Source organism: Marinomonas sp. UCMA 3892, assembly GCF_012726345.1.
GTDB lineage: Bacteria > Pseudomonadota > Gammaproteobacteria > Pseudomonadales > Marinomonadaceae > Marinomonas.
Window position 1 is genome coordinate 230,686 of record NZ_PTXN01000009.1, and the last position, 42,790, is coordinate 273,475.

General features: G+C 40.6%; 43 protein-coding genes (1 of these 43 cut by a window edge). 16 read left to right on the plus strand and 27 right to left on the minus strand.

What is annotated here, in order from left to right; translation table 11 throughout:
• On the minus strand, positions 1 to 794 hold the 5' portion of the coding sequence (locus B6N13_RS14590) for an aldehyde dehydrogenase family protein (RefSeq protein ID WP_012070957.1). 724 nt of this gene lie to the left of the window's left edge; only the first 794 of its 1,518 coding nucleotides appear in the window; the start codon lies at positions 792 to 794; its stop codon lies off the left edge, out of view.
• 294 nt (positions 795 to 1,088) lie between these two features.
• On the opposite strand from B6N13_RS14590, the gene B6N13_RS14595 reads away from it, so the two are divergent.
• The gene (locus B6N13_RS14595) at positions 1,089 to 2,012 is read left to right on the plus strand and encodes an AraC family transcriptional regulator (RefSeq protein WP_012070958.1); all 924 of its coding nucleotides are present in this window, start codon (positions 1,089 to 1,091) and stop codon (positions 2,010 to 2,012) included.
• Between the two features lie 11 nt (positions 2,013 to 2,023).
• Here the strand turns inward: B6N13_RS14595 and B6N13_RS14600 are convergent, their stop codons facing one another.
• On the minus strand, positions 2,024 to 3,241 hold the full coding sequence (locus B6N13_RS14600) for an MFS transporter (protein ID WP_012070959.1): 1,218 nt from the start codon (positions 3,239 to 3,241) through the stop codon (positions 2,024 to 2,026).
• 379 nt (positions 3,242 to 3,620) lie between these two features.
• Between B6N13_RS14600 and B6N13_RS14605 the strand changes: the two genes are divergently transcribed.
• Positions 3,621 to 4,832 (plus strand): MFS transporter, encoded by a 1,212-nt coding sequence (locus B6N13_RS14605; protein ID WP_012070960.1) that lies wholly within the window; start codon positions 3,621 to 3,623, stop codon positions 4,830 to 4,832.
• A 157-nt stretch (positions 4,833 to 4,989) separates the two neighbouring features.
• Here the strand turns inward: B6N13_RS14605 and B6N13_RS14610 are convergent, their stop codons facing one another.
• The 3 genes from B6N13_RS14610 to folM form a co-directional block, all read right to left on the minus strand.
• Complete coding sequence (locus tag B6N13_RS14610) at positions 4,990 to 5,265, minus strand: hypothetical protein (RefSeq protein WP_048814386.1); 276 nt, start codon at positions 5,263 to 5,265, stop codon at positions 4,990 to 4,992.
• A gap of 172 nt (positions 5,266 to 5,437) precedes the next feature.
• A complete protein-coding gene (folE, locus tag B6N13_RS14615) occupies positions 5,438 to 6,121 on the minus strand; it encodes a GTP cyclohydrolase I FolE (protein WP_012070962.1) in 684 nt (227 codons plus the stop codon).
• Positions 6,122 to 6,194: 73 nt separating this feature from the next.
• On the minus strand, positions 6,195 to 6,917 hold the full coding sequence (folM, locus tag B6N13_RS14620; RefSeq protein WP_012070963.1) for a dihydromonapterin reductase: 723 nt from the start codon (positions 6,915 to 6,917) through the stop codon (positions 6,195 to 6,197).
• A 248-nt stretch (positions 6,918 to 7,165) separates the two neighbouring features.
• Between folM and B6N13_RS14625 the strand changes: the two genes are divergently transcribed.
• Complete coding sequence (locus B6N13_RS14625) at positions 7,166 to 8,089, plus strand: dienelactone hydrolase family protein (RefSeq protein ID WP_169459777.1); 924 nt, start codon at positions 7,166 to 7,168, stop codon at positions 8,087 to 8,089.
• Between the two features lie 27 nt (positions 8,090 to 8,116).
• Here B6N13_RS14625 and B6N13_RS14630 read toward each other — a convergent pair whose 3' ends face one another.
• From B6N13_RS14630 to B6N13_RS14655, 6 genes are all read right to left on the minus strand, one after another.
• Entirely contained in the window at positions 8,117 to 9,217 is a 1,101-nt protein-coding gene (locus B6N13_RS14630) for an MJ1255/VC2487 family glycosyltransferase (protein WP_169459778.1), read from the minus strand.
• The gene (locus B6N13_RS14635; protein ID WP_012070966.1) at positions 9,214 to 9,729 is read right to left on the minus strand and encodes a phosphatase PAP2 family protein; all 516 of its coding nucleotides are present in this window, start codon (positions 9,727 to 9,729) and stop codon (positions 9,214 to 9,216) included. Before B6N13_RS14635 ends, B6N13_RS14630 begins: the two co-directional genes overlap by 4 nt.
• Before the next feature lie 181 nt (positions 9,730 to 9,910).
• Positions 9,911 to 10,906, minus strand: coding sequence for a phospholipase A (locus B6N13_RS14640; RefSeq protein WP_012070967.1), 996 nt, complete (start codon positions 10,904 to 10,906; stop codon positions 9,911 to 9,913).
• Positions 10,907 to 10,936: 30 nt separating this feature from the next.
• Positions 10,937 to 11,287, minus strand: a complete 351-nt coding sequence (locus tag B6N13_RS14645; protein ID WP_012070968.1) for a 5-carboxymethyl-2-hydroxymuconate Delta-isomerase — start codon at positions 11,285 to 11,287, stop codon at positions 10,937 to 10,939.
• 37 nt (positions 11,288 to 11,324) lie between these two features.
• Positions 11,325 to 12,260, minus strand: a complete 936-nt coding sequence (locus B6N13_RS14650) for a glyoxylate/hydroxypyruvate reductase A (RefSeq protein ID WP_169459779.1) — start codon at positions 12,258 to 12,260, stop codon at positions 11,325 to 11,327.
• On the minus strand, positions 12,257 to 12,670 hold the full coding sequence (locus B6N13_RS14655; protein WP_169459780.1) for a VOC family protein: 414 nt from the start codon (positions 12,668 to 12,670) through the stop codon (positions 12,257 to 12,259). Before B6N13_RS14655 ends, B6N13_RS14650 begins: the two co-directional genes overlap by 4 nt.
• Positions 12,671 to 13,122: 452 nt before the next feature.
• Between B6N13_RS14655 and B6N13_RS23590 the strand changes: the two genes are divergently transcribed.
• The 10 genes from B6N13_RS23590 to B6N13_RS14705 all read left to right on the plus strand — a co-directional run bounded on the left by B6N13_RS23590 (position 13,123) and on the right by B6N13_RS14705 (position 23,571).
• Positions 13,123 to 14,277, plus strand: coding sequence for a methyl-accepting chemotaxis protein (locus B6N13_RS23590; protein WP_169459781.1), 1,155 nt, complete (start codon positions 13,123 to 13,125; stop codon positions 14,275 to 14,277).
• Positions 14,278 to 14,299: 22 nt separating this feature from the next.
• The gene (locus tag B6N13_RS14665) at positions 14,300 to 14,578 is read left to right on the plus strand and encodes an STAS domain-containing protein (protein ID WP_012070972.1); all 279 of its coding nucleotides are present in this window, start codon (positions 14,300 to 14,302) and stop codon (positions 14,576 to 14,578) included.
• Entirely contained in the window at positions 14,571 to 16,223 is a 1,653-nt protein-coding gene (locus B6N13_RS14670) for a SpoIIE family protein phosphatase (RefSeq protein WP_169459782.1), read from the plus strand. Before B6N13_RS14665 ends, B6N13_RS14670 begins: the two co-directional genes overlap by 8 nt.
• Before the next feature lie 8 nt (positions 16,224 to 16,231).
• A complete protein-coding gene (locus B6N13_RS14675) occupies positions 16,232 to 16,597 on the plus strand; it encodes a response regulator (RefSeq protein WP_169459783.1) in 366 nt (121 codons plus the stop codon).
• A gap of 33 nt (positions 16,598 to 16,630) precedes the next feature.
• A complete protein-coding gene (locus tag B6N13_RS14680; RefSeq protein WP_169459784.1) occupies positions 16,631 to 18,640 on the plus strand; it encodes a chemotaxis protein CheA in 2,010 nt (669 codons plus the stop codon).
• A gap of 12 nt (positions 18,641 to 18,652) precedes the next feature.
• Entirely contained in the window at positions 18,653 to 19,135 is a 483-nt protein-coding gene (locus B6N13_RS14685) for a chemotaxis protein CheW (protein WP_012070976.1), read from the plus strand.
• Positions 19,136 to 19,205: 70 nt separating this feature from the next.
• The gene (locus tag B6N13_RS23595) at positions 19,206 to 21,086 is read left to right on the plus strand and encodes a methyl-accepting chemotaxis protein (protein WP_012070977.1); all 1,881 of its coding nucleotides are present in this window, start codon (positions 19,206 to 19,208) and stop codon (positions 21,084 to 21,086) included.
• Positions 21,087 to 21,091: 5 nt separating this feature from the next.
• Positions 21,092 to 21,889 (plus strand): CheR family methyltransferase, encoded by a 798-nt coding sequence (locus tag B6N13_RS14695; protein WP_169459785.1) that lies wholly within the window; start codon positions 21,092 to 21,094, stop codon positions 21,887 to 21,889.
• Positions 21,890 to 21,898: 9 nt separating this feature from the next.
• A complete protein-coding gene (gene cheD / locus B6N13_RS14700) occupies positions 21,899 to 22,519 on the plus strand; it encodes a chemoreceptor glutamine deamidase CheD (RefSeq protein ID WP_169459786.1) in 621 nt (206 codons plus the stop codon).
• Between the two features lie 17 nt (positions 22,520 to 22,536).
• A complete protein-coding gene (locus B6N13_RS14705) occupies positions 22,537 to 23,571 on the plus strand; it encodes a chemotaxis response regulator protein-glutamate methylesterase (protein ID WP_169459787.1) in 1,035 nt (344 codons plus the stop codon).
• A 106-nt stretch (positions 23,572 to 23,677) separates the two neighbouring features.
• On the opposite strand, the gene B6N13_RS14710 is transcribed toward B6N13_RS14705, so the two are convergent.
• From B6N13_RS14710 to B6N13_RS14755, 10 genes are all read right to left on the minus strand, one after another.
• Positions 23,678 to 25,240, minus strand: a complete 1,563-nt coding sequence (locus B6N13_RS14710) for an FMN-binding glutamate synthase family protein (RefSeq protein WP_012070981.1) — start codon at positions 25,238 to 25,240, stop codon at positions 23,678 to 23,680.
• Between the two features lie 53 nt (positions 25,241 to 25,293).
• Positions 25,294 to 27,714, minus strand: a complete 2,421-nt coding sequence (locus tag B6N13_RS14715; RefSeq protein ID WP_012070982.1) for a GGDEF domain-containing phosphodiesterase — start codon at positions 27,712 to 27,714, stop codon at positions 25,294 to 25,296.
• 327 nt (positions 27,715 to 28,041) lie between these two features.
• Complete coding sequence (locus tag B6N13_RS14720) at positions 28,042 to 29,940, minus strand: PhoX family phosphatase (protein ID WP_169459788.1); 1,899 nt, start codon at positions 29,938 to 29,940, stop codon at positions 28,042 to 28,044.
• Positions 29,941 to 30,242: 302 nt separating this feature from the next.
• Complete coding sequence (locus B6N13_RS14725; protein ID WP_348981550.1) at positions 30,243 to 30,734, minus strand: MmcQ/YjbR family DNA-binding protein; 492 nt, start codon at positions 30,732 to 30,734, stop codon at positions 30,243 to 30,245.
• 40 nt (positions 30,735 to 30,774) lie between these two features.
• Positions 30,775 to 32,358 (minus strand): ABC-F family ATPase, encoded by a 1,584-nt coding sequence (locus B6N13_RS14730; protein ID WP_012070985.1) that lies wholly within the window; start codon positions 32,356 to 32,358, stop codon positions 30,775 to 30,777.
• Between the two features lie 165 nt (positions 32,359 to 32,523).
• Positions 32,524 to 32,916: a hypothetical protein gene (locus B6N13_RS14735; RefSeq protein WP_169459789.1), complete on the minus strand. Its 393-nt coding sequence runs from the start codon at positions 32,914 to 32,916 to the stop codon at positions 32,524 to 32,526.
• Between the two features lie 3 nt (positions 32,917 to 32,919).
• Entirely contained in the window at positions 32,920 to 33,297 is a 378-nt protein-coding gene (locus tag B6N13_RS14740) for a hypothetical protein (protein WP_012070987.1), read from the minus strand.
• Positions 33,298 to 33,314: 17 nt separating this feature from the next.
• A complete protein-coding gene (locus B6N13_RS14745; RefSeq protein WP_012070988.1) occupies positions 33,315 to 33,620 on the minus strand; it encodes a DUF883 C-terminal domain-containing protein in 306 nt (101 codons plus the stop codon).
• A gap of 452 nt (positions 33,621 to 34,072) precedes the next feature.
• Positions 34,073 to 34,213 (minus strand): hypothetical protein, encoded by a 141-nt coding sequence (locus tag B6N13_RS14750; protein ID WP_157035994.1) that lies wholly within the window; start codon positions 34,211 to 34,213, stop codon positions 34,073 to 34,075.
• A gap of 232 nt (positions 34,214 to 34,445) precedes the next feature.
• Positions 34,446 to 35,729 (minus strand): hemolysin family protein, encoded by a 1,284-nt coding sequence (locus tag B6N13_RS14755; RefSeq protein WP_012070989.1) that lies wholly within the window; start codon positions 35,727 to 35,729, stop codon positions 34,446 to 34,448.
• A 227-nt stretch (positions 35,730 to 35,956) separates the two neighbouring features.
• On the opposite strand from B6N13_RS14755, the gene B6N13_RS14760 reads away from it, so the two are divergent.
• On the plus strand, positions 35,957 to 36,364 hold the full coding sequence (locus tag B6N13_RS14760; RefSeq protein ID WP_169459790.1) for a DUF2721 domain-containing protein: 408 nt from the start codon (positions 35,957 to 35,959) through the stop codon (positions 36,362 to 36,364).
• Positions 36,365 to 36,380: 16 nt separating this feature from the next.
• Here B6N13_RS14760 and B6N13_RS14765 read toward each other — a convergent pair whose 3' ends face one another.
• Positions 36,381 to 37,328 carry an N-acetylmuramoyl-L-alanine amidase-like domain-containing protein gene (locus B6N13_RS14765; protein WP_169459791.1) on the minus strand — a complete coding sequence of 316 codons (948 nt, stop codon included), beginning with the start codon at positions 37,326 to 37,328 and terminating at the stop codon, positions 36,381 to 36,383.
• 115 nt (positions 37,329 to 37,443) lie between these two features.
• Here B6N13_RS14765 and B6N13_RS14770 point away from each other — a divergent pair, with 115 nt between their 5' ends.
• Positions 37,444 to 37,713: a hypothetical protein gene (locus B6N13_RS14770; protein WP_169459792.1), complete on the plus strand. Its 270-nt coding sequence runs from the start codon at positions 37,444 to 37,446 to the stop codon at positions 37,711 to 37,713.
• 21 nt (positions 37,714 to 37,734) lie between these two features.
• Here B6N13_RS14770 and B6N13_RS14775 read toward each other — a convergent pair whose 3' ends face one another.
• A complete protein-coding gene (locus B6N13_RS14775) occupies positions 37,735 to 38,073 on the minus strand; it encodes a thioredoxin family protein (RefSeq protein WP_211172878.1) in 339 nt (112 codons plus the stop codon).
• A 90-nt stretch (positions 38,074 to 38,163) separates the two neighbouring features.
• Here B6N13_RS14775 and B6N13_RS14780 point away from each other — a divergent pair, with 90 nt between their 5' ends.
• Entirely contained in the window at positions 38,164 to 38,541 is a 378-nt protein-coding gene (locus tag B6N13_RS14780; RefSeq protein ID WP_169459794.1) for a VOC family protein, read from the plus strand.
• Between the two features lie 39 nt (positions 38,542 to 38,580).
• Here B6N13_RS14780 and B6N13_RS14785 read toward each other — a convergent pair whose 3' ends face one another.
• From B6N13_RS14785 to B6N13_RS14800, 4 genes are all read right to left on the minus strand, one after another.
• Entirely contained in the window at positions 38,581 to 38,964 is a 384-nt protein-coding gene (locus tag B6N13_RS14785; RefSeq protein WP_348981551.1) for a YkgJ family cysteine cluster protein, read from the minus strand.
• Between the two features lie 83 nt (positions 38,965 to 39,047).
• Positions 39,048 to 40,667 (minus strand): methyl-accepting chemotaxis protein, encoded by a 1,620-nt coding sequence (locus B6N13_RS14790; protein ID WP_169459795.1) that lies wholly within the window; start codon positions 40,665 to 40,667, stop codon positions 39,048 to 39,050.
• A 151-nt stretch (positions 40,668 to 40,818) separates the two neighbouring features.
• A complete protein-coding gene (locus B6N13_RS14795) occupies positions 40,819 to 42,351 on the minus strand; it encodes a HAMP domain-containing methyl-accepting chemotaxis protein (protein WP_248280343.1) in 1,533 nt (510 codons plus the stop codon).
• Between the two features lie 30 nt (positions 42,352 to 42,381).
• A partial coding sequence (locus B6N13_RS14800) for an ISAs1 family transposase (protein WP_169459796.1) occupies positions 42,382 to 42,790 on the minus strand: 409 nt, incomplete at its 5' end.

A 42,790-nucleotide genomic window follows, 5' to 3' on the forward strand; every position in this document is an offset into this window, starting at 1 on the left:
CCACCTAACTCAACCGTAGAAGGAATGATATTCTCTGCCGCACATTTCAAAATATGCGAACCAACTGGCGTCGACCCAGTAAAGGCAATTTTGGCAATACGTTTACTGGTCGCTAGCGCTTCACCCGCTTCTTTACCATAACCGTTGACGATATTAAGCACACCTGGTGGTAGAAGATCCTGAATCACTTTGACCAATTCTAGTATAGAGGCTGGTGTTTGCTCTGCTGGTTTTAGAACCACACAGTTACCAGCGGCAAGCGCTGGAGCAAGTTTCCATGCAGCCATCAAGATCGGAAAGTTCCAAGGAATAATTTGACCAACAACACCTAATGGCTCGTGAAAATGATACGCCACAGTATGTTCGTCTAACTCAGCCGTGCTGCCTTCTTGCGCACGTAAACAGCCAGCGAAATAACGAAAGTGATCTGCTGCTAAAGGAATATCTGCGTTCAAGGTTTCGCGAACTGCTTTACCATTGTCCCATGTTTCGGCTACAGCAAGTGCTTCTAGGTTTTGCTCGATGCGATCAGCAATTTTCAACAATATGTTGGAACGATTAGTAACGGATGTTTTACCCCAAGACGCGCGTGCAGCGTGAGCAGCATCTAGGGCTAGATTGATGTCTTCTTCAGTAGAACGAGGAATTCGACAAAATACTTCGCCATTAACAGGGCTAATATTATCAAAGTATTGACCTTTCACCGGTGCGACCCATTCACCGCCGATAAAATTGCCATACTCAGCTTCAAATGTAATAAGGCTACCGTTAGTACCAGGTTGTGCGTAGATCATAAATATTCTCCATTCTTGTTGTTTTTATTTAAAGAGTACTTTGACGCCTGCTGCGCTCGCAACTTCATACAAAAGCCTCTTCAGGTTTTTAATCTTTGTTTTTAACCTTGATAGTAAGAGTAGGAAGAAAACGAAAAGAAAACTTGCCTGTGAGTCCATGAAACTTGTCTAGCGATCCATTTCTGCTGCGCTTTAGTATTGACCCACGAGCAAGCAAGAGTGATGATGAGTAAAAGATAATTCGCCACGCCGTACAATTAAAATAAAAAACATTGAGACAAAAGAGGTGTGTAAATGAGTCGCTCAATCTCTACAGAGAAAATATTACTGCAACATAAACGCGCGCCAGTACAGTTGGTCGAAAATCGTGTGTGTTTTGCTGGGCCACATTCCGAGCTAAGCATCTACGATACTTATGAGCAAGCACAAAAAGTCAGCTTAAAAGCCGACTCTTTACTTTATTGCGGAATGGTTACAGGAGCAAAAGTCATGCATACCAAAGAGCATGACAACATTCCCTTCTTGCCCCATGAATCTTTTATATTGGCACCAAAAGAAGAAGTCTTTATTGATTTCCCCGAAGCTCAATTTCATCGCCCAACGACATGCCTCACCATTGCAATTTCTCAAGAACGAGTAGCACAAATTTGTGATCGTATGAATGACATTATGGTGGAGTCTTTCCCCTCTGGCGTCGCACTAGATCCAAACCAACACCTTCACACCTTACACACTCAAGCAACGCAGCAGGTCATCGATAGACTTACCAGTGACTTTCTTCGCAATGATCCAGACAGAGATTTACTCGTCGATTTTGGTGTTAGTGAATTGGTCACTCGAATAATACGACATCATGGTCGAGATGCTCTATTACGCTTCACCCAACATTCACCGGATGCAAACGGTCTCACTTGTGTTATCCAATGGATCGAACAAAACCTAGCACAACCTTTAGATATAAATCAGCTAGCTAAAATGGCCTGCATGAGCCGTAGTCGCTTCTACGAAAGCTTTAAACGTCAACTAGGCTGCACGCCACTTGAATATCAACACCAACGCAGAATGAGCCGCGCTTACCAGCGCCTACAGGAAAAATGTTCGGTAACAGAAGTAAGTTATGAGTTAGGTTACTTAAGTTTGAGTCACTTTAGTCGACGTTTCCATCAGCACTTTGGTATGTCACCTCGTCAAGCGACACAAACTCAGCTCAACTCATAACAAATATAAGACTAAAAAATCTGCCTTAATTTCGACTTACAATATATAAAGACACCCAGCATAAAGATTAAACTGAACATCAAAGCAAAAAATGGCACTAACTGCCCTAATTGATACAAAGAAGCCAGAGTGACGGGCCCTAATGCTGCCCCCAAGCCCTGCATAGAAGCATTCATGCTTGCTAAACGACTCTGTTGCTCATCTTTTACCAACAAAGTTTGCGCGGTTACTATTCCCGGAAACAAGAAACCAAAGCCTGCACCGAACAATCCCATGGCAAACAAAACACCAACGTAAGAATCTAAAAAGATAAACGCCAGTTGAGCCAGAACTCCGACGCCAACCCCAGAAAAAATCAAAGTCACAACACCAAGCTGAAATCGTGGTACCAATATCATTTGCACTAAAATACTAAAGCAAGACATGGTCATCATGGCAAATCCCAACTGATGTGTTGTCTGAGCAACATCAAGCTGAAACCTATCCTGAATCAAAAAGCTCATAATTTGCTGAACACCTGTCATCGACAAAATAGACAAAGAAGACATACACAAAAATGGCATAACTGGCTGAGCAAACCAATTGATCTTAGGTGGTTTCACAAATTGACGTACATGCTTAGTATCTTTAACAAAAAACGCTACCAGTAAAACGATACTCCCCGCCAAAAAAGCAATGATATAGAAAGGCGCAGTCAACCCTAAGCTACTCAATAAAGAAGCAAAAGCTGGACCTAAAATCATCCCTATACTAAAAGATGCGCCAATCATAGCAATGGTAGAACTACGATGTTTAATGTCAGTATGAGCAATTAAATAAGTCTGAACAGAAGGTAAAACACCAGCAATTCCAAGGGAAAAAATAATACGTAAACCAAACACCAAGTAATAAGTTTCCTCCGCAGATAAATTCTTAGCCAAGGCTTCTTGCAGCACAAACCCAGTCAGGGTAATGGTCACTGCGTAGCTACTCATACCGATAATCACCGAACGCACACGACCAATTCGATTAATGATGCCACCCCATAAAAATGCAGCAACAACAAAAGTTGCGGCACCAGCGGTAATAAGCGTACTGATTCGAACATCAGCCAAGCCAATTTCACGACCAATTGGTGGTAAAGACGTAAATATAAAAGACTGCCCAATCCCTACTATCATCAAACAAGATAATAATAACCAACGGGACAAACGCTCATGAAGAGAGGAATAGGTTTCGGAATTAATCAATGCATATCCTTGATATCAAACTAGCAGTTCAGTCCGCCAGCAAAGCAGATCCATTTAAACAAACTTACCGAGGCAAGCTTGCGTTTAAAAGGGGCTATTTATCATCCAGATAAACTTGCCAATAAATTATCATATTTTGGGGCTTTTTTCTGGCCGTTGTGAGCCAAACCAAGGATTTAAAATGGAAATAACGACTATCAAGAAATAATCAGAAAAGCTTAGGTTTTATTTTTGCACCAGTGATAGAAAAATGCGTAAAATCCTTTTTTGTAATAAACGTATCTTCTCGCTCACTCCCGTTAAAAAATGGCCGAACTCCAGAGATTATCTGCTTAACGAGTGCGCTAATGACTGTTCAGCAATAAAAAGAAGGGAAATTATGCCGCCGCTTTTTAAACACCCAAACTTTGTCCATTACTGGATTGGGCAAATTGCCTCCTCATTTGCGTTTCAGATGCTAAGCGTTGGAATAGGCTGGCAAATGTACGACCTCACTAACAGTCCTATGGCTCTCGGTTTGGTCGGGCTTTGTCAATTCCTACCACAACTATTATTAACCTTAGTCGTCGGCCATGTGGCTGATCATTACAACCGTCGATTGATCTGTGTTTGTACTCGTTTATCAATGGCTATGACAGTCGGAATATTAGCCTATGGCAATATGTCATCGACAATTTCTGCCGAAATGATTTATCTCTGCGCGGCATTATTAGGCACGGCAAGAGCCTTTGAAATGCCAGCAAACCAAGCAATTTTACCAAACCTTATTCCTAACGAATTACTTTCTCGGGCAGTCAGTGCCATAGCCTCAGCACGCGAAATATCGGTCATTGCAGGTCCAGCTCTTGGTGGTCTCATTTATCTATTAGGTCCTACCACTCTATATCTTTCTAGCATGACCTTCTTTTTCATTTCATGCATTATCATGTTCTTTTTACATTACAATTTTACGGTAAAAAGTAAATCGCCTATCAGTATGACCCACCTGCTTGGCGGCATAACCTTCATCCGCGGCAATAAGGTCATCTTAGGCTCAGTTTCCTTAGATATGTTTGCTGTTTTATTGGGTGGAGCAACCGCTCTATTACCTATTGTCGCCAAAGACATTCTCCATACAGGCCCTTGGGGGTTGGGGTTATTACGTTGCTCTCCTGCACTTGGCGCGCTGCTTATGTCTATCTACTTAGCCCGTCGACCTATCAAGCATAGTGTAGGTAAAATCATGTTCGCAGCAGTGGCTATTTTTGGTGCTGCAACCATTCTATTCGGTTTGTCTGAAAACCTTATTTTGTCGATGATTGCTTTAGTTCTCCTAGGCTTGTCTGACATGATCAGCGTTGTTATCCGCTCCACGCTTGTACAATTAGAAACCCCAGACGAAATGCGCGGTCGAGTCAGTGCCGCCAACTCAGTCTTTATTGGCAGTTCCAATCAATTGGGAGAATTTGAATCTGGCGTAACTGCGGCATGGTTTGGTGTAGTTCCCGCGATTGTTATCGGTGGTGTTGGCACGATTGCCGTTGTGGGTCTTTGGATGTATTTATTTCCAACTTTGTTGAAACGTGACACCTTAGACAAAGAAAACGATTAACAAAGATGCACGATCAGCTTGACACAAAGTCAGGCTGATAGCCTTAAAACGATGGATAATGAACTAACAATTACTCAGTCCAGTACATAAAATACCACTGTCAAAAATAAAGACTATTTGCCCTGATTCAATGGCTAAATAAAATCGTACCAATCATTTAACGCCACTTACGCTTATCTTTTTCAATAGTCTTCCATTTCCAGTTTGGCGCTTCACCTTTCCAGTAATAACAAGCAATCAAAATAAGCGTGCTAATAACCATAGACACAGCCCATTTAAGCAGCTCAGCTTTTGGATCATTCACGATGCTAATAACGACGACAGTCAACAGGTATAAGGCTAAAACAGTCCATCCCTGCCAAGTATTTGGCCTCCCCCACCCCCAGCCATTTTTTTTTGCTGGAAACCAAACTGCCTTCTTTTTATCCGTCATATCTAAAACCTCAGAGCTGCTTAAAAATGCTATATGCTGAAACACTTTGCCCTAATTCAACTCATAAAAAAAGAGCCTATATGTTTAGGCTCTTTAATTGAGAGAATACTTTGTATTTTAGCTTAGCGATTATCTAGATTGTTCATATCTTACAGCCCCTTATCTAGGACTCTTATCTTGCGAGGAATTCACCGCGCGTTTTGTCGCTGCGTTTAAAAAGTCCGCCTAGAGCAGTTGTTTGAGTCGAAGAGCTGGCATCCATAACGCCTCGTGCTTTTACACAATAATGCACAGCACTAATGCTTACCGCAACATTGTCTGTTTCAAGTAAAGCTTGCAAGGTGACTAAAATCTGCTGAGTAAGACGTTCTTGTACCTGAGGGCGCTGAGCAAAGAAGCGCACTATACGGTTGATTTTGGACAAACCGATAATCTTCGTTTTAGGTAAATAAGCAACTTTTGCTAAACCGTCAATAGTCACAAAATGATGTTCACAAGTACTAGTGAAGCTGATGTCGCTGACTTTCACCATCTCATCTACTTGCATCTTATTTTCGATCACTGTGATTTTTGGAAACTGTGCGTAATCCAAACCAGAAAAGATTTCTTTTACGTACATTTTAGCTATACGGTGTGGTGTTTCTGCCAAGCTATCGTCGGTCAAATCTAGACCAAGAGTTGTAACCACATCCTCAAAGGCACTTTTAATACGCTGGTATTTTTCTTCGCTTGTCAGGCCGTTATCAATCATCGGAGTTTCAAGGCCGCTGTTAATAAGAGCATCGCGTACTTTTATAGCCGCATCAGACAATGCAGGCAGGTTTAAATTCGTTTGTTCAGCTGTGTTAGCTTTCATATGTTTGTCCTAAGTTGCTTAACCCTGTCTCATGACATGAAGGCGTTCAAAAAAAGAAGTCCCATTCAGTGAGTTAGACCAAATGTCGGCCTCCATCAAGTGACAAGGTTCGACCTGTCATATAACGACTGTCTAATATGTACTGTATTGCGAGCACACCTTCTTGCTCCCCTGGCTCCTTGCGCAGCAAGGATTTATTCAATGCTTTGTTCCGATATTCTGTATCATCGCCACTGTTAAACATTAAAAGTGATGGTGCGATCGCATTAACCTTAATTAGAGGTGCAAATCGTTTAGCAAATGAGCAAGTTAAGTTCGCTAAGCCCGCTTTACTTGCAGCATAAGCAATGTGTTTATCACTGCCTTTTTCAGCGACATAATCCGTCATATGAATAATGTCTGCTTGCCCATCTTGCTCAGAACCTGCACATAATAATGCTTCGAAGGCTAGATTTATACGATAAGGCGCAAATACGTGGACTTGCCACATTTTTTCCATTAATAACGCCGTATCCGAACAATCTTCTTCAGACTCCCACTCAGAAGCATTATGAATAATTCCACCAAGTGCTGAATACCGACCTTGTATTGTAGCAATAAATTCATCCACACCAGAGATAGATGAAAAGTCAGCCTGTATACAAGAAATTCCTTGTCCTTCTAATATAGTAATGTCTTCTCGTTCTCTACGATAAGTAATAATTACCTCATATCCTTGAGCAACTAACGCTTTAGCACAGGCAAGACCTAGGCGCTGTCCTCCGCCGGTAATAATAATTGGCATTTTACGCGTCATTAGTATCCGTTCCTACTGAGTTATCATCATTAACCACATAAAAAAATACTATCAATTCAACATCTGTATTTTGTTGCAGCCAACGTTTAATTCTTCGGCTAACCTTAAATACGTTCACTTTTAAAAAAGAGATCAATCGATATCATCTAAAACACTTTTTTCTTCGTATCCATTGAACCACTTTTTATTAATAATTTCTAAAAAATGCGCTATTGAATGTCACCATCCAACTAAAAGAGGAAATTGCGATGACCTTACTGACAGAAAGATCGACTGATACATCGTTAACAAGCGGCAGTATTCCTCAGGAAGCCTTCGATTGGTACGACGAATACGCTCATGGCGACATAGATCGCCGAACTTTTTTATCTCGCCTTGGCACACTTAGCGTAACAGGAGTGACTCTTTCTATCGTGGCAGGTGCGCTAACACCCAACTATGCACTGGCAGAGCAAGTATCATTTAACGACCCAGATATTACAGCTAGTTATGTAGTGTACGATTCACCCAATGGGCATGGCAAAGCTCGCGGCTATTTAGTCATTCCCAAAAACGTCAATGCAGAAAACAAAGCCCCAGCCGTGCTGGTTGCTCACGAAAACCGTGGTCTTAACCCATATATAGAAGATGTGGCAAGACGCTTAGCAAAAGTGGGATTCATTGCCTTTGCCCCTGATGCTCTTTTCTCTTTGGGTGGCTATCCTGGCAATGACGATAAAGGCCGAGAAATGCAAAAAACACTGGATGGAAACAAGATTGAAGGTGATTTCATGGATGCGGCAACTTTATTGAAACAACATGAATTGAGTACTGGGAAAGTCGGCATGGTCGGATTTTGTTATGGTGGCTATTTAACAAATGCTTTGGCTGCTTCAATGCCAGATACTATCCATGGTGGCGTACCCTATTACGGCACACCAGCTAAGTCCAACATAGATAAAATAAAAGCACCATTGCAGCTGCATTTTGCCGGACTGGATAAACGAGTGAATAATACTTGGCAAGATTACGAAGCAGCACTAAAGGCTAATAAAGTTGATTACACCGCCTATATGTATGCTCAGGCAAATCATGGTTTCCACAATGATTCCACTGCTCGTTACCAAGAGAAAAACGCCGAGCTTGCATGGGAACGCACTATTAGCTTTTTCAAAAAAACATTAACCGCTTAGTCTATGTGGGCGTTACGGCCGGCTAGCTTAGGCCGTAACGCCTTTAACATTCTTCACATTAATGGAAGACGATGCCTTATCGTATTTAAAATCAATACCGCGAACATTCGGAGTTTGTCGCCACAAGGACTCACATAAATCAGATACACTAATGTCATTACTAGATTGCAGCCAAGCAACAACTGCACGAGCAACGTTCGGATACGATATCTGAACTACTCGACTAGTTTCTAACCATTCTTGAATCACTTGCGAATTTAAAATATCACAGGTTTTAGCTATGCCTAAAAACTCTAACGCAATGGCATTGGAATGCTGTTCAATTTGACCCTTTAATGGTTTTGCTAGAATACGACGGCCAAGCTGCAAGGCCTCAGAATTTAATTCAAACCCAGCATTACAGAGTACAGATTCGCATTCAGCTAAGTTCTTTTGAAATACTTCTCGACCAAAAGGGAACACTTCTACATTGCCATACACACCAGGCTCAATGTCTTTGCAATGAAGGCGAAAGCGATAATTCGGCACACCATCCAGCCAATCTAACACAGCCTCACTGTTTTCAAAGGGTAGATAAACCAGAACTTGTTCAGGATCTGCCATGTTTTTCATTTGCTGCGCATTAATCAGTGGCGGCAAAATAGGATGGCCAAAATGATGCCAATGAGCACCTAGTTGGGTCGCTGCTGGCGCAAAATTTGACATTATCCACTGGGCAATAAAATTCTTCTTATAGCGAGGAATATCATATTTAAATGCATACTGATGACCAAACCCTACGCAGGGCACGCCTTGACGTTTGGCCGCCCAAGCAACGATAGGCTCAAAATCCGTAATCACCAAATCGTAACCATGAGTATCTATCGAGCGAATGTCTCGGTACAGCTTATAAAGATTAGCACTCTTACAAGTTGCGTACAGATCTAGCCGACCATTTCGTGCCACAAAGCTCAAACCTTGGAAGGTTCGATAGTTACCAAATACTGCCATATCAAAATAATCTTCTGGTAAACGACCAGAAAAAACAAAATCAACTTCCACACCAGCTGCATGCATTTCTGCAGCCATAGCTCTTGCTCGAGTAATATGTCCATTACCAGTTCCTTGAACACCGTACAATATTTTCATACTAATATCCCTATTGCTAACGCAGCACAAACCGTGCCTAATAAAGCACCAATTACGGTGTCCGTGGGGAAATGGACGCCAAGAAAAATGCGCGATAAGCCCACATTCGCCGCCCAGAAATACAACATCAGATTCATGCTTGGAAACCACTCAGATAAACAAAAGGCCATAAAAAATGCCCCTGAGGTATGTCCTGATGGAAAAGAAAATTGATCAGAAGGAATAATAAAACTGCTAAAATTATCAAGCGCATCAGCCGGACGATTACGCTTAAAACCGCGCTTTAAAACAAAATATAGAACACGCTCGACAGTAAAGCCCAACAGCAAAACAAGCGTCAAAGAGAGCTCTCCAGCGAACCAAAATAAAAGCGCTAGAAAAGCATAAATCGGACCATCCGCTGAAAATGAAATCGCGCGTCCAATACGAGTCAGCGTCGCGCGGTGCTTTCTAGCCATACACCAAGAAAAAGTCTGTACATCTACTGCGTGGATATTCTGAAGTATGTTCATACTTATCACCTCACTGGTTTTGTCTTACTTTCAACATAAACCAGTAAAATGTCCGTTCTGTGGCATTACTATGACAACTTAGTGACAGACAGTAATCACAACTTTCAGGCAAAAAAATACCTCGTCATAACGAGGCACTTCAAAGCTTAAAATATCAGATTATTTAAAGCCTATGATCAAGCTATAGCCAGTTAGTAAGCATTATCCCAATACCAAGCGACTGAGTCTGATGATTATAATCCAATAAGGATTGCCCATAACCATTAAAGTACTGAATATAACCACGGCTTTTACCCCACAAAGGAAAAGTAAAACCGACCTGGATAGCCCCTCTGTTATCGGATGATTTAAGGTTATTTCTCAACATTACGTCAATCGTATAATCATCAATAACGTGTATTATATTGAACTCGCCATAGCCGTAATAATTTTCAATATTCGGGTTATCATCAACCTTTGAACTTTCAGGAATCCGATACCAAGGCTTGATAGAAAAAGCAGTATCGCCATGCTCAAACAAGAAATCCACGTAAAATCGATTCCACGAGCGAGACAGTTCATTTGACTGGCCATTGGACTGATGAACAAAGCCGTAAGACACATAATCAGGGTTAATACCTAGAAAACCATGCTTTGGCTTGGTAACAATAAAGGCTTCAGGCTCATGGTTAGTATCACGAAAAGGTGCCGAGATACTACTGTTATACGCCTGCCAATAAGCTTGCTGCGTGTAAGCAAACCACAAACTACTGTTTCTACCCACAACATCATAAGCAACGGGAAACTTAAGACTAAATTGAAACTTAAACTCCACGCTTTGTAGACTTTCAGAATCGCTCGCATCACCTAAAAAAGCACGATCGTTAGGATTAGACGTATAAGCAATAGGTAAAAAATAATTCGGTTTATGAGGTGTTAAAACAAACGGATTATTTACTGTTGCCGTTTCTCTATTCTCTCTTTGTTGCAATAACCCGTTGTCTTCTTTAGCCCGCTTGGCAGTAGATTCTGGTACTTGGGGCTCTTCTGGAGAATAAGCCTCCTCACCACCTTCAACAACCGTCGCTGTATCAGAGGTATTAAAAGAACTACTGCCTGACTTATCTAACGAGGTCGATTCCACTTCAGCCCATAGCAAACTTGGAAGAAGCATTATTGAGCATACAATGGCTTTCATTACTAAAACCCTTAAGTGAAAAACACTATTTCATTGGGACAGAACAACCTTTTTAGCGTAGGTATCTCGCTCCATCTCACACACTTCAACCGAAAAACTAACATCCTTTAATGCAAATTGTGTTAGAGCTTCTAGAACCAAATAAGAAAGATGTTTTCTTTGCTCTATTGTGCGACCCGAAAGCATACGCAGAATAACATGAACAAATGCATCTTCTTTTCCTGCTGTTAAAAAACTCTTATACGGAAAACTGCGTAATTTGATGTCTTCTTCAATAAATAGAGCCGAGGCAATACAGGCTCCTTTGACGGCTTCAAGAAGATCAACCGGTGGCACTTCTTGCTCTAAATTTTGGCTATACTCAACAATGCAATGTGGCATTTAAGACTCCATTTTTAGATTTATTAGACGTATTTCACTAATAACCACGAAGCAAATCAACTGAAGGCGGTATACTGCCAGTTAATCGATACTGCTTAATGTTTTTAGCAACAATTTCACTCGCACTAACCGGGTGTGTCGGCGCAGAAATATGTGGTAACACTGTGATAGATTCATGCAACCAAAACGAGTGATTTTCTGGTAAAGGCTCATTCACAAAAACATCTAACACAGCATGAGATAAATCCCCTCGCTCAAGTTTTACTAACAGAGCTTCATCATCAATAATGAGACCTCGAGCAAAATTAATCAGGCTTGCTCCAACAGGCAAACAAGACAAATTTTGATGGTTAAGCAATCCCCTAGTCTCTATCGTCAAGGGCAAAAGGCAGACGAGTATATCACTTTGGCTCAACAATGGGATGAGACCTTCTTCACCGTGAAAACACTCAACGCCTTCAACTTGTTTTGGATTACGACTCCACCCAGCAACAGAAAAACCATTAGCAACTAAACGCTGCGCACTAACACGTCCTAATTCACCCAACCCAAGCACGCCAATTCGGCGATCTTTAGCAGCCACCATAGGCAGCTGAACCCAAGACTGTTTAGCCTGTTGTTTGGCATATATTGGCATATCTCTATGAAGGAAAAGTGTCCAAGCTAAAACCGCTTCTGACATAGTTTCAGCTAAATTTGAGTCAACTAATCGAACAATCGAAAAAGAGGGCGACAATAATTCATTGATCATCCGCTCTACACCAGCCCACACACTATGAACCCACTTCAATGAAGGAAGAGACAGTAAATCTTGAGGATCAGGATTGGCCACAATGGCTATATCACATTGCTGTTTTTGTTCTGCTGTCAAATCGACAAAAGGGACAATCACTTCGTTGGGCATCGCTGATGATAAATGCTTAATCCAAATTTTTTGCTCTGCTAAATCTGCACGACTAACAAAAGGAATCATTTCTCATACACCTGAGATAAGTCTTTAAAGCCTTTTAATTCAATAGCATTACCACTTGGATCTTTAAAGAACATCGTCCATTGTTCACCTGGCATACCTTCAAAGCGAACACTCGGTGCAAGATCGAACGCAACATTGGCTTCCGTTAAGCGCTTAGCGACTTTTTGCCATTCATCAAGTGGCAAAATCAAACCAAAGTGAGGCATAGGAACAAGATGCTCACCCACTCGCCCAGTATTTGTCGTCGGGCTTGGCGTACCTAAATGTAAAGACAATTGATGACCATAAAAATCGAAGTCTATCCAGGTCTCGGTACTACGGCCTTCAATACAGCCTAAAACCTGAGTATAAAAAAGTCGTGTTTCATCTAGGGAAGTGACATGGAAAGCATAGTGAAATAAAGCAGACATAAGAACCCCTAACAACAATAGATTAGGTTAGAAAATACAGCACACAGAATAAAAGTAAACACGTATCAGTTACGCGGCAACACATAGTAAGCATTGCATAAATAAATACCTAAAACCTCCAAAAGGCCTGCGGAATACAGCAATTACTACTTAGCTTAACCACCTCTTTCTTATTCTCAAAAATTCACATTTTAACCCTCTCACAATTACATCACACCAATCCACGACATTATTTTTGTCTATTAATAGCATTCTCAATATGTTTTTTTGTATCAATGCTTTGTCACGTTTCATGGTGTTTTGTATCAATTTGAAAAGAGGCATATACAAGAAAATCATTATTAATATACTGATGAAAATAGCTTATTAAATTTATTAGTCATTTTTAAAAATATTCTATTTTATTGACTACACTTACTTTGTTGAATAGTACAAACTGCTTAAGGATAAACATGTTGCGACTTCTTCTTTGTCATTGTTTTGCGTTAGTTTTAGCTGGGATTCTAATTTATGAATCTTTAATGTGGGAAGCTATTGCGGTTCTTGCATTTTTTGGTTTTATTCCAACTTTCTTATCTCGCCCCCAGAAAAACAAACTTAAGTCTACTGACTCTTCTGGAGATCAGCCAACTATACAGCCACATCAAGCTGATCATGTATCTATTCCTGAAGCACTTTTCAGCAGAGATTTAGTGCCTTTATTAAACGTCTGTTCAGATGACCTTGGTAACGTACTTGCCACACAAAAAAGTGCCGTCGAGCTACTGAATAATGCATTTATAGATACAAATTCACTAATCGACCAACAAGCTAATTGCATTCATCGCTTAGTTGAAACAGAAAGTGATGACAGTAAATATTACAGTGAAGTCATGCGTGACTTTGCAGCACAAACAGCAACCACGCTAGATAAATTCATAGAAAGTACAATTGAAATGTCTGCGTCATCTATGGAACTGCTTTCAAAAGTAAATGAAATTCATGACGAAATGCCTGAAATAGCAAAAGCCTTAAAAGACATTGATGATATTGCAGATCAAACTAACCTTTTAGCGCTTAATGCAGCTATTGAGGCGGCTAGAGCTGGTGAAGCCGGACGAGGATTTGCGGTTGTTGCGGATGAAGTTCGCTCCCTGTCAAATAGATCTTCAGGCTTCAGTATTGCCATCCAATCTCGCCTTAAAAAAATTCAAGATCAAGTATCTAACTTAACAAAAGCAATGGAACGATTAGCTGCCCATGATGTGACCTATATTATGGAATCTAAAAAAACCATGAATAGCGCCCTACAACACATTGTCAACAAAGCTGAAGCCGATGCTAACATCACGTTGGAGCTAGAAACTCTTGCGAAGTCACTAGAGTCAGCCATATATGATGCGACTAGAGCACTACAATTTGACGATATTAATAGTCAAAACCTTACCTACACCATCGAAGTATTAGATTTTATGGGCGAGCAGTTGAGTACCGTTAACGATGATTCATCAGACAATATTGAACATGTGTTAAGGGATAAATTAGAAATAATCAAACAACGTAGCCAGCAAAAACATAACCCTGTTTCTCAACAAAACATTGAAAGCGGCGACATTGATTTATTTTAAATAAGAACGAGGAGAAGTTCGAATGTCTGATTGCATTGCGATTAATATGCCTGAAAGGTTTGATTTTAGTACACACAGCTGGTTCACAAAAACTTATGAAGAAGCGTTAACAAAGACAAAAACAATCATATTAGATTTTTCTCGTGTTTCCTATGTGGACTCTTCCGCTTTAGGGATGATGGTTCTTTTGCATCGACAATTAAATAAAGTTTCTGGCCATTGCACTATTCGAAATGCGAATGGTACTGCTAAAGACATTTTAGACATGGCTAATTTTGAGAAGCTATTTAGCTATGAATAGCATAAGTAAAGTTCTTTTATTAGAGGATAATGCTTCAACTCGCTTGATTGTGTCTAAGGCACTTCAAATAAAAGGGATTGAGGTGATATTGACATCAACGCTTGAAGAAGCTCGTCAATGTTTTGGTGATAACTCTATAAAACTTTTCTTGCTCGATGTTCATCTACCAGATGGAATGTCAGACGAATTAATTCCACAGATTCGTCGACTCTACCCAATGGCTCCTATTCTAATGATAACTGCGGAATATGACAGCTCGCACATGGCACGTTTGTTTGATGCGGGAGTAAAAGATTTTATTCAAAAACCCATTTTACCATTACTCTTATCAAACAAAGTACAAAGTTTTCTTGATTGGTCAGAAGTGGAATTGGCTCTATTTAGAGCTAATGAAAACTACCTCAGTATCATGCAAGAAAAAGAGCAAGAAGAAGCGCTAGCATTTTTTGTCTACGATCATATATTACATACCCACTCTTGCTCTATTGAAGGTGTTGATGTAGCCACACTCTCTAGCGGAAGGTTTTGCGGTGATATTCTAATATCGGCAATGTCGCCGAATGGCAATTTAATTATTATGTTGGGGGACGCAACTGGCCATGGTATGGCAGCAGCTATTACTATTTACCCTATGGTTGTCACCTTTAATGCCATGGTAAAAAAAGGCCTATCAACGGGAGCAATTTTACGGGAACTTAGTGACAAACACTCTGAAACTGTCCCCAGCAATCGTTTTTTCGCCTGTATTTTAATTGAAATATCCTTAGCAAAAAACACCATTAGCATCTGGAATGGAGGAATGCCACATGTGCTTATTTTCGATAAAGAACAACAATTAATCGATAAAATTCCTGCAAAAAACATGGCTATTGGTATTTTGCTGACCAACGAAATCAGTACTAAATTCGAAACCTTTCCACTTGATAGCATTGAATATCTTTCGTTTTTTAGTGATGGCTTAATTGAAAATAAACGTCACAAAGAAACAATGCTTACCTTTAATGATGTCTACTCCATTATTGCTGAATACCCTAGCGATCCAGAGCACTCAATTACACGCATGCATGCCATGGAAGCAGATTTAAACAGCCACGATGACATGACCTTATGCAGCTTAAATTTAGGGACATTAAGACAAGAGCTCTCAGATACTCCTGTAGAAAAACAAAGTCCAAAAGGGAACTTTTCATTTAGTTTTGAGCTATTTGGAGACTCACTGTTGAATGATCATTTTACTTTAAAACTAGTAGAACTCATTGAAAGCTATGGCTTTTCTCAGTCATTTTGCCAGCGAGTATTCACGGTACTTACTGAATTACTCGTTAACTCTGTAGACCATGGCATTTTAAACATCCAGTCTAACCTGAAAAAAACAGATTTTATCGCTTACCTAGACGATAGAAATGAGGCTATTCAAACCCTAAGCAATAACCAAAAGGTTGCTGTATCCGTTAATTGGGACGCCAACCAAAAAACACTGAGATTAACAGTCTCAGACTCAGGCAATGGCTATCAAGTTAAGAAAGAAATACCTATTTCAAGTGATCAAAGTTATGGCAGAGGCTTAAGCATAGTGAGTAGTTTATGTAGTGACTTTGCCTATGATCAAAATATCAACACAACACGTACGACCTTACGTTACTAGGATGAATTATGAGTAAAAAACTGCTTATCGTAGATGACTCCCCTTCTGTTCGCCAGATGGTGGAAATGACCTTAAAAGGGGCTGGTTACGCTGTTAAAACAGCAAGTGATGGCCAAGCCGCACTAAACCTTTGTAAAACCGAAATGTTTGATTTTGTTCTAACCGATCAGAATATGCCTAACATGGATGGCATAACCTTAATTAAATCGTTGCGAGCGATGCCAAGTTATGCCCGAGTCCCACTCATTGTATTAACCACTGAGGCAGGGGAAAACATGAAGCAAAAGGGTAAAGCTGCAGGAGCAACTGGGTGGATGGTGAAACCATTTGACCCTAAAAAATTGCTTGAAGTTGTTGCGAAAGTCCTTCGCTAAACGTCTCATTTTGCAAATTCATTGAGAGACAGTATGGATAATTTAAGTCAATACAATGAGGTTTTTTTCGAGGAGGCGCAAGAACACCTCGAAACCATGGAAACATTATTGCTCGCCTATAATATCGATTCACCCGATATGGAAGAGCTTAATAGTGTGTTCCGTGCCGCGCACTCAATAAAAGGTGGTAGCGACATTTTTGGCTTCAAAGCTTTGACAGGGTTAACTCATGTTATGGAAAACATGTTGGACTCTGCAAGAAACAATGAACTCACTTTAACCACTGATCTCATTACTGTTTTATTAGAAACCACCGATGTTCTAAAAAATATTCTTAGTTGCTATCGAGAAGAAGCAGAGATCGATTGGGACATTATCGAAGCCAGTAAGGCTCGATTAAGCGCTACTCTTCAAGAAGTGACTGGCTCAAATAATCAAGTCCACTCTCCTTTAGATGAGGAAGAAGATCTCGGCTATGGTTTTTTTGATGACGATGATGCTGACACAGAAGAGGAGCAAGGTTTTGGTTTCTTTGAGGAAGACGAAAATGACTCAGAAAAAGACCAAGGTTTTGGTTTCTTTGATGAGGATGACAAAGAGCAAGAGCAAGATCAAGATAGCAAAGCCATTGATGAAGAAAGCCTTGGGTATGGCTTTTTTGAAGAAAACAATGAGATGGCTAAAGAGGCCGAAAGTCTAACTACAGAACCTCAACCGGATGCTAATACTGAGCATACAGAAAACATTGGTTATGGCTTCTTTAATGAAGAATTTAATAGCCCTCAAAAAGATGCAGTAACAGCACAACCTGCAGGCCTAACCTCTTCTACCGTTGCTAAACCAACACCTTCATCCAAAGCATCCGAAACGAAGGCTGAAGCAACTAGCATACGAGTCGAAACCAACAAAATTGACAAACTCGTTAACCTAGTGGGTGAACTTGTTATTACTCAATCCATGCTGAATTTAATTGGCAGTGAAGTACCTGAAAGCATCGCCGATAAAATGCAATCAGCACTAATTGAACTTGAGCGAAACACTCGTGAAATTCAAGAAGCCGTTATGTCGGTTCGCATGCTCCCTATTTCTTTTGTATTCAACCGTTTCCCCAGACTGGTCCGTGATTTATCAACTAAATTAGAGAAGAAAATCAACCTAGTCATCGAAGGCGGAAACACAGAAATAGACAAAAATTTAGTGGAGAAAATTTCTGATCCTCTACTACATCTAATTAGAAACAGTGTGGATCATGGCATTGAGCTGCCAGCAAAGCGACTAGAAGCCAATAAATCTGAAACTGGTATCGTGATGCTTTCAGCAGCACAAAAAGGCGGCGAAATCGTTATCACTATTACGGATGATGGTGCCGGTCTAAATCGTGAGCGAATCATAGCCAAAGCCGTTGAAAAAGGTATCTCGTTACCTGAACCGCTATCAGATAGTGCAGTCTGGCAACTTATTTTTGAAGCGGGATTTTCTACCGCCGCTGAAGTGACCGATGTTTCTGGTCGTGGCGTTGGAATGGACGTGGTAAGACGAAATATTGAATCTCTAGGTGGCCGTATTGATATCAGTTCAACCGCTGGCATGGGAACTGTATTCACCATCAATTTACCACTGACATTAGCAATATTAGATGGCATGACAGTAGAGGCTTCTGACCAAGTATTCATTATCCCTCTTGTCAATATTGTTGAGAGTATTCAGCCCGTTGCCGAACAAATCAAGCATATTAAAGGTAAGAAATTACTCTGGGTTCGTGATGAATACTGGCCACTAATTGATATTGGAAAAACGTTAGGAGGAAGCCCAAATGAAACCAATATGGAAACTGGCATTGTTGTTCTAGTTGAAACATCTAAACAACGATTTGGGTTAATCATTGATTCTTTATTAGGCCAGCAACAGGTCGTGATTAAGAACTTAGAACGACATTATCGAAGAGTAGAAGGCATTGCTGGCGCAACCATAATGGGAGATGGCAGCGTGGCGTTAATTTTAGATGTCGATTCAATAACGCAATTCATCAAATCGGACTTATAGGGGGCATTCATTATGGCAATACTTCAGCAGGGGAATACGTCTTCAATGCCTGCAAAAGAGTTCTTAACCTTTGTTCTTGGCGATGAAGCCTACGCACTCGATATTATGACGGTGAAAGAAATACGGGGATATGAACCAGCAACAAAAATAGCGAATGCGCCAAGTTACATTAAAGGAGTTATCAACCTCCGTGGCGATATTGTTCCGATTGTCGACTTACGAATTAAATTCAATATAGGTGAAGCCACTTATAACGAATGGACCATAGTGATTATGCTAAATGTACGCGATCGCGTGGTTGGAATTGTGGTTGATGGTGTATCAGATGTAATGAACTTAGAAGCCGAAGATATTAAACCAGCACCTGAATTTGGTGTGGCTTTCGATAGCCGTTACCTACATGGGCTTGCCGCATTGGAGGACCAAATGGTGATTATCGTGGACATTGAAGAACTCATATCCAGCGATGAGATCGGTGTTTTCGAGAGTGTATAAGAATAAACAATATTCACAGTTAGCCTTCAAGGCTTCACAGTAAATAAGATTCACAGGAAGGGTTAATGCCATGTTAAAAAGCCTATTTTCAAAGCGATTAGATGATAATCAAATGATTATCGACAAAGATGTCTGGGTAAACGCTCAAGGTCAATTAAATGCTTTAACGCGATCTCAAGCTATCATAGAGTTCGACTTGCATGGCAACATCTTGGTTGCCAACGACAATTTCCTTAATACTCTTGGTTACACTCTGGAAGAGGTTCAAGGTAAGCACCACAGTATTTTTGTGGACAATAAATATCGCAACAGTCGAGAATATAAAGAGTTTTGGGCAAAACTAAACAACGGAGAGTTTCAAAGTGGCGAGTTTTGCCGCTATAGCAAAACTGGTGAGGCAGTATGGATTGAAGCAAGCTACAACCCTATTTTTGACGCCAATAACAAGCCCTTTAAAGTGGTTAAGTTTGCGACGGACATCACCGAGAAGAAAAACCAAAATACCGATTATGAGAGCCAACTAGAGGCTATTTCTAAGTCCCAAGCGGTTATTTCTTTCGAGCTTGATGGCACCATTCTTAGCGCTAACGATAACTTCTTAAATGCATTGGGCTACACCCTTGGAGAAGTTCAAGGTAAACACCATAGTCTGTTTGTCGATTCCGAATACAAAAAATCAGAAGAGTATCGTAATTTCTGGCGCAGCCTATCAAATGGTGAACATTTCATTGGGCGTTTTCCTCGCGTCCATAAAAACGGCAAAGTTATTTGGATACAAGCTAACTACAGCCCGATTCGTGACCCAAGCGGCACACCCTATAAAGTGGTGAAATTTGCAACGGACATTACTGCGGAAGTCGAAGCAGAACAGCAACTTCAGCTCACTGTGAGCCAGGTAAATGCCGCGATTGATGCGGCTGTAAATAACGACTTGACTCATCGAGTGGCAACAGAAGACAAATCAGATATGATGCTAAGTATCTCACAAGGGGTAAACTCCCTGCTTGATACTATGACTGACATTATCATCAGTATTAAAAATGCTTCTGATGCTGTTTATACGGGTGCTCGTGAAATCTCCAACGGTAACACAGACCTTTCTAATCGTACTGAGCAACAGGCTTCTAGCTTAGAAGAAACCGCATCCAGTATGGAAGAACTAACAGGCACGGTTCGACAAAATGCGGACAGTGCCAAACAAGCAAATAACTTAGCCTCTAATGCTGTGACCATCGCAATCGATGGCGGCCACCTAATAGAGGACGTGGTTAAGACCATGGCGTCGATCAATGAGTCTTCACAAAAAATTGCAGACATCATTGGCATGATCGATGGCATTGCTTTCCAAACGAATATCCTAGCACTTAACGCTGCCGTTGAAGCGGCCAGAGCAGGTGAGCAAGGACGTGGGTTTGCGGTTGTTGCGTCTGAAGTAAGAACTTTGGCACAACGCTCAGCGAATGCAGCAAAAGATATTAAAGATCTTATTTCTGAGTCTGCTACCAAAATTAATAACGGTAATGACCTAGTTAACAAATCAGGAAACACGATGCGCGAAGTGGTTTCTGCGATTAAACAGGTTAATGACATCATGGCTGAAATCGCCAGTGCATCAGCTGAGCAATCATCTGGACTTGACGAAATCGGCAAAGCAGTAAGTCAAATGGATGAAATGACTCAACAGAACGCTGCCCTGGTAGAAGAAGCCGCCGCCGCATCTGAAAGTCTATTAGGCCAAGCAGATCAATTAACAATGAACGTCAATCAATTCATATTGAATGATGACCATCAGTCTCAGAATATTAAACAAATTGCCCATGTGAAAAAACCAGCGGCTTCCCAAGCTTCAGCAGCGAAAAAGTTGCCACCTGCGTCCGCTGCGGTTAAAAAAGCGAAACCTTTGCCTAAGCCTCAACTTGATGATGAAGATGACGGCTGGGAGGAGTTTTAAATCTTATGGAAAGGGAATTTGGGTTTACTCAAAGTGACTTCAATAAAGTGCGAACTATCCTTGTTGGATTGACAGGGATAAAGCTCGCTGATTCCAAAGAGTCGTTAGTTTATAGCCGATTGACCCCAAGAATTCGTAAATTGGGGTTAAAAAGCACGAAAGAGTATTTAAAGTACTTGGAAAACCACAATGACGAACAGGAAAACTTTATCAATGCACTAACCACAAACCTGACTTCGTTTTATAGAGAGCCTCACCATTTTAGTATTTTGGCGCAATTCATCAATCAGGGTGAAAATGTCAAAAGAATTTGGTGTGCTGCATCAAGTACGGGTGAAGAGCCCTACTCTATTGCGATGAGTCTGGTTAAAGCTTATGGGCACTTTAATCATGATGTAAAAATAATTGCTTCCGATATTGATAGCAAGGTTCTTGAAACGGCGAATCAAGGTATGTATCCGATAGAGAAAGTCGAAGCATTACCAGATAAAAAAAGCTTTTTTGTAAAAGGAAAAGGCAAAAATTTAGGTTTAGCTAAAGTAGTACCGCAATTACGGGAGATGATTGACTTCATTCGTATAAATTTACTGGATGAAAGCCTCCCTATAGAACCAAATCTTGACGTTATTTTTTGTCGCAACGTGATGATTTATTTTGATAAAGACACACAGGCAAAAATATTAACGAAGTTACTGGCCAAACTTCGACCTGGTGGCCTTTATATTGCGGGACATTCGGAAAATTTTTCACACTTTTCCAATGTTATCAAACCCATTGGTCGAACAGCGTACATAAAGCTGTAAGGTTGAACTATGTCATTAAAAAATTCGGTAATAGAACACTTTTCGACTCGGCAATATTTTGACAATACATTTGATATTACCTCGGTAAAAGTTTTACCAGGTGAATATTACGCGACCAATGAAGACGTCATGATTACGACTTTATTAGGGTCATGTGTTTCTGTCTGTTTGTACGACCCTACTGCGAAAGTGGGCGGCATGAACCATTTTTTACTGCCTGATGGAGGCGATGCCAATGATCTATTGTCCTCCGCTGGACGATATGGTGTTTATGCCATGGAGTTATTAATTAACCACCTAATCAAGCTGGGTGCTCGTCGGAATCATTTTAGGGCTAAAGTATTTGGCGGTGGTAGTGTTATAAAAGGCATGACGACTCATAATATCGGCAAAAAAAATGTCGATTACATTCTCTCTTATTTGCAAAATGAAGAGATTTCGGTCGAATCGTCAGACCTTTTAGACATCTACCCAAGGCGTGTTAACTTTTTTCCGTCTAGTGGCCGAGTTATGATGAAGAAGCTTCGTCAACATCACGATGCTGAAGCAATCAATTGTGAGTTGCGTTATAGAAAAGCCATTTCTACTGTTGGCAAGGGTAATGATTCAGGCGATGTCGATTTGTTTTAGTATTTATATGGAAGCCTATGCAGTCTACAAAAATTAAAGTTCTTATCGTTGACGACTCTATATCTATCCAAAAAGTGCTCCAAGAGGTCATCGAATCTGATCCGGGGTTAGAAGTGGTTGGTACTGCAAGCGATGCTTTTGAAGCCAAGCAAATGGTAAAAGACCTTTCCCCAGATGTAATCACCCTTGACGTCGAAATGCCTCAAGTAAACGGCTTACGTTTTCTTGAGGTATTAATGAAAATTAAACCAACGCCCGTGGTGATGATCTCGACGCTAACCAAAGCAAATGCCGATACGACATTACAGGCATTAGAACTAGGAGCTATTGATTACATTGCTAAGCCGCAATTAAACCAAAAAGAAATGTTTTTGCGCTATCGCAAAATGGTTATCAAGAAAATTCATATGGCGGCGGCGTGTAATATTGCAACAGGCATAGATCATCAAACTTCTAAGAAACCCTCTGTACAGGAGCCCTTGTCTACGAATAAAGTTTTGGCAATTGGCGCTTCTACTGGTGGAACAGAAGCAATCAACTATCTACTTGGCCAACTACCAAGCACAAATTTCGCTCTACTAATTGTTCAGCATATGCCAGCTGGCTTTACTTCAACATTCGCAAGTAGATTGGATAGAACAACCGATTTCACTGTTGTAGAAGCGAAAGGTGGAGAGCTAGTTCGCCCTGGAGTGGCTTACCTTGCCCCAGGCGACTTCCATATGAAAGTCGTTCGCTCCAATAATCAGCTTTACACAGAAATATTTAAAGCCGAGAAAGTGGCAGGTCATCGCCCTTCTGTTGACGTGCTGTTCAATTCTGTAGCGGAGGAAATTGGACGTCATGCTTTCGCAACCCTATTAACAGGAATGGGGAAAGATGGCGCACGTGGACTGAAAAAAATTAAAAACGCAGGTGGCTTTACCGTGGTACAAGATGAAGCTTCTTGTGTCGTTTATGGTATGCCAAGAGTCGCAGTGGAAATGGGGGCTGCCAGTGTCATTACAGCATTAAACAATATAAAAGAGACATTCGTCGAAAAATTGCGCTAAAAAACCGTCTAAACAGACTCACTAATAATATCCAAAGCGAATCGAACATTGGGATGAAGCTTCTAAAGCTTCATCCCAATGTTATTAAACATCAAAACAAAAAAGCTTACTGCAACCTATCTTCGACTGGAGAGGCCTTTTCTTGAAGTGCAGCCATATTGATATATTCGGGTCTCACATTCGGCATTGGGTTTGCCTCAGAAAATAATACCGATTTACTTTGATTTTCTATAATGCGAACGTGAGAGCGATTCAGTTCTCTAGGTTCTTTCACTCCACACGAGTGAGCAATCATTCCAATACCATGCAACAACTCGGCAGCATAGTTAGCTACTCGTTCAGATTTTTCAGCTGCTACTAAGCCTTTCTGTAAATCAGGATTATGGGTCGTAATCCCTGTCGGACAAGTATTCTTATTACATTGTAAAGCTTGAATACATCCAAGTGAAAATAGAAAACCACGCGCTGTAACAACAAAATCAGCACCAGCGCTCAAGGCCCAAGCCGCTTTCCCCGGTACAATAAGTTTGCCCGAAGCTATAATTTTAATATAACGACGTAAACCATAAGAAGTCACAATGTTAACTACAGTTGGCAAGCTTTCACGTAAATGCATACCTACGTAGTCCATTAGTGGCTGCGGAGCTGCTCCCGTACCGCCATCGGAACTATCAATCGTAATAAAGTCAGGACAGTAATCGATTCCTTTTTTATGGATTAACTCACATAGGGTTTCGAAAAACTTCAAATCCCCAACCACCATTTTAAAACCGACAGGTTTAGAGGTAACTTCACGAACATGATGAACCATATTCAATAAATCATCGATGGATTTTATATCAGTATGGCCATTTGGGCTGATTGAGTCCTGACCTACTGGAATACCGCGAGTATGAGCTATTTCTTCGGTTACTTTTGCTCCTGGCAACATACCACCTTTACCAGGCTTAGCACCTTGGCTCATTTTTATTTCAAACATACGCACATTTTGGTGCTCTGCTAGACTGGCCAATTTTGTATCGTCTAAATGCCCCTCCAGATTACGCACACCATATTTCGCTGTGCCAATTTGAAACACCAAATCACAGCCACCTTCAAGATGATAAGGCGATAATCCACCCTCACCTGTATTCATCCAAATACCGGCCTTACGTGCGCCTTTTGATAAAGCTTGAACTGCAGGTTTAGACAAGGCACCAAAGCTCATACCCGAAATATTCACAACTGATCGAGTTCGATAGGGTTTTTTCGCGGTATATTCACCAATACAAACTTCTCTAGGTTGTGCTGCATCTTCATCTAGCGTTGGAAAAGCACAATTTAAAAAGAAAATATCTCCTGGTGTTTCCAAAGAACGAGTCGAACCAAAAGCAATCGTCGAATCAACTTTTTTAGCCGCTCGATATGCCCACGAACGCTCAGCACGATCAAATGGTCGCTCTTCCCTATCCATTGCAAAAAAATACTGACGAAAAAACTCGCCTAGGTGTTCAAAGAGGTAACGAAAACGCCCAACAACAGGATAGTTTCGTCTAATTGTATGACTGGTTTGATGCGTATCAACCCAGTACATCACCGCGACAGAAATACAGGCCATAAAGAGCAAAAAAACGAACAGTAACGCACCCCAATGAATAGTCAATGTCGCCAATGAAGACAAAAAATCCATACTTAGCCCTTAAGATTAAACTGGTGATATGTAAATTGAGTTTTAATATTACGCTACAAAGAAGGCTTCAGCGTGGCTGAATCATGAACAAATGCAGCAATAAATTCGTTTGGGGGTACAGGATGACCAAAATAGTAACCCTGGTAATAAAAACAATCTATCTCTCTTAATCGATTATAATGAAGCAAAGTCTCTACACCTTCGGCAAGAACACTAATATTGAGCGCTTTGGCCATAGCTATGACCGCATGCACTATCGCTTCATCGCTTTTATCTGTGAGTAAATCTCTCACAAAAGACTGATCAATTTTCAATCTATCTATTGGTAAAGATTTCAAATATTTCAGTGATGAATAACCAGTACCAAAGTCATCAATAGAAAGATGCACACCCAAGGCTTTTATGGCATTCATTTTTTTCAAACAAGATGAAAGGTCGTTCAGTAGCATATTTTCCGTGATTTCCAGGTCAACACAACTTGGCGGAACATCATGTTTTTCTAACTGTGTTTTCAACATAGGTAAAAAACCTGCTTGTTGAAACTGAATAGGGCTCACATTAATCGACATACGCCATGATAATTGCCACTTCCCCTCTTTCAACCAAGTCGCCACTTGGGACAAAGCTTCATTTAAAACCCAATGACCAATTTCAACAATAAGTCCTATTTCTTCTGCCACGGGAATAAACTCAGCAGGGGAAATAAAACCCTTTTTCTCGTCCTTCCAACGAATCAGCGCTTCTGCACCAATCAATTCATTTTTATCATTGGTTTGTGGCTGATAATACAACTCAAACAACTTGAATTCTGTCGCATGATGGAGTGCTTTTTCCATCTCAAGGCGTGCATCTGAAACCGCCTGCATCTCTGGTTTATATAAAGCAAAGGTATTACGTCCAGATTCCTTAGCGCGATACAAAGCCGTATCAGCCTGCTTTAAAATCGCTTCTGCCGATCCTTCATTGCCATCAAAGATTGTGGCTCCTAGACTGGCAGTGATGTGAACTTCATGGTGCCCCGCCTTTTTAACTTGCTGACAGGCGTACATAACACTTTCAACAAAACCGTTGATTGCTTTTTCTACTTTTTCCTTATCATCACCAACATGAGTAAGTAAAAAAGCAAACTCATCTCCCCCCATGCGGGCAAACACAATATTCTCTTCAGTTAGTGAAGACAGCTGCGTTGCCACACAGCAAAGTAGCTGATCACCCACGTTATGACCTAGTGAATCATTAATGGTTTTAAATCTATCCAGATCCATAAACACCACAGCGGAGTAACTTGAAGTAGTATTTTTCTGTTTAGTCTTTATTGCTTTATAAAGTTTATCGGCTAAATACTGGCGATTCGGTAGATTGGTAACTGAATCGTAATAGGCCAAGTGGTGAATACGAGCCTCTGTTTCTTTGCGTTCAGAAACATCGCGAATCAGTAATAAGGTCTCTGTTTTATCTTGTACTTTATATTTAGCTAAACGTATCTCAACAGGTAGCTCAATTCCCTGCATTCGATAAATTGTTTCGACCGTTGTAGGAGAGTTCACTTCCAGAGACTCTAAAATATTAAAAAATTCAGGCCAAGACGAAGGGGAGTGCAACACATCTAAAGACTTTGAGTTCAAATCTTCACTTTTCATCTTCAACATATGCTCTGCTGCCGCATTCACTAAGGTGATTTGGTAGTTCTCATCTAAAAGCAAAATACCATCCGCAGCATGTTCAATCATAGCTTTTGTATGACTATCACTTCGCTCTAAATCACTCAGTGCAGTATTTAAACGCTTCCATAAAACGGCGAAAGTAGAATGCAAATTCCCTAGTTCATCAGACTTATGGTACCGATAAAATGACTGAGGTAATGGCAACTCTTTTTTATAACCAACAATCGATAAAGACTCAGTGAGGCGCATCAAAGGATGAGTAACTAAAAAGTAAAAAACTAAGGATATCAATGATGCCAACAACACATCTTTGAACAGGTTATAGGTTAAACTAGAAAGATGTTCTTTAAATATTGTATCAAGCAAGAAATGTTTTTCAGGCAATATAAGCACATAACCCGCCTGAAAAGCAGGAGTGTCCAAACTAAGCTCTCGCCGATAATCCTGTAAATCAGATAAAAAATAGTTGGCCAATCCATCCGAGACAGAGAAGTCGTTATTTGTTGTGGTAGCTTCTACAAACAGTTCACCACTTTCGTCACGAACTTCCACATGAGCAATAGCAGGATTAAAAAGTAAACTATCAATTTGCTGCTGAGCGAACGGCGTATCTAAACGGAAAATAGCTTCGGCTAAAGGTTTTTCAATTGCCGCAAGCAAAACATTAAAATCTTGATTTATTTCCGCTTTCTGAGATCGTACTCCATCAATAAATTGAATAGCGCTGCTTACTAAACTTAAAATAATGGCAAGCGCTAGTGTTAAAATTGCTTGTTTAGTAAACAATGATTTTGAAAATACAACGCCCATTTCTACTCACTTAAATTTTTATATCCTGCTGCCACATCACCCTCACAGCATCCATACTAATAAAAATCACAAAGAAGACTGGAAATAACACTTTATCCACCAGACAAAAACCTAATTTCTTGCATTTATTATGCACATTGGCAAGACTGACACTTTATTCAAGGTTAAACAAGTCGATATAAAAATAATTTATACTTGCTATGATATAAGTCATGATATAAGTCACTATGAGTACAGGAGCAAAGCATTTCCTCAAAGTGTAAATAAAAAAGCCAGCATGAAAAACATACTGGCTTTAGAGGTAATTAAAGATTGTAAAGCAGTTAGTTAACCTATCACTGCGCCATCTTCACGAGAAATGGCAATAACACTAGAGCGAGGTACAGACTGACCGCCATCAGGCCAATGAGAATTCCCTTCCTCCCCTGGATGCTGAACTCCAATAAACATAGTCGTACGCTCGGCATTCCACGCAGAACCCGTTATTTCAGATTCTTTTGGCCCCACCAAGAAGCGGCGGATTTCACCAGTTTCAGGGTCGGCAACTAACATCTGGTTATTACCTTGCCCCTGGAAGCCTTTTGCATTGGAGTAATTGCCGTCTGTTTGAATCCACAATAAGCCTCTAGAATCAAATTTAAGGCCATCTGGAGAGTTAAACATATTATCTTGATTAATGTTTTTAGAGCCAGCATTAGCGTCATCATACACTGCAGGGTTACCAGCTAAAACGAACAAATCCCATTTGAACTCATTGTGAGTATGATCCGAGTTCATTGGCATCCAACGCACGATCTGACCAAAGTTGTTTTTTACACGAGGGTTTGGTCCTCCAGCTGGTGTTGCATCACCACCCGCATTTGGCTTAACACCACGATTTTTATTATTCGTCAATGAACAATATACTTCCGCTTTATGAGGATGAGCCGCTACCCACTCTGGACGATCCATGGTTGTAGCACCGACTTTAGATGCGGCCATACGAGTATGAATCGAAATTTCCGCGTCAGTCATGCCTGTGGTTTTAGGCGTAAGCGCCAACCACTCACCACGGTTATTGTCATGGAATTTGGCAACATATAGAGTACCTTCTTCTAGGAGATCTCGATTATTGCCGCCGGCCAAATATTTGTGCTTAGAAATGAAGCGGTATAAAAATTCGCCACGCTCATCATCACCGAGGTAAACCACGATATGGCCATTCGCAGCGATAGTCAATTCAGCGTTTTCATGCTTGAAACGACCTAAAGCGGTACGTTTTTTCGGGCGAGATGTTGGATCTAGTGGATCAATTTCCACAATATAACCAAAGCGATTTGGCTCATTAGGCTCTTTATCCAAATTAAAACGATCATCAGCTAACGCCCAGTTATAACGGCCTTCCGTGCTCACACCATAACGCTTGTAAGCATCAGGCATTTTATACTCTTTACTTGCAGTGAAATAACCATTGAAGTTTTCTTCACAGGTTAAATAAGTGCCCCAAGGCGTCTGACCGTTGCCACAGTTGTTCCATGTTCCTTTGGCCACCAAACCTTTAGGGTCTTCAGATGTTTGCATCCATTTATGACCACGAGCAGGACCTGTAATATCCATTTCCGTATCCGCTGTAATACGGCGATTATAAGGAGAATCCTGAACGATGCCCCATTTGCCACCACGCTGAGCCACCTCAATAATTGACACACCATGAGCTGCCTTGTTTTTACGCACATCATCAGCATTAGTAGGCATGCCATCTGCACGATTCGCGTGAAGCGTTTTCTCATTGGTGTATTCGTTATTGATGGCCATGATTTGTTTGCCATCTTTGGAGAAGAAAGCCATGCCGTCATTATGATCACCAAATGCCAATTCCTGAGAAACACCTGTGCCGCCTGTTGCCGCATCAAAAGCTGGGGCATTGCTGAATAATGGATCGCCCCAAGAAGCAACCACTTCCCACTTGTAGCCTTCTGGAACCGTAACCGTATCTAGTGAATTAGCTTTAACCATGCTGAATGCTAAACGAGACTCTGGAGACCCAGCTGCCAACGCTTTACCCGCTGCCAAAGTTGTCGAGCCCATAACAAACGCACTTGCACCAACTGCCGCGCCACCACCAAGAAAACCACGGCGAGAGACCATTTTATTAGCAACTTCTTCGAACTCTACAACTTCGGGTGCTGGGCGCACCAGTTCATCCAATTCATCAAACCCTAGCCTTCCATTGTTCTTAATATTCATAATACTGCCCTATTATTAATTAAATATTAGTCGCCTAGGTTATCGAATTTTAGGTGCTTGACCCTTTATTAATCGATCCTTGACTACTCGTTTTATCGTACATTTTTCAAATAAGTTACTTCCCCCTGCAAAAGGAAGTTGATAATGAATTTACGGATAAAACATTACATGGAAATGACAGTTAAACGACATCAGCAATGAATCTGAAAAATAATTTAAAAGTGCAAATAAAAAGAGGAGTAAGGCCAGAGAATTGAAATCGATATAGTCATAGATAGGATATACAAAGCTGTATCACTTTTTTATTTATAGATTTCTCCCCCATATCGTACTTCCAAGCCTTCCCGAACAGATTTTTTTAAACCTTTCACCACCAAACCATAGGAATGATCAATCAGTCTTTCGATTTCACCATTCGGTAAATCACCATCCAGAATAACGGAATTCCAATGGCGTTTGTTCATGTGGTAAGCGGGAATAATTTCGGCAAAGATATCACGCAATTCAATGGCATGGGCAGGATCACACTTTAAGTTAAGTAATTGACGCCCCTGATACTTACTTAATAAAGCAAACATCTTACCCTGAATTTTGAACACCGCTGTTTTATCATCAAACGGATAATCCTCGACCACCTCAGGCTTAGATAAGAGATAGTCTTTTATTATTAAAATATCCAAAATCGACTCCATAGTAATAGTAGAAAATGTCATCAACTTATCATGATCAAGACCTGCTTTGGCTGCAAGCCGTTTTTTGTCATCGATAGTCGTAAAAAAGCCACTTACTAGCACCCAGTAAGTGGCTTTAAATAGACACTATATCTACACGATATTAGCCTTGGTGAGCAAGATACTCATCGTATGTACCTTGGAAATCCACGACTTGCTGTCCTTTAATTTCAATCACTCGGTTCGCCAATGAAGAAACGAATGCTCTATCATGGCTAACAAAAATTAGCGTGCCGTCAAACTCTAGCAAAGCATTGTTTAAAGCTTCGATCGCTTCCATATCCATGTGGTTAGTTGGCTCATCCATAACTAAGACGTTTAAGTCCATCATCATCAACTTACCAAACAATAAACGGTTTTTTTCACCACCAGAACAGACACGTACTTTTTTATTGAAGTCATCCGCAGTAAACAGCAAACGACCCAACATAGCACGAACTTTAAGATCATCATGTTTCGCGGTGCGCCATTTCGACATCCAATCAAACAAGGTTAAATCGCAGTCGAAATCTTCTGTACTGTCTTGCGGGCAGTAACCGATTACGGCGTTTTCAGCCCATTTAATTTCACCTTGTTTGGCTTCTAATTCGTTCATTAAGCAACGTAAAAAGGTCGTTTTACCTGCGCCGTTTTCTCCGATAATCGCCAAACGAGAACCCGCTTCTAAAATCATGTTGCCGCCAGAAAATAGCATTTCATCATAGCCGTGCCCAAGATCTTCTAAAATCAACGCATGCCGATGAAGTTTTTTATCTTGTTTGAAGGTCAACGACGGTGTCATTCGGCTCGATTGTTTTACTTCCGCCAACTCGATTTTTTCTAATTTTTTAGCACGTGAACTAGCTTGTTTTGCTTTAGATGCGTTGGCAGAAAAACGATTCACGAACGCTTGAAGATCATCCATTTCCGCACTTTTCTTCGCATTTTCTGTTAGCAGTTGTTCACGAATCAAAGATGAGGCTTCCATGAAATATTCGTAGTTACCAGGGTAAATACGCAATTCACCAAAATCGATGTCTGCCATATGAGTACATACAGAGTTCAAAAAGTGACGGTCATGGGAAATAATAATCATGGTACATTTACGTTGATTCAATACACCAGCCAACCAGTTAATGGTATGAATATCCAAGTTGTTGGTTGGTTCGTCCAGTAGCAAAATATCAGGATTAGCAAACAAGGCTTGCGCTAATAAAACACGAAGTTTCCAACCTGGCGCGACTTGGCTCATCAAACCAAAATGAAACTCTTCTTCGATGCCGGCTTCTAACAGAATATCACCAGCACGACTTTCTGCACTGTAGCCATCCATCTCTGCGAATTCTGCTTCTAGCTCACCCGCTCGCATGCCATCTTCTTCACTCATTTCTGGCTTAGAGTAGATCGCATCTCGCTCTTGTTTGACTTTCCAAAGCGCCACATCACCCATAATAACGGCGTCAACAACAGTATATTCTTCAAAAGCAAACTGATCCTGGCTTAAAGTACCGACTTTTTCACCCGGAGTAATAGATACGTTTCCAGATGTTGGCGTCAGTGCCCCACTCAAAATTTTCATGAAGGTAGACTTGCCACACCCGTTCGCACCAATTAAGCCATAGCGATTGCCGTTACCGAATTTTGCGGAGATGTTTTCAAACAATGGCGTTGCGCCAAATTGCATGGTGATATTAGCCGTGGAGATCAAAGGAAAAAGCCCTAAACAAAGAGAAATGAAAAACGTTTATACAGACCACAAAATCAAGGTCAAAAGACAAACACAAAGATGGGCGAATATAGAGATTTAAAGCACTAAAGTCGAGAAATAAGTGCCGTTTTTTTGAACAAATTCGTAGATATACAAAAATTAGATCTATTGAGCTTTTGCACTATCAGTTGGAGGGACGGGATGAGTGAAATCATTGTCACTATCAGAAGGCGTTTCTTCGTCCTCAGGTGCCATGTTTTCTTTACAAGCAGTTTTCTGTTCTGCGCTTGCTGCCATAAAGGTTGAAACTTGCGACATCAAAAAACCTAAAATGTCCCGACTTGCACCATTAAGTAAATTTTTTCTGGCTTTCCTTGATATATCCAGCTGTGTCGTTGCCCCCAAAACAAAACTTGCCAATAAACCTGCTGGGCTTGTCGCTTTATCTAAGAGATTATCAACGGCTTTTTCACGGGATTGTTTCGCACGTTTCTCCAATAACTGTGTTCGAAGATAGAGGCGCTCTCGTTGCCGATGCATTCGTTTTATACCAAACATCTACTAATCCTCATCAGTTGGAATAACGGCGTCCAATGTGCGAGCAAAGTTCATGCTTTTTAGGGTTCGCTTTACTAAGTAAAGCAATACAAGAGAACTTAGGAAAGTAACTAAGGTTGCCGTTAATAAAATAGCAACAAGGGAAAATCCATAGCTCCAAGCCACTGCCGCAATGGAAGCAATGATTAATAGCCAAGTGGTCAACAATAAGAAAATAACACCGCACATTAAGGCAAGAAGCTGAGCACTGGATGCAACCCACATCTTAGCCTCTAACGCTCCAAGCCCTAATACACTCTTCAGCCAACTTTTATGGGTATTTATTACCTCATCAAAGTCAGATTGTTCTTTCTCTGAAGACCCGTGCGGTGGTGTTTCCATTATTGCCCTTCCTCTGCTTATTTACGTTTGCAAAGGAAGCTAGCAGCGAGTGCACCGGCTAGGAAAGCTATGCCGATGGTTTTAACAGGGTGTTCTTTGGCATATTCACCAACCGCAGAAGAGATTTTTTCAGATTGGTTTTTCGCAGTATCAGCGATTTTATGGGCTTGTTCACTAATTTGATGAGCCACTTCTTCGATACGTTCTTGGCTCTTTTCTTTCATTTCAGCTGCACTATCGACGCCTTTGTGAGCGGCTTCTGCTGCGCTATCTACTTTTTCATGAGCTTTTGCTTGGGTCGTACTTTTGGTTGTTGTAGCCATTCTTTATTCTCCTTTTAGAATTAAAATTAACTTTTCAACGCCAATCTAGCGACAAAAAAACGAACTAAGTTTTTTAAGACTTAGTGAATATTATAGAATAAGGTAAGAATAGAGTTTCTTGTATTAGTTATAGTAGAGATATAAAAAACTAAACAAGAAAGCTCCCTTACATTCCGCTATTTACACTACTTGGTTAATTTATGATGGTCAAATACAGTCAGCAAAACGCATCATCTTTCCTTTATTTATGGTTGATCTTTAAAGAATGAAACATAACTAGGGGCGCCCCCTCTAAAATGAATAGAAGCATCATTTTTTTTGAATATGTTGATAATAAAAAGGGCAAAAACATACTATTTAGTACATTTTTGCCCTTTTAGAATCGACTCATAACGACCCCTCTGTGTTTATTCCGAGTTCATATATTTTTCGAACATGAGGCAGAAGACACTTTATTTTTTAATATCGACCCAGGCATCCCACCCTTTCCACTCATCCATATCAGAATTACTTACTGTTTCAATATCCTCAAGGGATTCAGCGCGTCTATTAAACACCTGTACGTTCATCAATTTTTTAATTAAACGAGACATCTAAGCTTCCTTATCTTTCATGATTTTGGAAATATCATGCTAGCATTGAAAAACTAAAGGGTACGTCAGCAACCCCTAAAGAAAGTCTCTTTCCCTATTACTCGAACTATCCTTTAGTTTCTTGACGTATAGTTCTTATATGAGGTAAAAAACACTCTAATACGTCTAAAAATAACACAATATGAATGCTTTAAGGAGATTGCTCTTTATTCAGGCCATGATCGAGAAAGTGTCATGATTTTTTCATCCGCGTTACTAATAGCTGCTCGACTCTCACGCCTTCCAAATCCAGTACTTCAAACTTGTAGCCTTCATAGACAAAAAAATCTGTACGCTTGGGCAAGCGTTTTAAGCTGTACGTAATAAAGCCACCAAGTGTTTCATACTGAGTTCGGTCAGGAAACTCTTCTATACTCAAACTGCGCATCACGTCATTAATCGGCGTTAACCCTTCAATCAACCAAGAATTCGGATCACGCTGTACTATTTGCTCTTCATCATGCGGTGTTAATAAACCGCCCATAAAGCCACCCAATAAATCTTTCACTGTCACGATACCTACGATAGTCGCGTATTCATTTACAATGACAGCAAAAGCTTGTGGCGCTACGCGGAAAGCATTAAGCGCTTCGGAAAGAGTTAATGTTTCTGGTAGATAAAACACTTCTTTATCTACTTTTTCAGGCTTAATCTGCGCAGGCTCGCCCTTTAGCACCAAACGTAATATCTCTTTCGATTCAATAATACCTTCGATTTTGTCCAAACTGCCATTACAGACCAAAAAATCGTTATGCGGATGGTCAATAATTTTCTGGCTGATTTCTTCACTACTGTCATCAATATCAAAATAGATAATTTGATCACGAGGCGTCATGGTGCTAGAAATGTTTCGCGTTTCTAATTCAAATACATTACCAATCAGCTGATACTCTTGACTCTGCAAACTGCCATCTTCAGCGCCAGCGTCCATCATGGCAACAATGTCTTCTGTGGTAACCACTTCTTGACGCTCAATAGGTACATTGAACAAACGCAGAATTAAATTAGTAAAACCGTTAAACAGAAAAACCACTGGCGTTAAGATGAAAGTCACCCAAAGCATTGGTGTAACCATTCGAATAGCCACGGCTTCAGGCATAATCATCGCTAAACGCTTAGGTAGAAGATCTGCAAATAAGATAAACAGTGACGTTAAACAAAGAAAAGAAAAGACAAAGCTGACTTGATCCAATAAAGGACCAGAATAAAGCAAACTTACTACTTGCTTTATATATGGTGTAAGTGCTTGCTCACCTACAATACCGCCCAAAATAGCAATCGCATTTAGGACGATTTGAATCATAGCAAAAAAAGCACCCGGCTTTTGTTGCAAGGTGAGAACAGCTTGCGCTTTAACATTGCCCTCATCAGCGAGAACGCGCAATTTAATTTTCCTTGCTGCCGCCATGCCTATTTCAGACATAGCAAACAATGCACTGGCAATAATCAATAAGCCAATACTAAACACATCACTCATTTCTTTCTCTCTTTTCCGAAAAGGCTAACTCAAACGCGGACAGGAATATTCTATTCCTAAGGCAAAATATATAAATATAAGCGCATTATAGAAGGAAGTTGAGTCGATACAACGCTTATTTTTTATACTTTCAGAAGGGTAAAATGCAATATTAAATACCTTTACGAAGACGTAGAATAAAGCAGTTAAACGGTACTCAAAACTTCTCTTAATTCACAAGGTTGACCATGATAATCACACTCACTACACCAGCCATGTTGTTTCCTGCGGTTTCACTATTGCTGCTGGCCTACACCAACCGCTTTGTGACATTGGCCTCGATTATCCGTAACTTTGACCCAAAACTAGAAGACGCAAACATCACAGAACAAATAACGAACCTACGTAAGCGAATTTATTTAATAAGACGTATGCAGGAAGCTGGCGTTATCAGCTTTTTCCTTTGCGTATTATCTATGATGGCGATCTACCTCGAATATCAACAAGTTGGCAGCTACATTTTTGGCGCTAGCCTTGTTTGTTTAATGTATTCTCTGTATCTATCTGTCAGAGAAATCACTATTTCATGCGATGCATTAGAAGTACATCTGCAACACTTTAGTACCAATTTCAAAAAACAAAATCGGAAAAAATAGAGCCCATCAGGCTTCGCTACCTCAAGATTTGAACATTAAATCCTTTCAAAGAAGAGCTAGCAGAATACTGCGAAAAATAGTCAGCGAAGTTTTCATCGATGACTTTTTTGTGAGTCTGACTGGCATGCCGAAGAAACAGCGTGCCATTTTTGCGAATAGCAAGTCCTTGGTGTGAGACATTCATATTCGTACCAATATATTGCTTTAATAACCAATCAGGACGAACCATACTAATCACGCTACCAGAAGGGATTCGATCTAATAAAACTTGGTTAACATGCCGATCACGACCAAGAAACAATTCAGTTAACGGAACATAAGGTAAATAAGCGGGTTCTGGGACAAAAGCCTTTCCTTCTGCATGCAACTGAGCCAATAACTCCCGACAATCGCGGGAAGACTCTGCATCACAATGAATCACATCACTGCTAATACGTTGATACCAGGCGGCTTTATCGACAATCGTCTTTGCAACTCGAGCACCACCATTAGCAACATCTGGCGTTATATCTTGCAAAATAGCTTGATTATTATGAAACCAATCTAAGCTAGGGAAATGATTTCGCGTCACAAAAGACACTTTTGCATCTTTGTAACGCAAACGCATCAAGTTTGTTTTAAATGCTTCAGAAGTGGATGACATTGCACCAGCCAATACCGTTTCAACATAGGTAGTACAATCAAATACATCAAAACGAGTAAGAGGATCTTTGTCATATTTTCCCTGTTCACCTTCCCCAACACTGCCACCTACATACGCAGAACCAAGTAAAATACGACTCAAAGTATCTATTTTTTCTGCATAATTCGAAGCTGAAGAAGCGGAAAGTTTAGTAGAGTTATCATCTATTGTTTTATAGAAAAGCACTTTATTCGTCGAATCAAGTACATTAATAGCCATAGCAGGCGACAAGAAAAGAATGAGTGTACTGACAACAACCGCTTTTTTAATACTACCCTTCATACATATTCCTACTCATACTGCTTTCAATTTGAAACATAAAAAAACAATCCTTGTTTAAAAAACAATCGCCCTATTGTGCTAGACTCAACTAATAATTTGAAATAAAGGCTCGACCATGCAAATCAATAACTCGTCATTTATTTATGGCCAACAAGGTCTACAGCGTAGCCAAGACAAGCTAGATCAAGCAAGCCAGAAAGTAGCAGACGCATCAACACAAACATTGAGCCAGCCCGCTTCAGCCCAAAACTCTGGATTTTACGGCTCTCCTATTCAAGATGGCTTGATAGAAGCAAAAAGCAGTGTATTAGAAGCGCAAGCTAATGCCAAAGTTCTAGATACTTCCGACAAGACCATTGGCCGCCTTATCGACATCACAGTTTAAATAATCTGATCTACTTACAGCTTAAACATTTGATCCCAGCAACTCATGAATTTCATCAACCGATGTAAAACGCACAATACGAGCAACTTCTTGCCCATCTCGAAGCAAGATTAATGTAGGCCAAAGCTTTACGCCAAATTGGCGGCCTAGCCGCTTTCCTTTACCGTCAAATACCTTAATATGAATCAGCTCAAAATGTGATTTCATGACCTCTTCAAGCGCATTACAAGAAGCCTGACAATGACCACACCAAGGCGCCCCAAACTCTAAAATAGCCATACCTTTTAGGCTATTGATCTCATCAAGACTTGGGGATTCTTCTGTATATTCTGGATTAAACCCTATTTGCATTGCTTGCATCAAAAAGCCTCTCTTCAATGTTTGAACAAATCATGTCTATATGAGATAACGCATTACTAAACTCTAATTATTTTCTAAGGATCAAAGACTATGTTCAGTCACGTTATGCTAGGTGCTAATGACATACAAGCTTCAAAAACCTTCTATGATGCCATTTTTAAAACGCTGGGGTGCAACGAAGGATTTATTGATCCGAAAGGAAGATGTTTTTATCGCACAGACACGGGGACTTTCGCCATTACAAAACCAATCAATGGCGAAGCGGCAACTCATGGTAATGGCAGCACAATTGGATTTTCAGCTACTTCAGAAGAGATGGTAAACGCGTGGCATGAAGCAGGCATTAAGAATGGTGGTACCACCTGTGAAGATGCGCCTGGCATTCGTTCATTAGGATCCATGCAGTTATATCTTGCCTATCTAAGAGATCCATCCGGCAATAAACTTTGCGCCATGTATAGAGTTTGATCATTTAATCACATCAGGTAGTCACTATTCGTTCAGTTACTACCTGATAACATTAAACTCTTCTCGACACTCATCAGAGCCCATTTCGAACTCACGGCAAATCCATGGACGATTTTCGTAAATCGTACACAAAAAAGTATCTCTATTAACAGCCGAACACCAACCATCATCTAATCTAAGCATGGTTTCTCCTCCCCACTTATCTACCGATATATGTTTGTCTGGCACACCAGTATCACTGATTATCATCACTTCCATACGGCAGCAGCAAGCTTGACAGTTAGAGCAAGTCACATCAGATTCAGCAATATTTTTAAGAGCGATATTCATAAATAACGACGGATTACCAAGAAGAGAAATATTGTGTAGAGTGACACGCTCGATGTCACGAGCGAAGCCTATACAGAAGTGAATAATATACACGCGATCTAGCTTGGAAGATATTGATGAAAAACAAACCAACCAAACTAGATCGATAAGAAGCGTAAAAAACCAACAGTTAAAATTTATACCTTAAATTTAACCACCAATTCATTTAGCTCAATGGCTAATCGAGTTAATTCCGCTGTGCTTGCACTGGTTTGGTTTGCACCAACTACTGTTTGTGCTGCCAAGTCACTAATGGTCGTAATGTTGCCATCAATTTCTTTCGCAACATTAGACTGCTCCTCTGCTGCACTCGCAATTATATGGTTACTATCACTAATCGCAATAATACGGGCAGTAATTTGCTCCAACGCCTTCGCAGCTTCAGCCGCAACTGTTTGAGCTTGATTGGTTTTTTGACTGGTGCTTTCCATTGAAGACACGGCTTCATTTGCTGAAAGCTGAACCTGACGAACCATGGTTTCAATTTCACCTGTTGATTCTTGAGTTCGATGAGCAAGACTTCTTACTTCATCTGCCACTACCGCAAAACCTCGGCCAGCTTCACCGGCACGTGCCGCTTCAATTGCTGCGTTTAAAGCTAATAAGTTTGTCTGTTCTGCAACCGCACGAATCACATCAAGGATCTGACCAATCGACGCGACTTGTTCAGCCAATTGGTTAATTACTCGGGTACTGGTCGTCATCTCTTTATTCATATCAAGAATAACGGCCGTTGTATCACCAACACGYGCTTTACCTTCAGCCGCCAATTTGGCTGACTCAGCAGATGCTTCAGAAGTTTGCTGTGCAGTTCGAGCCACCTCGTCTACCGCAGTGCTCATTTCAGTAATAGCGGCTGCAGCTTGTTGGATTTCTTCATTTTGTAACATTAATCCATTCGACGAACTTTCTGTCACAGAGCTTAGTTCTTCTGCCGCTGAGGCAAGCTGACTCGATGAATCACCAATGTGGACAATGGCCTCTCGCAAATTCCCCTGCATCACTTTTAACGCATTGATTAAACGCGTTAATTCATCATCTCCTTGTGCTGTAATTGGTTGAGTCAAATCGCCCTTGGCAATGGCTTCTGCTGAGATAACGGCATTTTGCAATGGGGTATTGATACTTTTAGAGAGAACGACCGCGATGGTCGATGCTATTGCAGCAGCAGTACCAATAATAACGATAATTAGCATAAAGCTTGAGTCATATTCTCTTGCCGAATCTAAATTGGCTTCATCGGCACCTTCTTGGTTAGCTTTTACAAGCGCCCTCAGTAAACGCACCATATTATCAGCCGCACGATTCATCTCAGACACTAAAGCTGAAGCCGCTTCTTTATTACCTTGTATTGACAACGAAGAGACATCACCTTGTAATTTATAATAACTTGCCTCAGCTTTTTTAAACTCTTCAAACAAGCGCCGTTCGCTGTCTAAGTTAATCATTGATTCGTATTCTAATAAATAACTTCCCACATCTTTTTTTATATTTTCGAGCTCGACTAAAGTGGCTTTCTTATCACCTTCATTAGTCTCATTCAGCAATCTTAAACTAAAGATCCTCACTCGCATCAGATTACTATTTACATCACCTAGACTTGTAATTGCAGGCAGAATATTTGTTTCAATCATCTTAGCATTAGTTCGCATATCTTTCATGGCTGACATAGTCACACCACCTAGACAAACTAATAAAAATATAATTACCGTGAAGGCCACCATTAAACGTGACCTAATATTGATTATCCTTAACATTTCACCATCCTTTTTAAAGCTAAAAACCTTATTACTTTACCATACAAAAAATGCATTTAATCTAGTTTAGAAGTTATTAATAGAATATAAACTTACTAAACTAGATCAATAATATATTTTAAATTAAATCTAAAAAACTAACGGTTAAAATTTATACCTTAAATTTAACCACCAATTCATTTAGCTCAATGGCTAATCGAGTTAATTCCGCTGTGCTTGCACTAGTTTGGTTTGCACCAACTACTGTTTGTGCTGCCAAATCACTAATAGTCGTAATGTTGCCATCAATTTCTTTCGCAACATTAGACTGCTCCTCTGCTGCACTCGCAATTATATGGTTACTGTCACTAATCGCAATAATACGGGCGGTAATTTGCTCCAACGCCTTCGCAGCTTCAGCCGCAACTGTTTGAGCTTGATTGGTTTTTTGACTGGTGCTTTCCATTGAAGACACGGCTTCATTTGCTGAAAGCTGAACCTGACGAACCATGGTTTCAATTTCACCTGTTGATTCTTGAGTTCGATGAGCAAGACTTCTTACTTCATCTGCCACTACCGCAAAACCTCGGCCAGCTTCACCGGCACGTGCCGCTTCAATTGCTGCGTTTAAAGCTAATAAGTTTGTCTGTTCTGCAACCGCACGAATCACATCAAGGATCTGACCAATCGACGCAACTTGTTCAGCCAATTGGTTAATTACTCGGGTACTGGTCGTCATCTCTTTATTCATATCAAGAATAACGGCCGTTGTATCACCAACACGCGCTTTACCTTCAGCCGCCAATTTGGCTGACTCAGCAGATGCTTCAGAAGTTTGCTGTGCAGTTCGAGCCACCTCGTCTACCGCAGTGCTCATTTCAGTAATAGCGGCTGCAGCTTGTTGGATTTCTTCATTTTGTAACATTAATCCATTCGACGAACTTTCTGTCACAGAGCTTAGTTCTTCTGCCGCTGAGGCAAGCTGACTCGATGAATCACCAATGTGGACAATGGCCTCTCGTAAATTCCCCTGCATCACTTTCAAGGCATTGGTTAAACGCGTTAATTCATCATCTCCTTGTGCTGTAATTGGTTGAGTCAAATCGCCCTTGGCAATGGCTTCTGCTGAGATAACGGCATTTTGCAATGGGGTATTGATACTCTTAGAAAGAACGACTGCAATAATCGACGCTATTGCCGCCGCAATAACAATTATAAAGATGATTAACGTGAAACTTTCATTATACTCTTTTAACGAGTCCGCACTGGCCTCGTCAGCACCTTCTTGATTAGCAATGACAATTGCTTTTAACAGTCTTACCATATCATCAGCTGCTTGATTCATATCAGCTATTAAGGCTGAAGCCGCTTCTTTATTACCCTGCACCGATAACAAAGAAACATCACCTTGTAACTTATAATAAGTTGCCTCAGCTTTTTTAAACTCTTCAAACAGGCGCCGTTCGCTGTCTAGGTAAATTGTTGACTCATATTCTGATCTATACTGGGCCACTTCTTTTTTGATACTTTCAAGCGCGGCTAAAGTATTTTTTTTATTTTCTTCATTGGTCTCATTCAGTAATCTTAAGGTGAAAATCCTCACTCGCATCAGGTTACTATTTACATCACCTAGACTTGTAATAGCAGGTAATATATTTGTCTCAATCATCTCAGAATTAGATCGAATATCTTTCATGGCTGACATAGTCACACCACCAGGGCAAACGCACGAACATTATTTGATCAACCCCATCACCTTGAACAGATACGCATCATCCCAACCACAGGCCTTACGCTTGTTTTTGATACCCAGTTTTACACTGGTTTCCTGCTTTAGTAGGTTTAGAGCGATTTGTCGGGTGGTTGCTAGGTTTTCTGCCGCATAACCTTGCCTAGCTCGACACTGATCTTCCCCAAAAGAGACATCCAGAACCCAATGAAGCTGGTTTTCGACGCCCCAATGCTCGCGAGTGGCCTTTAATACTTCTTCTGCCGTCATCAGTTTGCTGGAAATAAAGTAACGAATATGGCTTCGGCCTCTTTCATTAGCAATACGATCTGACTGTATCGCGGCGATGGTTTGTACTTGCCATTCTGTTGCAATAGACAGAGACGACAAGTCCATCGTGGACCAGCATCGACGG

Excerpts from the sequence above, each read along its gene's own strand:
- B6N13_RS14595 (WP_012070958.1), top strand. The coding sequence starts at position 1,089 with ATGAGTCGCTCAATCTCTACAGAGAAAATATTACTGCAACATAAACGC.
- B6N13_RS14605 (WP_012070960.1), top strand. The coding sequence starts at position 3,621 with ATGCCGCCGCTTTTTAAACACCCAAACTTTGTCCATTACTGGATTGGG.
- B6N13_RS14610 (WP_048814386.1), bottom strand. The coding sequence starts at position 5,265 with ATGACGGATAAAAAGAAGGCAGTTTGGTTTCCAGCAAAAAAAAATGGC.
- folE (WP_012070962.1), bottom strand. The coding sequence starts at position 6,121 with ATGAAAGCTAACACAGCTGAACAAACGAATTTAAACCTGCCTGCATTG.
- folM (WP_012070963.1), bottom strand. The coding sequence starts at position 6,917 with ATGACGCGTAAAATGCCAATTATTATTACCGGCGGAGGACAGCGCCTA.
- B6N13_RS14625 (WP_169459777.1), top strand. The coding sequence starts at position 7,166 with ATGACCTTACTGACAGAAAGATCGACTGATACATCGTTAACAAGCGGC.
- B6N13_RS14630 (WP_169459778.1), bottom strand. The coding sequence starts at position 9,217 with ATGAAAATATTGTACGGTGTTCAAGGAACTGGTAATGGACATATTACT.
- B6N13_RS14635 (WP_012070966.1), bottom strand. The coding sequence starts at position 9,729 with ATGAACATACTTCAGAATATCCACGCAGTAGATGTACAGACTTTTTCT.
- B6N13_RS14640 (WP_012070967.1), bottom strand. The coding sequence starts at position 10,906 with ATGAAAGCCATTGTATGCTCAATAATGCTTCTTCCAAGTTTGCTATGG.
- B6N13_RS14645 (WP_012070968.1), bottom strand. The coding sequence starts at position 11,287 with ATGCCACATTGCATTGTTGAGTATAGCCAAAATTTAGAGCAAGAAGTG.
- B6N13_RS14650 (WP_169459779.1), bottom strand. The coding sequence starts at position 12,260 with ATGATTCCTTTTGTTAGTCGTGCAGATTTAGCAGAGCAAAAAATTTGG.
- B6N13_RS14655 (WP_169459780.1), bottom strand. The coding sequence starts at position 12,670 with ATGTCTGCTTTATTTCACTATGCTTTCCATGTCACTTCCCTAGATGAA.
- B6N13_RS23590 (WP_169459781.1), top strand. The coding sequence starts at position 13,123 with ATGTTGCGACTTCTTCTTTGTCATTGTTTTGCGTTAGTTTTAGCTGGG.
- B6N13_RS14665 (WP_012070972.1), top strand. The coding sequence starts at position 14,300 with ATGTCTGATTGCATTGCGATTAATATGCCTGAAAGGTTTGATTTTAGT.
- B6N13_RS14670 (WP_169459782.1), top strand. The coding sequence starts at position 14,571 with ATGAATAGCATAAGTAAAGTTCTTTTATTAGAGGATAATGCTTCAACT.
- B6N13_RS14675 (WP_169459783.1), top strand. The coding sequence starts at position 16,232 with ATGAGTAAAAAACTGCTTATCGTAGATGACTCCCCTTCTGTTCGCCAG.
- B6N13_RS14680 (WP_169459784.1), top strand. The coding sequence starts at position 16,631 with ATGGATAATTTAAGTCAATACAATGAGGTTTTTTTCGAGGAGGCGCAA.
- B6N13_RS14685 (WP_012070976.1), top strand. The coding sequence starts at position 18,653 with ATGGCAATACTTCAGCAGGGGAATACGTCTTCAATGCCTGCAAAAGAG.
- B6N13_RS23595 (WP_012070977.1), top strand. The coding sequence starts at position 19,206 with ATGTTAAAAAGCCTATTTTCAAAGCGATTAGATGATAATCAAATGATT.
- B6N13_RS14695 (WP_169459785.1), top strand. The coding sequence starts at position 21,092 with ATGGAAAGGGAATTTGGGTTTACTCAAAGTGACTTCAATAAAGTGCGA.
- cheD (WP_169459786.1), top strand. The coding sequence starts at position 21,899 with ATGTCATTAAAAAATTCGGTAATAGAACACTTTTCGACTCGGCAATAT.
- B6N13_RS14705 (WP_169459787.1), top strand. The coding sequence starts at position 22,537 with ATGCAGTCTACAAAAATTAAAGTTCTTATCGTTGACGACTCTATATCT.
- B6N13_RS14710 (WP_012070981.1), bottom strand. The coding sequence starts at position 25,240 with ATGGATTTTTTGTCTTCATTGGCGACATTGACTATTCATTGGGGTGCG.
- B6N13_RS14715 (WP_012070982.1), bottom strand. The coding sequence starts at position 27,714 with ATGGGCGTTGTATTTTCAAAATCATTGTTTACTAAACAAGCAATTTTA.
- B6N13_RS14720 (WP_169459788.1), bottom strand. The coding sequence starts at position 29,940 with ATGAATATTAAGAACAATGGAAGGCTAGGGTTTGATGAATTGGATGAA.
- B6N13_RS14735 (WP_169459789.1), bottom strand. The coding sequence starts at position 32,916 with ATGTTTGGTATAAAACGAATGCATCGGCAACGAGAGCGCCTCTATCTT.
- B6N13_RS14740 (WP_012070987.1), bottom strand. The coding sequence starts at position 33,297 with ATGGAAACACCACCGCACGGGTCTTCAGAGAAAGAACAATCTGACTTT.
- B6N13_RS14745 (WP_012070988.1), bottom strand. The coding sequence starts at position 33,620 with ATGGCTACAACAACCAAAAGTACGACCCAAGCAAAAGCTCATGAAAAA.
- B6N13_RS14750 (WP_157035994.1), bottom strand. The coding sequence starts at position 34,213 with ATGTCTCGTTTAATTAAAAAATTGATGAACGTACAGGTGTTTAATAGA.
- B6N13_RS14755 (WP_012070989.1), bottom strand. The coding sequence starts at position 35,729 with ATGAGTGATGTGTTTAGTATTGGCTTATTGATTATTGCCAGTGCATTG.
- B6N13_RS14760 (WP_169459790.1), top strand. The coding sequence starts at position 35,957 with ATGATAATCACACTCACTACACCAGCCATGTTGTTTCCTGCGGTTTCA.
- B6N13_RS14765 (WP_169459791.1), bottom strand. The coding sequence starts at position 37,328 with ATGAAGGGTAGTATTAAAAAAGCGGTTGTTGTCAGTACACTCATTCTT.
- B6N13_RS14770 (WP_169459792.1), top strand. The coding sequence starts at position 37,444 with ATGCAAATCAATAACTCGTCATTTATTTATGGCCAACAAGGTCTACAG.
- B6N13_RS14775 (WP_211172878.1), bottom strand. The coding sequence starts at position 38,073 with ATGCAAGCAATGCAAATAGGGTTTAATCCAGAATATACAGAAGAATCC.
- B6N13_RS14780 (WP_169459794.1), top strand. The coding sequence starts at position 38,164 with ATGTTCAGTCACGTTATGCTAGGTGCTAATGACATACAAGCTTCAAAA.
- B6N13_RS14795 (WP_248280343.1), bottom strand. The coding sequence starts at position 42,351 with ATGTCAGCCATGAAAGATATTCGATCTAATTCTGAGATGATTGAGACA.